Below are 57,281 nucleotides of genomic sequence, written 5' to 3'. Positions count from 1 at the left end.
GTCGCTGCCGCGACGCCTCCGACCTTGTTGGTGGCGATGGCTACCCCGGGAGGCAGGCCCGCCGCCAGCAGCGCCGGGATGGTGATCAGGCCGCCGCCGCCGGCGATGGCGTCGACGACACCCGCCAGCAGCGCGACGAAGAACAGCAGAACAGCGACGTCGAAGGTGATTTCCATGGGGTGCCGCGCAACGGGCGTGTTCAGCCCCGCGGGGCGTCGATAAAGGTCGTGAGCAGATTCAGGAAGGCTTCGGGCTGCTCGAACGGCGCCAGGTGGCCGCTGTCCAGTTCGGCGTAGCGGGCGCCGACAATGGCGTCCGCCAGGGCGCGGGCGTGCTCCTTGGGCACCATGGCGTCTTGCGTGCAGCCGATGACCAGGGTAGGTGCCGTGATACGGTGCAGCAGCGGGCGGATGTCCAGGCGCGTGTCGAGCAGGATCTGGCGGGTGATGCCTTCCCAGCGGTTGGAGACGACGACGGCATCGGCCCATTGCCGCAACTGGGCCGCGTCCATGCGCCCCAGAAAAGCGGGGCTGAAGCCGGTCAGCAGGACCAGCCGCGCGAAGTCGTGGGGGTCGTGGCGGATCAGGTTGAGCCAGAGTTCCGACTGCATGCGCAGGCGGGGATCGTCGCCGGTGGGAAATCCGGCCAGCAGGGTCAGGGAGCGGACACGCTCGGGGTGTTCAGCGGCCAGATGCGCGGCCACGCAGGCGCCCAGCGAAAACCCGGCCAGATCGAAGGTGTCGGCGCCCGCCGCTTCGGCTGCCGCGAGCACCTGGGCCGCCAGCAGCGCCAGGCTGAATTCGCCGGGAGGATCGGTGGTTTCACCCGAACCGGAGTAGTCGGGTCGGATGACCGTTCGGCGGGCCGACAGGGGTTCGACCAGGTGGCCCCAATTGCTGTGCAGTGTGCCACCCGTGCCGGCCACCAGCACCAGCGCCGGCCCTTGTCCGTCGACGGCGTAGGCGACGTGAGTACCAAGAATTTCGACAGTGCGCATGCGGGCTCCTGAAGGCGCGAAAAACCGGCGGACCGTGGCCCGCCGGGTGAGGAACTGAATCCGGGATTCAGCGCTTGGCGATGTCGGCCTGCGCCTGCTTCACCAGGTCGGGGCCGATCTGCTTGGCCCATTTGTCGAACACCGGCTGGGTGGCCTTGGCGAAAGCGCCGATCTGCTCGGGCGACAGCACGGTGACCTTCACGCCGTGGCTTTCGATTTCCTTGAGCAGGGAATTGTCGGTGTTGGTCACGCCTTTGCGGGCGATGACGATTTCCTGGCGGCCGGCCTCGATGGCGGCTTCGCGCACGATTTTCTGGTCGGCCGGCGTCCAGGAGTTCCAGACGTCCTGGTTGACCACGAAGACCAGCGGATCGGCCACGTAGTTCCACAGGCTCAGGAATTTCTGGCCGACGTCGTAGAGCTTGGCCCCGGCGTAGATGGACAGCGGGTTTTCCTGGCCGTCGACGGCGCCGCTGGCGAGCGCGGGCTGGGCGTCGGCCCAGCTCATCTGGGTCGGGTTGGCGCCCAGAGCGGTGAAGATGTCGATGTACAGCGGCGAGCCGACCACGCGCAGTTTCATGCCCTTGACGTCCTCGGGGGTCTTGACCTCGCGTGCGGAGTTGGACAACTGGCGGTAGCCGTTTTCACCCCAGGCGAGCGGCACCACGCCTTTTTTGGCGATGATGCCGAACAGATCCTCGCCGACCTTGCCCTGGGTCAGGGCATCGATGGCGGGGTAGTCCGGCATCAGGAAGGGCAGGGAGAAGATATTCAGTTCCTTGACCTGCGGGGACCAGTTGATGGTCGAGCCGATGGCCATGTCGATCACACCCTGGCGGATGGCGGTGAATTCGCGCGTCTGGTCGCCCTGGACCAGGGAAGTGCCCGGATAGACCTTGATGTTGATGCGCCCGCCGGTGCGCTCGCGCACCAGATCGGACCAGATCACCGCCCCCTGGCCCCAGGGGAAATTGGTGCCCACGACGATGGACAGCTTGTATTCGGATTTGTAGTCGGCGGCCTGGGCCGGCAGGGCGGTGACCAGGGCCGTGCAGGCCAGAGCGGCGGCGCCGATGAGTTGTTTGAAGCGCATGTCAGTCTCCTCTTTGAAAAATCAGTATCCCAGATAGTGCGGCAGCCAGAGCGCGATCTGCGGAAAGATCACCACCAGGACCAGAGTGCAGAGCATGCCGCCCACCAGCCACATGACCCACGGCACCGTGCTTTCCATCGGGATGCGGGCGATCTTGCTGGAGACCATCAGGTTGACGGCCACCGGCGGCGTGAACTGGCCCACCGCGACCATCAGCGTCAGCACCACGCCCAGCCACACCAGATCCCAGCCGAAGGCCTGGGCGACCGGCAGGATCAGCGGCACGAAGATCAGGAAGATCGAGATCCCGTCCAGGAACATGCCCGCCGCGATCAGCAGCAGGATCAGCAGCGTCAGCACGCTGTACTGCCCCAGGCCCGAATGCACGATGGCATTGGTGATGGGATCGATGATGGACAGGGTGGACAGCGACCAGGCGAAGATCCCCGCCAGCGTGACGATCAGCATGATGACGGCGGACAGTTCGCCTGCCTCGCGCAGGATGGGGAACAGGTCGCGCACGCGGATGGTGCGATGCACGCACATGCCGATCAGCAGGCCGTAGAACACGGCGACCACGGCGGCCTCGGTGGGCGTGAAATAGCCCATGCGCATGCCGCCCAGGATGATGACGGGGGCGGCCAGGCCGGGGATGGCCTCGAACAGGCTGCGCCAGAAGGGCGGACGGGGCTCGGCGCGGGCGGCCGCGCCCATCTTGTGGCGCCGCGCCAGCCAGACGGCCGGGATGATCAGGCCGATGCCGGCCAGGATGCCCGGGAACATGCCCGCCGCGAACAGCGCCGGCACCGAGGCCTGCGGCACCAGGACCGAATAGACGATCATGGCGATCGAGGGCGGAATCAGGATGTCGGTGGCCGCGCCCGCCGCCACCACGCTGGCCGAATAGGCGCGCGGATAGCCGGCGCGGTTCATGGCACCGATCATGATGGCGCCCACGGCGGCGGCGCAGGCCGGGCCGGAGCCGGAGATCCCGCCCAGGAACATGGCGACGGTGATGGCGACCACGGCCAGCATGCCGGGGCCGTTGCCGGTGATGGCCTGGGCCAGGCGCACCAGCCTGGCGGCGACGCCGGAGCGGTCGAAGATCGAACCGACCAGCACGAACATGGGGATGGCCAGCAGCGGGTATTTGGCCAGGCCGGCATAGAAGCTCTGCGAGACCGCCATCAGGCCGAACCAGTGCGTGTCTGGGTTGGCCAGGGCGATGGCCAGCGTGCCGGCCGCCCCCAGGGCGATGCCCACGGGCACGCCGATGACCATCAGGATGATGAACAGCGCGAACAGCAGCGTGGGGATCATGGCTGCCCCCAGGCGCGTCGCAGGATGCCGGCCAGCCGCAGGGTGATGACCGCCGACAGCACCGGCAGCCACATGGAATACCACCAGGTGGGCACACCGATGGCCGGCGAGGTGTCGCCCCAGTTGTATTCGTCCAGGGCCATGCGGCCCAACAGGATGGTCAGACCGGCGAAGAACAGCAGCGATACGGTGCCTGCGGTCAGGGCAAAGCGCCGCCGCCGTTCAGGGCTGCCGCCGTCGGCCAGCAGCTCGATGCGGATGTGCAGCAGGCGGACGAAGGCCGAGGAACTGGCGCTCAGGGTCAGCACGATCAGCAGGAAGATGGAGATTTCCTCGGTCCAGGCGAAGGACTCCGCCGTCAGGTAGCGGACAATCACATTGGCCAGGGTGATGCACGCCAGGGCGCCCAGGGTCAGTACCGTCAGCCAGTCCTCGAATCGCAGCGGGACACGCAGGGGGGGATCGGCGGGCGAGGCGAAGTCGGAGAGGTCGTCGGCGCCGGAATCGGCAGCGTGGTCGTCGGGCATGGATCAGGACTCGTCGGTCAGCGCCAGCATCGTGCCCCGGCAGGCGGATGCGCCGCAGCGGCAGCGGTAATGGCGTTTCAGCGTGCGGGTGAGAGGCTCGTCGATTACCAGACCGTAGTCGTAGAGCAGTTCCGTGCCCGCCGGGATGTCCCGCAGCGCGTAGATCGCCACGCGGGTGCCGTCGTCGTTTTCGCGCGCTTCGCAGTTGGGCGCGCAACCGTGGTTGATCCAGCGGGCATCGTTGCCGCGTTGGCCGCCATCGATCACCCGCCCGCCGCTGAGCGCGAAATAGAAGGTGTGGTAGGGGTCGTCGGGATTGACCGGCCAGCGGGCGTCGGCCTGTTCCGGCGTCAGGCGCCGCCCGGCGTAGTCCAGGATCCGGGTGTCGGCGGGGATGTCGCGCGCGGCGAAGACGCCGGTGCCGTGCAGGGTCGAGACGCGCACGATGTGCCAGGACAAGCGGGGGGTGGCCATGGGATGCGATCGGAAAGGGACAGGATCGAAAAGGGATAAACTGGCCCTCATTATCCTTGGGATGTCGTCCGCAAGTCCACTCGTCCCGGCGGTGATCCCGCCGGGTGCCACTGCGCATGAGGGGCCGGCCCGGTATCCCCGATCCTTCCGTCCAGGTGAACCGCCCGTGAATGCTCCTCATCCCGTCCAGGCCGCTCAGGCCGCCGCTCCCGCCCTCGACCGCAATGGCGCCGAAGTCCTGCTGGACACGCTGATCGCCCTGGGGGTGGACACGGTGTTCGGCTACCCGGGAGGCGCGGTACTGCCACTGTACGACGCCCTGTACGCCGAGCCGCGCATCCGCCACATTCTGGTGCGCCACGAGCAGGCCGCCATGCACGCCGCCGAGGGTTACGCACGCTCCACGGGCCGCCCCGGCGTGGTCTTCGTGACTTCGGGGCCGGGGATGGCGAACACCACCACCGGCCTGCTGGATGCGCTGTGCGATTCGATCCCGGTGCTGTGCGTCAGCGGCCAGGTGGCGACCGGCGCCATCGGCACCGACGCCTTCCAGGAGTGCGACGCGGTCGGGATCTCGCGCCCGGTCACCAAATGGAACGCCCAGGTGCGCCGGTCCGAGGACATCGCCGATCTGGCGGCCAAAGCCCTGCGCCTGACGCGCGCCGGTCGTCCGGGCCCCGTGCTGCTGGACTTTCCCAAGGATCTGCAGATCGCCCGCGTGCCGCCGGAGCACGCCGTCGCGGACGTGGAGCCCGAGACCGCCGCCGAGCCGCTGGCCCCGGTCACGGAAGCCGCACTGAAACGGGCCGCTGCGCTGATCGCTCGCGCCCGCCGTCCGGTGTTCTACGGCGGGGGCGGCCTGATCAATTCCGGCCTGGACGCCTGCCACGCCTTTCGCGGCCTGGTGCAGGCGACCGGCGCGCCCTGCACCCTGACCTTGATGGGTCTGGGGGCCTATCCTGCGGACGATGCCCAGTTCCTGGGCATGCTCGGCATGCACGGCACGCTGCAGGCGAACCTGGCCATGCACCATGCCGATCTGATCGTCTGCGTGGGCGCGCGCTTTGACGACCGCATCACCGGCCGGCTGTCGGATTTCTGCCCGCACGCCGACAAGATCCATCTGGACATCGACCCGGCCTCGATCGACAAGGTCGTGCGCGCCGACGTGGCGCTGGTGGGTGACTGCTATCCGCTGCTGCGCGCCCTGCACAAGGAACTGGGGCAGTATCCGCTGGAATCCGGACGTCTGGACGAATGGTGGCAGCGCATCGCCGTCTGGCAGGCGCGCGACTGCCTGAAGTTCCCCCCCTCGGACGAGGTGATCCTGCCCCAGGACCTGATGCGGCGCATCGACCGGCTGCTGGCCGGGCGCGACGCCGTCGTGTCCACCGACGTGGGCCAGCACCAGATGTGGGCCGCCCAGTACATCGGCATCGACCGGCCCAACCGCTGGTTGACCTCCGGCGGGGCGGGCACCATGGGCTACGGACTGCCGGCCGCCATCGGCGCGCAGATTGCGCATCCGGACAAGCCGGTGGTCTGCGTCAGTGGCGACGCATCCGTGCTGATGAACATCCAGGAATTGGCCACGGCCACGCAGCATCGCGCTCCGGTCAAGCTGATTCTGTGCAACAACGGTCACATGGGCATGGTGCGCCAGTGGCAGGAACTGATCCACGAGGGCCGCTACAGCCACAGCTACAACGCTTCGATCCCGGATTTCGTGGCCCTGGCCCAGGCCTTTGGCTGGGGGGCGGCGCGGGTCGAACACCCGCGCGACCTGGACGCGGCGCTGGCCGCCTGCATGGCGCACGACGGCCCGTATTTCCTGGACGTGGCGGTGGTGCCGCTGCAGAACTGCTTCCCGATGATGCCGGCCGGCTACGGTCACCAGCAGGTGATGCTGTCGGAAGACACCTGGTATGTAGAAGAATAGTCAGGCGTCAGACACACCGCCCGCCGTCCACTTCCAGACAGGTGCCGGTGATGAAGGAGGCCTCGTCCGAGGCCAGATACAGGCAGGCGTGGGCGACGTCGTCCGGGGTCGAGAACCGGCCCAGCGGGATGCCGGCGGTGAATTTCGCGCGGTTTTCCGGCGTGTCCGGCATGCCCATGAATTCCGTCAGCAGGCCGGTGGCGCCCACCACGGGATTGACGCAGTTGACGCGGATGCGGTCGGGACCCAGTTCGGCCGCCATCGAGCGGCTGAGGGTCACCACGGCGCCTTTGGTGCCGTTGTACCAGGTCAGGCCGGGACGCGGCCGCAGGGCCGCCGTGGAGGCGATGTTCACGAACACGCCGCCGCCCTGCTGGCGGAAATGCGGCACAAAGGCCTGGGCGCTGAGGTAGATGCTTTTGACGTTGATGGCGTAGATGCGATCGAACTCGGCCTCGGTGACTTCGAGCATCGGCCGGTTGCGGTGCGTGGCGCCGGCGTTGTTGACCACGATGTCCAGGCCGCCGAAGTGTGCCAGGGACTGGGCCAGCAGGCCGTGCATGCTGGCTGCGTCGGCGACGTCGACATGGGCGAATTCGGCCTGGCCGCCGGCTGCCCGGATCTGCTCGACGGTCTCGCGGCCGTTCGTATCGTGGATGTCGGCCACGAGCACCCGGGCGCCCTCGCGGGCGAAGACCGAGGCGATTCCCCGGCCGAATCCGGAGCCGGCCCCGGTGATGAGGGCGGTCTTGTCGCGCAAACGCATGGGTCTGTCTCCTGGCGTGTGAAGGGTCTCAGGCATCCTGGCCGTAGCGGATCGCCACGGTCTTCAAGGTGGTGAATCCCAGCAGGGCCTCGAAGCCCTTTTCGCGGCCGTGGCCGCTGGACTTGACCCCGCCGAAGGGCAGTTCGACGCCGCCACCTGCTCCGTAGTTGTTGACGAAGACCTGGCCGCAGCGCAGATGGCGGACCATGCGCAGTTGCCGCGCCCCGTCTCGGGTCCAGACCCCGGCCACCAGGCCGTAGTCGGTCGAATTGGCCAGTGCCAGGGCGTGCGCTTCGTCGCGGAAGGCCTGCGTGATCAGGACCGGACCGAAGATTTCCTCGCGGGCCAGGGCGCTGTCCGGGGGCACGTCGCGCAGCAGGACGGCCTCCTGGTAGTAGCCGTCCGGCGGTGCGTCGTCCAGGATGCGGCCCCGGGCGGCTTCGATCAGGCCCTCGTCGTGGGCTGTGTTCAGCAGCCGGCGCACGCGGTCGTATTGCGTGCGGTTGATCAGCGGCCCCAGGTCGGCGTCCGACGCGGGCGGCCCGGCGCGCAGGGCGCGGAAGCGTTCGGCGACGCGCTCGACGAAGGCGTCGTGGATGCCGGCGTGGACCAGCAGCCGGCTGCCTGCCGAGCAGGTCTGGCCGCTGTTCTGGATGATCGCATTGATGACCGCCGGCAGGGCGGTGTCCAGATCGGCGTCCTCGAACACGATCTGCGGCGACTTGCCGCCCAGTTCGAGCACCACCGGGCAGTGATGCCGCGCGGCGGCCTCGGCGACCCGCTGACCGGTGAGGGTGGAGCCGGTGAAGGACAGGTGGCGGATGCCGGGGTGGGCGCTCAGGGCCGCGCCGGCCTCGGCGCCGTAGCCGGTGACGACGTTCAGCGCCCCGGTCGGAAAGCCCACGCGGGCGGCCATTTCGGCCAGGTACAGGGTGGACAGGCTGGCGTCCTCGGCGGGCTTGACCACGCAGGCGTTGCCGGCCGCCAGGGACGCGCCGACGCTGCGGCCGAATATTTGCGCCGGGTAGTTCCAGGGGATGATGTGGCCAGTGACGCCGTGCGGCTCGCGCACCGTCAGCGCCAGGGTGCCGGTGTCGTAGGGCAGGGTGTCGCCGTGCAGCTTGTCGCAGGCGCCGGCATAGTATTCGAAGTAGCGCGCCAGGGCGACGATGTCGTTGTGCGCGGTGCGCAGGGTCTTGCCGGTGTCGCGCGCTTCCAGGTGGGCCAGGGCGTCGGCGTCGTCCAGCACGGCGCGGCCCCAGGCTGCCAGCAGGCGTCCCCGGTCGCGGGCGCAGGTCATGGCCCAGGGACCGTCGAAATGTTCCCCCATGGCCGCCTGCGCAGCCCGTACGGCCAGGTCGATGTCTTCCGCCGAGCCCCGGGCGATGTGGCCGAAGATCTGGCCGTCCGCCGGATCGATGACCGGGATGGTGCGCTCGTCAGGCACGGGCCGGCGGGCATTGGCGATGAAGTGATGGGCAGTCATGTCCGGGATCGCGAGAGTGGGCCTGTTCATGACTCTAGCGGGTTTCGGCGCCGCGCGATAGGGCGGCCGCCGGCTGCGCCTACAACTGCACTTGTGCCGCGCCGATGCCTTCAAAGACGGCAAGCACGCGCTCACCCGCCTGGGCATCCTGAATGCCCACCCAGGTGCCCGTGGTGACGACCGTGCCTGCGGGGACGACGTCGCCGTGGCGGGTGGCATGACGCAACCAGGCGGGCAGGCACCAGGTGGGCGAACCCATCGGATGGGTGCCGCGCCGTTCCACGACGGCCCGGTCGCCGATTTCGACGCGGCAGCTTTGTTGCGCCCAGTCGCGTGCCTGCCAGGGGTGCCATTCGCCCAGGACCAGGGCGCCGTGGCATTGCAGATCGGCCAGGCGCATGAGCGGGGGAGCCTGCATGCATTCCTGCCAGCGCGAGTCTACGACCTCGATGGAAACGGCCATGGCGTCGATCAGTGCGCTTGCGCTGGCCTCGTCCAGTCCCGCAGCCGTGGCCTGGTCGACGTCCCGGCCCAGGCGCAGCGCCACTTCGGCCTCGATGCCCCGTTGGTGGAAGAGGAACGCGCCCGCCGCGGCCGGGCTGCGCCACACACCGGCCGGCGGCAGCGGTGCATGCGTCAGCACGGCTTCGCGGTTCGGGCCGCCCGATTTCCAGCAGGCGGGAACGCGGGTGTCGAACCAGCCGAACGCGTCGGCGATGGCTGCCTGGACTGCATAGGCCTCGTCCGCCGTGGACAGTGCGCGATCGCAGTCGGCCGCCGCCGTGGTTCGGCCCTGGTGCCGCGCCTGGATGAGTGCATCGATGACCGGTTGGAGCGCAGCCTGGGAGGGGATGGAGGACAGCGTAGAGGGCATGGGTAAAGGTTCCGGAGAAAGAAGAATGGGGTGCGAGCGGCGAAGCCCGCGCGGTCAGAGGTCGGGCCAGCGGTGCGCCCAGGGAGCGGCCGCTTCGTAGGCTTCGCCCAGGTCCAGCAGCCGGTCGTCGGCGCCGAAACGGCCGATCATCTGGATGCCGATGGGCAGGCCGTTGGCCGCCGGCGCCACCGGCACGGCCAGGGCCGGCAGGCCGGCCGCGTTGACCCAGCCCGTGAACACGGCGTGACCGCGCGGGCCGACCGGCTGGCCGTCGATGACGGGAGGGTAAGCCTCGTGGGCCGGCCAGGGCAGGGCGGCGGCGGCGGGAGTGACCAGTACATCGTACTGCGCGAATGCCCGCTCGCAATCGCGCCGCAGCAACTCGATGTCTTCCAGCACCGCCCACAGGCGCGCCGCGCTGTGCCGCGCGCCCTGATCGGCCATGTCATGGTATTTCGCCGAGGCCTGCGCGCGCCACTGGGGGAAGCGCTCGAACAGCCGCGCCACGCCCGCCTGCCCGATGATCGGCCAGGCCTGGGTCATGAATGCCAGGTCCAGCGGCATGGAGCCTTCCCGGACATCGTGCCCCAGGTTGCCGAGCACGTCCATTGCGCGGCGGCAGTGGCTGGCGATCTGCGGATCGACCGGCGCGCCGTCCAGGGCCGGCACGTACAGGACGCGCAGCGCCTGGCGGTCCGCTGTCTGGCGGCTTGCTTCGGCGGCGCCCAGAGACTGGCGGTCCTGCGCTTGCGGCCCGCGCAGTGCGTCAAACATGAGCCGCGTGTCGGCCACCGTGCGCGCCAGCGGGCCCACCACTTCCAGGTCGAGCAGCAGGGAGGGCAGGCCGCCGCCGCGCGCGATGGCGCCGATGGACGGTTTCAGCCCCACCAGTCCGCAATGCGAGGCGGGTCGGCGGATGGACCCGCCGCCGTCGGTGCCCAGTGCCAGCGGCGTCACCCCCGCCGCGACGCTCGCGACTGCGCCGCCGCTGGAGCCGCCGGGCGTGAGCGTCGTGTTCCAGGGGTTGACGGTTGCGCCGAACAGCGGGTTGTCGGTATAGCCTTCGAGCGCGAATTCCGGCAGGTTGGTCTTGCCGATGAACAGGGCACCGGCCGCCCGCAGGCGCGCCACGGGCAGTTCGTCGGCATCCGCCCGGTGGTCCCGCAGCGCGGGCGAGCCCCACGTCGTCGGCTGGTCGCCCGTCCGCAGGTTGTCTTTGATGCTGACGGGGATGCCGTCCAGCGCCGACAGCGGGCGGCCCGCCGCCAGGCGTTCAGTGGCCGCCTGCGCATCGCGCAGCATGGCTTCGTCGCGGCGGGCGATGACGGCGTTGAGCGTGGGGTTCACCGCATCCAGGCGCCGCAGGCAGGCCTTGGCCACCTCGGTGGGAGTCAGTGCGCCCTGGCGGTAGCGCCGGCCCAGTTCCGCCGCCGACAGGCGCCAGACTTCGGACAGTTCGGTCATGGTTTCCTCTCGTGTCCTACATGTGGGCCGGCAGCCAGGTGACCAGGTCCGGAATGGTCAGCATCAGCAGCGTGAACAGGATCATGATGATCGCATACGGCACCGCCCCCCAGATCGCGTCCTGGATTCCGCCATTGTCCGGGCGGATGCCGTGGACGACGAACAGGTTCATGCCGACGGGCGGCGTGATCATGCCCAGTTCGCAGACCAGCACGATGAAGATGCCGTACCAGATGGGGTCTACGCCCAGCGCCATCGCAATCGGATAGGTGATGGGAATCGTGGCCACCTGCATGGACAGCACGTCCATGAACATGCCCAGGATCAGGTAGAACAGCAGCAGCGCCAGAATCAGGCCGGTGGCGGAAAAGCCCAGGCCCACCACCCACTTGGTCATCGCCTCGGCCACGCCTGTCAGGCTGATGGTCAGGTTCAGGATGAAGGCGGCGACCATGATCAGCAGAATCATGCCGCTGATGCGCGCGCTGGAAATGAAGCAGTTGCGCATCAGTGCCCAGTTCATCTTGCCGGACTTCCAGACGAAGAACAGGGCCGCAATGACGCCGAGCGCCGCGCTTTCGGTGGTGGTGGCGATCCCGAAGTACAGGCTGCCCATGACCACGCCAAACACGATCGCAGGCGGGACGAAGTGACGCAGCAGGCGGATGCGCTCGTCCAGAGGCACCTTTTCCTCGCGCATGGTCTCCTTGCTCCACAGCGCCGCCCCGGCGATGTAGAGCATGAAGAGCAGGGTCAGCAGGATGCCGGGAATGATGCCGGCGATGAACAGCTTGCCGATGGAATTGCTGGTGAGCGACCCGTAGACGATCATGTTCAGGCTGGGCGGGATGAGGATGCCCAGCGTGCCGCCGGCGGCCAGCGAACCCAGCGAGGACCGCATGGAATAGCCCCGCGCCTGGAGCGACGGCAGCGCGACCGTGCCCACCGTGGCGGCCGTGGCCACCGAGGACCCCGACGTGGCGGCGAACAGGGCGCTGCTGCCGATGTTGGTGTGCAGCAGGCCGCCGGGCAGGCGGCCCAGCCAGGCCGCCAGCGTGGTGTACATGCGGTCTGCGATCCCCGAGCGCAGCAGCAGTTCGCCCAGCAGCACGAACAGCGGAATGCAGGTCAGCAGGTTGTCGTTCTGCACCCCCCACACCACAGGTGCGATGGAATCCAGGAAAGGGATACCGTAGGCGGCGATGCCGCCGACGATGCCCACTGCGGCCATGGATGTCACGATGGGCAGGCCCAGGAGCATCAGCGCCAGCATGGCGCTGAACCCCAATCCGATCATGGCGATACTCATGATGCCTCCTGCTGGCGTTTAGCCAGATCGTCCAGTTCTTCCTTGACTTCTTCCTTCACGCTCTTGGGCGAGAACTCTCTCAGCAGTCCCGCCTCGTCTCCGCGCAGCAGCAGGCGGATGGCGCGCACGCCATACACGGTGCTGATGGCCGCGAATGCGCCCAGTGCCACGAACCAGACCAACTGGGGATAGATCAGCGGCGTGGCCCAGGGCGTGGGCGCGGTGCTGCCGAAGGTCAGCGTGTCGATCAGCACCTGGATCGCGTTCCAGCCGATGAACAGGCCGAACACGGACAGGCTGAGCACCGACAGCACATTGAGCCAGGCCTGCATGCGCTTGGGGAAGAAGTCGTGGAAGACGTCGACGCGGATGTGGGTGCGGCCGATCAGGGCAAGACTGAAGGCCAGCGTCGAGCCGACGGCAAGCGCGTAGCCCCCCAGTTCGTCTGCCCCCTGCAACGAAAAGTTGAACACTTTCCGGGAGATGGTCTCGACCACCACGACCACGGACAGGGTCAGGAAGATGAGCCCGAACAGCGTGCCGAGTACGGTTTCGACACGTGCCAGGCGCCGACCTTGCGGCGGGGCCGCAGTCACGGCTTTGCCGTGACCTGGCCTCGCTGCGGGGCCACTCCGGTCCGCCGCGAATCGCGGCAGGTCTTTGGAGGGCGCGGCGCTCATCATTGGATCCCCACGACCGGCCCGACGGTCTTTTTCCAGCGATCCACGCAGCCCTTGTTGACCTTGTCGCATATCTCGGACCACGAGGGCAGGGACACCTTGGTCACCGCCTGCTTGAGCAGCGCCCGGTCGGCGCCAGAGATCGGCACGTCGACCAGCTTGAACTGCTTGCCGGTCTCGCAGGCCCCGCCGGTGTTGCAACTGACGGCGTCCTTGAACAGGGCTTCGGAATAGACCCAGATGTCGTTCGTCAGGTCGGTGACGGCCTTCTGCAGCGTGGCTTGTTGTTCCGGCGACAGTTTCTGCCAGGCCTTCAGGGTGATGGCGTAGCCGTTGATGGCCATCTGGAAGCCGATCGCCAACTGGTGCGTGGAGACCTCGGGCCAGCCGGACGAGTTGGCCGAGCTGGGGCCGGTGATGGCGCAGTCGACCACGCCCAGCGACAGGGATTGGTGCGTGTCGGCAAACGAGATGGGCACGGGCGTGCCCCCGATGGAGTCGATGAACTTGGCCAGGTTCTGGTCGTACACGCGGACCTTCAGGCCCTTGATGTCGGCGAGCTGGGTGATGGGTTTGTTGCAGAACAGGACCTGTGGCCCGAATGGGAAGACGCCCAGCAGTTTGACGCCGAACTGCTTCTGCAGCCGTTCATCGGCCTGGGGGTAGAACGTGTCCACGACTTTGCGCGCAGTGGCGTAGTCGGGATTCAGGCCCACCAGATCGAAGCCCAGCAGCGTCGGCTCGTCGCGCGCATTCTGGGGAAAGCGCAGCGAGGCGATTTCGAACAGGCCCGACTTCAGCACCCGCAGTTCTTCGGTGTCCTTGATGCCCAGCGTGTCGATGGGCTTGTAGTCCATTTCGACCGGCAGGCCGGTGACCTTGCCGAAGTTCTCGAAAAAAGGCTGCTCTTTTTTGGCCTGGATCAGGCCGGTGGCCAGAGGCTGGCCGATGACCCTGAATTTCTGGGCTTCGGCAGCCGATACGCCCGCGCAAAGCCCTGCGGCCAGTGCGGCCGCCACCATGATGCGTGCATATTTTTTCATTGTTGTCTCCTCGGATGTGGAATTGTGGCGTTTGTCGACACTTATGTATACAGAGGGATTGTCCGGGTCGGATCAGGACGCGTTTTCCAGTGTTTCTTCCCTGTGCGACGCAGAGATTGCGGCTGCGGGTGCGGGTTCGCGCGGGTGGCGGGCCTGCGGCCTGGCGGTCGTGCGCAGTTGTTCCAGCGCGGCGGCCACGCCGTCGCCCTTGAGCTTGACCCCGGCCATGGTCAGGCCCATCTGGCAGCCGCCCAGGGTGGCGACCAGCGTCAGGTCGTTGGCGTCGCCCAGGTGGCCGATGCGGAACATCAGGCCCTTGAGCTTGCCCAGGCCGGCGCCCAGCGACATGTTGAAGTGCTCGTAGATGAGCCGGCGCACCTGATCGGCGTCCACGCCCTGCGGCATCATCACGCCGGTCAGCACCGGGGAATGGCAGGCCTCCTCCACGCACTGGATTTCCAGGCCCCAGGCCCGTACGGCCGCGCGGCAGGCGGCAGCCAGGCGCTGATGGCGCGCGAACACGTGATCCAGGCCTTCTTCCTGGATCATGTCCAGCGCTTCGGACAGGCCGTACAGCAGATTGGTATTGGGCGTGTACGGCCAGTAGCCGGTCTTGTTCATTTCCACGATCTCGTCCCAGGCCCAGAACGAGCGGCCCAGGGTGGCCTGCTCGCTGGCGGCCAGAGCCTTGGGCGAGAGCGCGTTGAAGCTGATGCCGGGCGGCAGCATCAGGCCTTTCTGCGAGCCGCTGACGGTCACGTCCACGCCCCACTCGTCATGGCGGTAATCGGCCGAGGCCAGCCCGGAGATGGTGTCCACCATGAGCAGAGCCGGGTGGCCGGCGGCATCGATCGCCCGACGCACGGACGCGATGTCCGAGGTCACGCCGGTGGACGTTTCGTTGTGCACGACGCAGACCGCCTTGATGAGGTGTCCCGTGTCCTGCCGCAAGCGTGCCTCGATCAGGTCGGCCTGGACGCCACGGCGCCATCCCTCGATGCCGGGCAGGCCCAGGAATTCGGGCTTGAGCCCCAGGCGCTCGGCCATCTTCTTCCACAAGGTGGCGAAGTGGCCGGTCTCGTACATGAGGACGGTGTCGCCCTTGTTCATGGTGTTGCTGAGCGCGGCTTCCCATGCGCCGGTGCCGGAGGCCGGGTAGATGACGACCGGGTGGCGGGTCTTGAAGATCTGGCCGATGCCGCCCAGGACCTTGCGGCCCAGCGCGCCGAATTCCGGGCCGCGGTGGTCGATGGTGGGGTAGCTGATGGCTCGCAGGATGCGATCGGGGACCGGGCTGGGTCCGGGAATCTGGAGGTAATGGCGGCCGGCGGGGTGGAAGTTCAGATTGGGCATTGCGAGCATCTCCTGGCAAGGAATCAGGGGTCAATTCAAAGCAACGTTATACGTTATACAAAATACAATACCAGAAAGATCGTAGGTATAGTGAGTAGGTGATTACCCTATAAACGTGAATTTTGAATATATAATTCAAAAATGAACACACTTTCCATCAACGATCTGAGCGTGACGCGTGACACGCTCCATCAACGTGTCGCCGCTCGCCTGCGTGAATTGCTGATCCAGGGCACGCTGCAGCCGGGTGCCAAGCTCAATGAGCGTGAACTCTGTGAAATCCTGGGGGTGTCGCGCACACCCCTGCGCGAAGCCATCCGCCTGCTGGCGGCCGAAGGGCTGGTCGTCCTGGATCCGGGCCGTGGCGCGTTCGTGCCCGTACTGACCCGGGAGGACATCGCGGGCGCGTTCGACGTGCTGGCCTCACTCGAAGGCCTGGCGGGCGAACTCGCTGCGCAGCGCATCACAGACGAGGAACTGGCCGAGTTGCGCGCGCTGCAGCATGAAATGCAGGCGGCGTTCGAGCGCCGTGATCTGCCGACGTATTACGGGCTCAATGCGCGTGCACACGATCTGCTCAGCCAGGCGGCCCGCAATCCCGTCCTGCGCGAAATCTGGGGCCAGTTGAACAGCCGCATGCATGCGCTGCGCTTTCGCTCCAACCAGGATGAGAAGAAATGGACACATGCGCTCGATGAGCACGCGCGCATCCTGGCCGCGCTGCAGAAGCACGACGCCGCCGCCGCACGGGCGCTGCTGGAGCAGCACCTGCACCGCAAGCGCGACGCGGTGCTGGAACACCTCGAGGCGGTAGAGCGCAAGGTGGCCGCGCAGTAAGACGGAACAGGCCCTCCCCTCACCCTGTGATAACCCGAACTCACAGGTGGTTTTCATTGCGACCCGGCCGGACTTCATGTTAGAACACGAAGGCCTTACCGCTTTGCGCGGCCGCGCGATTCGAGTGGATCGCGCCCGGGCTGCGGGCTGAACAATATTTATATCGAATTCGGGAGACGACACGATGTTCCAAGGGAAAAAGCTCACGGGCTGGCTGGCGGCCGCCGTACTGGCCGGCATGACGGCGTCCGCGCCGGCGCTGGCACAGACCACGCTGAAGATGGCCTACGCGCTGTCCGAAAACTCGCACTATGGCGCGGGTGCCGCCGCCTTCGCCAAGGCCCTGGAAACCAGCGCGCCGGACTTCAAGGTGCAGCAGTTCCCGAACAGTGCCCTGGGCGGCGAACGCGAGGTCATCGAGGGCCTGCAACTGGGCACCATCGACCTGGCCATCGTGTCCACGGGCGCCACGCTGAATTTCGTGCCGCAGGCCGGGGTGTTCGACATCCCCTTCCTGTTCCGTGATCTGGCCCATGCGCGCAAGGTCCTGGACGGCAAGGTCGGCCAGGACATGCTGGCCGAATTTCCCAAGCGCGGTCTGGTGGCCCTGGCCTGGGGCGAGCAGGGCTTCCGTCATCTGACCAACAACATCCGCCCGGTGAAGGAGCCTGCCGACATCAAGGGCTTGAAGATCCGCACCACGGAAAACCCGATCCACATCGCCGCCTTCAAGGAACTGGGCGTGCTGGCCACGCCCATGGCCTGGCCCGAAGTCGCCACCGCCTTGCAGCAGGGCACCATCGACGGCCAGGAAAACCCACTGTCGGTGATCGTCTCCGTGAAGATGTGGCAGTTGCAGAAATACCTGTCGCTGACGGCGCACGTCTACGGCCCGGCGCTGATTCTGATGGCACCTTCCGTCTATGACGGTCTGGACGATGCCGGCAAGGCCAAGTTCAAGGCTGCGGCCGCTGCGGGCGCCGTGGCCATGCGCGGCTACGTCGATCAGGTCGAAAAGGACGGCATCGAAACCCTGAAGTCCAACGGCATGCAGGTCAACACGGTGGATCACGCCGCGTTCGTCCAGGCGGTTCAGCCGGTCTACCCGCAGTACTACAAGCAGTTCGGCCAGGAACTGGTCGACGCCATCCGCAACACCCAGTAAATCCATGCGCGCGCTCGGCCTGATTGACCGGGGCTTGTCCCGGCTGGTGTCCTGGGTCGCCCAGGGCCTGCTGTGGTCCGCCGTGGCGGCGGGTTTCTATCAGGTCCTGGCGCGCTTCGTCTTCGCATCGCCCGCCGCCTGGTCCGAGGCCTGGACGCGGGCCGCCATCATCTGGGCGGTGATGCTGGGGGTGGCCCTGGCCTTCCGCCAGGGGGCCATGCTGGGTGTGGACCTGCTGCACAATCTGCTGGCACCGCGCCGGGCGCGGCTGCTGGAGCACGGCATTCTGCTGATCGTCGTGGGTTTTCTGGGGTTCCTGCTCTGGATCGGAATCGAGATGACCTGGCGTGTCCGCTTCCAGACCATGCCCAGCCTGGCCGTGTCGATCTCCTGGGTGTATCTGGCGATTCCCGTCGGCGCCGCGCTGTCGTTGTTCGCGGCGCTGGCTTATTGGGCCGAAGGCCCGCGCCGTCTCCACATCGAAACCATCTGACCGGGGAAACGCCTCATGTCGCAGTTGATGGTCGTTTCCATGCTGCTGTTCTTCGGCCTGACCGTACCGGTGGCCGTGTCGATCGGCCTGGCCTCCATGGTCGGGGTCGGCTTCGACGGCCACATGACGTGGCTGGTGATCGCGCAGCAGCTTTACGCCGCGCTGGATAAGTATCCGCTGGTCGCCGTGCCGTTCTTCATCCTGGCCGGCAACCTGATGGAGGAAGGCGGCATTTCCGAACGCATGGTGGAATTCGCCAAGAGCGTGGTGGGCGGCATGCAGGGCGGGCTGGCCTGCAGTTGCGTGCTGACCTGCATGATCTTCGCCGCGGTGGCCGGGTCCAGCGTGGCCACGACCTTTGCGGTGGGGGCCATCCTGATCCCCGCCATGGTCAAGCACGGCTATCCGGCGCCCTTCGCGGCTTCGCTGCAGGCCTCGGCGGCGGAACTGGGCGTCATCATTCCGCCGTCCATTCCCATGATTCTGTTCGCGGTGTCCACCGACACCTCGGTGGGCGAGGTCTTCATCGCCGGCATCGGGCCGGGCCTGCTGATCGTCATCGCGCTGATGGCCTATGTCTGGCTGTACGCGCGCCGCAACGGCCTGGGCAAGCATGACGGCGACGGCCGTCTGCCGGTCTGGACGGCCTTCAAGAAGGCCTGGTGGGCGCTGCTGATGCCGGTCATCATCCTGGGCGGCATCTACGGCGGGATATTCACCCCCACCGAGGCTTCGGCCGTGGCGGTGGTGTATGCACTGTTCGTGGGCATCTTCATCTACCGCCGGCTGACCTTTTCCACGCTGGGCCGCACGTTTCACCGCTCGGTGGTGTCCACGGCGATCATCATGTTCATCATTGCCAACGCGGGTGTGTTCGGCTTCCTGCTGAACCGCGCCGGGGTGCCGATGATGCTGGGCGAATGGCTCAGCCACCTGTTCGGCAGCGAGATCACGTTCCTGCTGGGGGTGAACATCGCCCTGTTCATCATCGGCATGTTCATCGAGACGTCCGCGTCCATCGTGGTGCTGGCGCCCCTGCTGCTGCCCGTGGCGACCCAGTTCGGCGTCGATCCGGCGCACTTCGGGGTGATCATGGTGGTGAACCTGGCCCTGGGGATGGTGACGCCGCCCTTCGGCGTGAACCTGTTCGCCGCCTGCACGGTCGCCAAGGTGCCCATCGAGCGCCTGATCCGGCCACTGCTGCCCTTCGTCGGCGTGGTGATGGTCTGCCTGATGGTGATCACCTACTGGTCGGACCTGTCGCTGTATTTCCGCGATCTGGTGTATCGCTGACGCGGCCCGGGGGCGCCGCGTGTCGCCCTGGGGGTCAGGACCGCGCGCCGGGCGGGTTCCGCTGATCCCGCAGCCATGCGGCGGCGTGCGCAAGCAGTGCTTCCAGGGGCTGTTCGCTGTCCAGGCGCAGCACGCCGGTTTCGCCGTGGGGCGGTTCCAGTGTGTCGAACTGGCTGTCGATCAGGGTGGCGGGAAAGAAATGGCGGTCGCCACGGCCGGCGACGCGCCGGTAGGCCGCGTCGCGGCCGACTTCCAGCCAGATGAAGGTCAGGCCGGGCACGTGCACGCGCAGTTGCTGTCGGTAGGCCTGTTTCAGGGCCGAGCAACTGAGGACGACGCCGTCGGCGGCACGGCGCGCCAGTTCCAGGCCCAGCGCCTCCAGCCAGGAGGCCCGATCCTCGTCCGTCAACGGGACGCCGGCGTGCATCTTCGCGTGGTTCGCCGCGCTGTGGAAGGCATCGCCTTCGACGAAGGTCCAGTTCTGGCGCTGCCCCAGCAGGGCGCCGACGGTGGATTTGCCGCTGCCCGAGACCCCCATGACGATCACCGCGCGGGCCGGGCGGGGCCGCTGGACTGGTTCGGCGGCCCGGGATGCGGAAGACGTCTGCGCGTGCATTGACATTCAGAAGGCCGGGCCGTCGTCGTCCTGCGCCGCCGCGACCTTTTTGGCGGCGGTTTTCTTCACGGCGGCCTTTTTCGCGGCGGTTTTTTTGACCGCTGTTTTCGTGGCGGTCTTGGTTGCGGATTTGGCGGCGGTTTTGCTTGCGGTCTTGGTAGTGGACTTGGTGGCTGTTTTCGTCGCCGTTTTGCCTGCCGCAGCCGTCTTGGCGCCCGCCTTGGCCGGACGCGGCTCGAACTCGAAGCCGACCTTGCCGTCGTCCTGGCGCACCAGGAAGGCCTTGAACTTGCGGTTGGTGCGGCTGGACACGAAGCCGTCGAGCAGGTCGGTCTTGCCGGTTTCCAGCAGCTTGCTCATTTGCGCGGCGGGGATTTCCTGCTGCAGGATGACCTTGCCGCTGCGGAAGGTGCAGCTCTTTTCCGGGCCCACGGCGCGCTCGCAGACATAGTTCATGCCGTGCTCGAAGACGCGGCCGCCGCATTTGGGGCAGGTGCCCAATGGGCTGTGGCCGGAGAAGTCCACGGGCTCGGCGTCTTCGTCGTCACGCTGGCCGAAGTCGAATTCCAGCTTGTATTCGTCGGTGATGCGCAGCACGGCCGCGAAGGGCCGTCCCATCTTGCTGATGAAGCCGGTCAGCGGACCCAGCGTACGCTGGGCCAGCAGTTCTTCGACTTCGGGCACCTCGAAGGTGCGTCCGCCCGGATGCTTGCCGATGGAAAAGTCGCAGGCCGTGCAGGCGTAGCGGCGATAGTTTTCCTTGACCACGCTGCCACATTTCGGGCAAGGGGTCTGCAGGGTGGCGTAGTCGCCGGGCACCGTGTCGCGTTCGTATTCCTTGGCGCGCTTGACGATCACCTGGGTCATCTGGGCGATCTCGCGCATGAAGGATTCACGGTCGAGCTGGCGCTGTTCGATCAGCTTGAGCTGATGTTCCCATTCGCCGGTCAGCTCGGGCGAGGTCAGTTCGTTGACGCCCAGACCGGACAGCAGCGTCATCAATTGGCGTGCCTTGGCGCTGGGCACCAGATCGCGGCCCTCGCGGCGCAGATAGGTCTCGTTGATCAGGCCTTCGATGATGGCCGCGCGGGTGGCCGGAGTGCCCAGGCCGCGCTCGGACATGGCTTCGCGCAGGGCCTCGTCGTCCACCAGCTTGCCGGCGCCTTCCATGGCTGACAGCAGCGTGGCTTCGTTGAAGCGGGCGGGCGGCTTGGTGGCCAGGCCGCGTGCCTCGATGTCCTCGGTACGCACGCGCTCGCCGTCGGCCACGGCCACCAGCGAGGCGTCTTCGCCCTGGGTTTCGCGGCCGTAGATGGCCAGCCAGCCGGGCGACACCAGCACCTTGCCTTCGGTCTTGAAGTGATGGCCCGAGACCTGGGTGATGCGGGTCGTGACGCGGAATTCGGCCGCCGGGAAGAACACCGCCAGGAAGCGGCGCGTCACCAGTTCGTAGATCTTGAATTCGGCGTCGCTCAGTTCGCGCGGTACCTGCAGGGTGGGGATGATGGCGAAGTGATCGGAGATCTTCTTGTCGTCGAAGATGCGCCGGTTGGGCTTGACCCAGTCCTGTTTCACGACCTGGGCGGCGTAGGGCCGCACGGAACGGGCCACGCCCGAGTCGCTGTCGGACAGGACACGCATGGTCTGCTGTACGGTGTCGACGTAGTCCTGGGGCAGGTAACGTGAATCGGTACGCGGATAGGTCAGGGCCTTGTGGCGCTCGTACAGCGACTGGGCCAGCGACAGTGTGGTCTTGGCGGAAAAGCCGAAGCGCGAGTTGGCCTCGCGCTGCAGCGTGGTCAGGTCGAACAGGGCCGGGGACATCTGCGTGCTGGGCTTGGATTCCTCGGTCACGCTGCCGGGCTGTTCGCGGCAGGCGGCGACGATGGTCTGGGCGGCCGCCGCGGACCACAGACGCGAGTCGCGAACTTCGGGGTCCTGTTCGTTTTTCTTGAATTCGGGGTCGAACCAGCGGCCTTCGTACAGGCCGGCGGCGGCGACGAAGGTGGCGTGGACTTCCCAGTAGTCGCGCGAGACGAAGCTGCGGATGCGGTTTTCGCGCTCCATCACGATCGCCAGCGTGGGCGTCTGGACGCGGCCCACCGGGGTCTTGAAGAAGCCGCCGTCCTTGCTGTTGAAGGCCGTCATGGCGCGGGTGCCGTTGATGCCGACCAGCCAGTCGGCCTCGGCGCGGGACCGGGCGGCGGCCTCGAGCGGCTTCATGGTCTCGTCGTCGCGCAGGTTGGCGAACGCATCCCGGATGGACGCCTGAGTCATGGACCGCAGCCACAGGCGCTGTATGGGCTTCTTCACCCCCGAATACTGGACGATGTAGCGGAAGATCAGTTCGCCCTCGCGACCCGCGTCACAGGCGTTGATGACGGCGCCGACGTCCTTGCGCTTGAGCAGCTTGACCAGCAGCTTCAGCCGTTCGGCGGAGCGCTTGTCGGTCGGGCCCAGCTCGAACTGGGGTGGGATGACCGGCAGGTGGGTGAAACTCCATTTGCCGCGCACCGGGTCGTTGGGCGCCACCAGGCTGAGCAAGTGGCCGACGCTGGAGGACAGCACGTATTGCTCGCTTTCGAAGTAGTCGCCTTCCCGGGTGAAACCGCCCAGCGCCCGGGAGATGTCCAGGGCGACCGAGGGTTTTTCAGCAATAATCAGAGTTTTGGTCATGAGGTTTCCGAGGCGGCCGCATTTTGGGCCGCATTAGCGCGGATCATACGAGGGGGTATTACACCATGCAAGTCGTCTCGTCTCAGACGGATGCCGGCGATCCGGTCCAGTGGCGTCGTATTCTGGCCCTGGGCATCGGCTTTCTGAGCGTGCTGCTGGCCGGATCCGCCCTGGTGTTCTGGATCGCGTCCAATTGGCCGCAGATGAGCCCGGATGGCCGGCTGCGGCTGGTGCAGGGGGTTTTGGCGCTGCTGGTGTGCGTGACGACCGGACTGGCCTGGCGTGGCAGTCCGTGGGCGGAACATGCGGCAGGGCTGGCCGCGCTGGCGACGGGCGCTTTGCTGGCGCTGACGGGGCAGATCTATCAAACCGGTGCGGATGCCTGGGAATTGTTCTTCGCCTGGGCGATGCTGCTCCTGCCCTGGCTGGTGCTGCTGCGTTCCGCAGTGCTGGCGCTGTTGTGGGTGCTGCTGCTGAACCTGACGTACGTCACCTGGGCCGGCACTTCGTCCATCCTCTGGTGGGGTGACTGGTTCGGGCTGGCCTTGATGCTCCTGAACGGCGCCCTGCTGGCGCTGGCGGAAGGCCTGCGCACATGGCTGCGGGACCCCTGGCATCTGGCGCGGCGGGTGCTGGCGGGGTGTGGCGTGCTGTTCTGGGCCTGCAGCGCGATCATGCAAGGGTCTTTTGGGGGGCTTGACGGGTGGGGCTCCGACGGCTTGTGGCAATGGCAGGGGACGGTGGGCCCGGGTCTGGGCGTGCTGGCGATCGGGGCGGTGTATGTCTTTTACGCGCGTGTGCGCCGTGATCTGGCCGTCGTGTCCATGGCACTGCTGGCGGGGATCGTGTCGGCGGGCCTGTGGCTGGGGCCTCGGGTCTCGTCGGAGCTTGGACTGATCGGCCTGGCCGTGGTGATGTTGCTCCTGGGCATGCTGGCGGTCAAGCATGTGCTGTGGCTGCGGCAGCACGAGGCGGCGGGGGATGGCTCGGCCGATCCGGCATGGGTGACTCGGGGCGCGCTCGATGCGGAGACGGCGCTGGCGGGGGATGCCGCCGTGCCGTGGTACCTGATCGCCCTGCGGGTCGGGGTGCTGATCCCGGCGGTGTCGCTGCTGGCTGTCGGGGTGGGGATCGCGTTTCGCCTGGATACGGCCGCGGCGGTGCTGGGGGCCGGGGCGGTGGCGATGTTGCCGGGGCTGTTCATCAGCCGGACGGCGGGCAGAGCGCTCGGGCGCGAGTTTGGCGGAGTGCTGGCGGCGCTGGGTCTGCTGCTGTGCGCGGCGGGCGTGGTCTGGCTGGCCGTGGACGAATCCGGTGGTCTGGCGCTGCATCTGGCGCTTCTGCTGGCGGCCGGCGGGGTGGTCTACGCCGGGACGCGGCAATTTGCCGTCCGCCTGCTGGCTGCCGGGGTGGTGCTGGGCATCGGCTGCTATCTGACGTTCCCGCAGCGGTGGGGGTGGCACGATGAGCCGCTCATGTTCGATGGCCTGGCGTGGCGCGCAGTGTTTTTCGTCGTGTTCGGGGCAGCGGCCTGGTTGCTGTCGATGCGGGCAGGCTTGCGGTTGTTCTGGCGTCCGCTGGGGTGGGCGTCGATGACGGTGGCGGCGGTGCTGGCAGGCCTGGTTTCCGAGTCGGCGGCCGGCCCGGTCTGGGTCGGCCGGTTGCCGGTGCATGGGGCTCTGGCGGCGCTGGCCGTGCTGCCCGGTGTGTTGCTGGGGGCCTGGATGTCGACCGTCCGGCCCGCTTTGCCGCCTTTGCTGCGCTTCGGTGTGCCAGCGGTGTGCTGCGCGGCGGGCCTGGGCTGGATGGGCGCGCCGCTGCTGGCGGTGGCGCTGACGGGTGTCGTGCTGGGCGGGTGGTCCAGGGATCGCCTGCCGCAGGTGTGGTCACTACCGCTGGCGCTGGGGGGCATCGCGCTCTATTACTTCAACACGACGCTCGACGGCGGTCTGATCGCCAAGTCGGTCTCGCTGGGCCTGGCGGCGGCCGCGCTGGCCGCGCTGACGGGGGTGCTGGCGCTGCGCTACCGGCTGACGGCCGGGATCGTGGCCGGCCGGCGGCATGGGAGGCTGGCGGCGGGCGTGTTGGCGGGTGGCGTGCTGATCCTGGGACTGGTGCTGGCCCGCGTGCAGTACTACAAGACCATTCTGTCCGAAGGGCGGGCCGTGGCACTGGCTTTGGCCCCGGTGGACCCGCGTTCGCTGATGCAGGGGGACTATATGGATCTGGACTATGCCATCCGCCGACAGGTGGAGGGCTGGCTGGACGAGCATCCGCCGGTGAAGGACGCACTCGACGCATCGGGCCGGGGCTGGCTGCTGCTGCGGCTCGATGACCAGGGCGTCGGGCAGTTGCAGGAGGTGACGGCGGAGGCGCCTTCGGATGCGGATGACCAGACCGTGGCACTGGTCTTCCGCTGGCGCCCGCGCGAACGGTCGGGCTGGCAGTCCAGCGGCGCGGATTGGGGCGGGCGGAACTGGTTCTTCCCCGAAGGCCAGGGGGCGCGTTATGAGAAGGCCCGTTACGGCGTGCTGAGGGTGGCGCGGGATGGAAAATCGCTGCTGGCCGAGTTGCTGGACGAGGGGATGAAGCCGCTGTAGGGGGCCGGGTCAGGCGCGATCGGTCGCCTGCATCCCGAACCGCTGCGACCAAGCTGCCGTCGCCAGCGGCCAGAACGCGTCCGGCGTCGCGGCGGGCAGTGCAGCGAAGCCCAGGGCCTGCCAGGCCGCGTGCAGGCAGTCCAGGGGCCGCGAGACGTCCAGCGCGGGCGCGTGGTTCTGTTTGGACAGCTTGTGGCCGGCGGCGTCCAGGATCAGCGGCACGTGCAGCACGCGCGGCGCCGGCAGATCCAGGGCGCGGGCCAGTTGCCGCTGGCGGGCCGTGGAATCCAGCAGGTCGGTGCCGCGCACCACGTCGGTGACGCCCTGGTCGCCATCGTCCACCACCACGACCAGTTGATAGGCCCACAGGCCGTCGGCGCGACGGACGATGAAGTCCCCGACCTCGGCCGCCACGTCCTGGACCTGCGAACCCAGCCAGCGGTCGGTGAAGGTTTCCACGCCGGGATCGACGAGAAAGCGCCAACTGCGGATCGGGCGGCTCCCCGTGCCCTTCGGCGGGCGGCAGGTGCCGGGATAGGGGCCGGGCGGCAGTTCGCGCCGGACGCAGGCACAGCCGTACAGGCGCCCGGCGGCGCGCAACCGTGCGAAGGCGGCTTCATATAAAGGATGGCGCTGCGTCTGACGGACGGGTTCCCCGTCCCAGTGCAGGCCCAGGGTTTCCAGTTGTCCCAGGATGACGCGCTCGGCACCGGGGACGGTGCGGGGTTCGTCGATGTCCTCGATACGCAGCAGCCAGCGGCCCTGGTGCGCCCGGGCGTCCAGATGGCTGGCCAGGGCCGCCACCAGCGATCCGGCGTGCAGGGGTCCGCTGGGGCTGGGCGCGAAGCGACCCACGTAGGGGCGGGACATCAGTGTGACAGCCGGCCTTCGTCGTCGGTCAGCAGTTCCTCGAACACCAGATGGTCGACTTCGGCCTCCTGGCTCCAGAGGACCATCAGCGCCAGGACCTTGATTTCGGCCAGGGACAGGGGGGAATGGTCCGCCGCCTGGGCCGCTTCGATCAGGATTTCGCGCAGAACCGGGGGCAGGCTGCCGGAATGTTCCAGGAAGCTGATGAAGCCGATCGCCTCGGTGCCCAGCGTCGCGTATTCCGTGTCGGTGTAGACGCGCGCGGCATCGCGCCGGGCATCGCGCATGACGGCCAGCGGCAGGCAGCGTTCGGTGGTGCTGGCCAGGTCGCGCAGCCAGTTCAGCGCGTCGTCGATGTCCTCGTGCTCGAATCCGGCGGCCGCCAGCTTGCTGGCCAGGACTTCGGCGCGCGGGCAGGCCTGGGGCGTGTAGTAGTTTTCGAACAGGTAAACCAGGATGTCGTACATGGCGGGTGGTGATGCGGTGGTGCCCATAGTGTACTTGTCCGGGAGACGCTGTGCCGCCTGGGCGCTCAGTCGGTCAGCGCCAGCGCCTCCGTGGCCTGTTTGTTGGCGCGCCGCAGGGCGACCGCGTCAGCGTGCGCGTGGGTGCGGTCGCCTTCGGCCAGCTTGAAGATACGGAGGTTGTCCAGCGAAGCCTGGGCATTGTCCTCCATCGTGCCGGCGATCCGCGAGAGTTCGGTTGCCAGTTTCGTGTTGGTGTCGGTGATCTGATCCAGTTGACTCAGGGCGTCGCTGACCTCCTGGATGCGGGTCGTCTGTTCGCGGGCCGCCTGATGGATGTCCTGCAGAATCTCGACCTGGCGCTGGACCGTGGCGGCGACTTCGCCCATGCGGGATTCGGCCTGCCGGCTGCGATCGTTGCCTTGCTCGATGTGCTTGCGGGACTCGGAGATCAGTTCGTGGATTTGCTGTGCCGCGTCCGAGGTGCGCTTGGACAGGGCCCGGACCTCGGAGGCGACCACCTCGAAGCCGCGGCCGTGCTCGCCGGCCCGTGCCGCCTCGACCGAGGCATTGAGGGCCAGGATGTTGGTCTGGAACGCCACGGATTCGATTACCTGGGTGAAGTCGTTGATGTGCTGCGAGGACTCGGTGATGCGCTCGATGATCTGGGCCAGGTTCTGGATGGCCTGCTGGCTGCGGTTGACGGCGTCCAGGGATTCCTGGGCCAGTTCGGTGCCGTTTTGGGTCATCGTCGAGGTCTGCTCCACCGCATGGCTGATCTGGTCGATGGCCTCGGCGGATTGGCTCAGGTTGGCGGCCTGCTGTTCGGCCCGTACGACCATGTCGTCGCTGTGCTGGGACAGCACGTGGGAGTCGGTGCTGAGGAACTGCCGGACATCGGACATGGCGGTGCGGATGCCCAGGGCCAACTGGTTGATCGACAGGATCAGGCGGCGCGTGGCGCGGTAATCGTCGAGGCGGATCGTTTCGGACAAATCGCCGCTGGCCAGTTTTTCGATCAGGGCCGTGACCCGCCGGATCGGGAGCAGCAGGAAGCGGTCGACGCCCAGCGTGGCCAGGGCGATGCCGACGACGCCGGCCAGTGCCTGAAATGTCCAGGGCAGATTCAGGGCAGAGGCCAGCAGAGGGCAGGCGGCGGCCAGGCCGGTCAGCAGCACGGCTTTGCGCTGCGGGGTCAGGTGCAGGGCGCGGCGCAGCCGGGGCAGCAGGCCGCTGCGATGGATTTGCCCGCCCTGGAGCCGGTGCTTGAGCTTGCCGTTGGCGGCCTCCTGGCGCATGGTGGCGAACAGGGCTTCCGCTGCCACGATGACCTCGTCGGGCAGGTGGGTGCGTACGGAAAGATAGCCGATGATCTTGCCGTTTTCGCGGATGCAGGTGGCGTTGGCGTTCACCCAGTAGGTATCGCCGTTCTTGCGCCGGTTCTTGACGGGCCCGCTCCAGAGCCGGCCGGCCTGGACGGTATCCCAGAAATCCCGGAAGGCTTCTTCGGGCATGTCCGGGTGACGGAGGATATTGTGCGGCTGACCCAGGAGATCCTGTTTCGAATAGCCGCTGACGATGGTGAAGTCCTTGTTGCAGTAGGTGATCCGGCCCTTTTCGTCCGTGATGGAGATCAGGGTCATGTGGGCCGGATAGGCGTGGACGTGCTGGGTGACGGGCAGGTTCTGTCTCATGAGTCTTTTTCGAGTCGGATACGTGGCGTTTGTGTATCGCCTGTTGTATCGCGGACTATACCCGGCAAATCAGTTTTCGTGCGGCTCCAGATCGATCAGCGTCACGCCCTCGGTCACCTGGTCACCGACCGCGTAGAAGACTTCCTTGACTACTCCGTCGTGAGGCGCCTCGATGGTGTGCTCCATCTTCATGGCCTCCATGACGAGCAGGGGCGCGCCGCGCGTGACGGTGTCGCCCGCCGCCACGGCGACCGACAGGATCTTGCCCGGCATCGGGGCGGTCAGGCCGCCGGCCGTGTCGTCGGTGGACGCGGCCGCCAGGGTGAGCGGATCGCGCCATTCCAGGGTCTGGCGCCGGCCGTAGTCAAAGACGTCCAGGCGCGAACCGCCGCAGTGGACGTCGCCGCGCGCTTCGGTGTCACCCAGGCGCACGCGGACGTGGGCCGGGTGGTGGCCTTCGGCCTGCCAGTGAAAGGCCTGCGCAGGGTGTTCGTCCACCGCCAGGGTCCAGTTGCCGCCGTTGCGGCGCAGGTGCACGGTGCGTTCGCCCCGGTCGTCTTTCAGGGTCAAGGTGCGGGCGTAGTGGCCGCCGATGCGCCAGCCGTCGGCCTGGCTCCAGGGGCCGCCGGTCATGGCCGTGGCGCCAGGACGGGCGAGACCGTCGTGATGCAGCAGAGTGGCGGCGGCCAGGGCCAGCGTGGTGTCCTCGCTGTCCCGGGGGGCCGGGAACAGGCGGTCGTGCTCGCGCTCGATGAGCCCGGTGTCCAGATCGGCGGTGGCAAAGGCCGGATCGTCCATCAGGCGGCCCAGGAAGGCGATATTGGTGTGCACGCCGGTGCAGCGCACCGCGCCCAGCGCGCGCAGCATCCGCTGCCGGGCCTGTTCGCGGTCCTGACCGTGGACGATCAGCTTGGCGATCATCGGGTCGTAGTGCGGAGAGATGGTGTCGCCTTCGCGCACGCCGCCGTCCACACGCACCGGGCCGGTCTGAAAGACGACGTGCGGCGGCCACTGCAGGGCGTCCAGGCGGCCGATGCTGGGCAGGAAGTCCTTGTCCGGGTTCTCTGCGTAGATGCGGGCCTCCAGGGCGTGGCCCTGGATGTGCAACTGGTCCTGGCGCAATGGCAGCGGCTGGCCGGCGGCCACGCGCAACTGCCATTCCACCAGATCCTGGCCGGTGATGGCTTCGGTGACCGGGTGCTCGACCTGCAACCGGGTATTCATCTCCATGAAATAGAAGCGCCCGTCGGGCTCGGCGATGAATTCCACCGTGCCGGCACCGACGTAGCCGACGGCCTGGGCGGCGGCCACGGCGGCCCGGCCCATGGCCTCGCGGCGGTCCGGCGTCATGCCGGGCGCGGGGGCTTCCTCGATCACCTTCTGGTGGCGCCGTTGCACGGAGCAGTCGCGCTCGAACAGGTGCACGCATTGGCCGTGCGTGTCGGCGAAGACCTGGATTTCGATGTGGCGCGGCTTGGTCAGGTAGCGCTCGATCAGGACCTGGGCGTTGCCGAAGCTGCTGGCCGCCTCGCGCTGGCAGGAGGCCAGGGCCGCCTGGAATTCGGCGTCGGCGTGGACGATGCGCATGCCCTTGCCGCCGCCGCCTGCGCTGGCCTTGATGAGCACGGGATAGCCGATGGCGCGCGCCTGTTCCTGCAGAAAATCGGCCTCCTGGCGTTCGCCGTGGTAGCCCGGCACCAGGGGCACGTCGGCGCCGGACATCAGGGTCTTGGCGGCGGACTTGCTGCCCATGGCGGCGATCGCATCGACGGGCGGGCCGACGAAGGTCAGGCCGGCGGCTGCGCAGGCGCGGGCGAAATCGGCGTTTTCCGACAGGAAGCCGTAGCCCGGGTGGATGGCCTGGGCACCGGTGCGGCGGGCAGCTTCCAGAATGGCGTCGGCGCGCAGGTAGCTGGCGGCGGGTTCCGGGCCGCCGATGTGCACGGCGCGGTCGCAGGCCTGGACGTGGCGGGCGTTGGCATCGGCGTCGGAATAGACGGCGACGGTGCGGATGCCCATGCGGCGGGCCGTGGCGGCGATGCGGCAGGCGATCTCGCCCCGGTTCGCGATCAGGAGGGTATTGAACATGGCGCTTTCCTTACATTCTGAACACACCGAAGCGCGTGGCTTCGGCCGGGGCGTGACGGGCGGCGGCCAGGCCCAGGCCCAGCACCCGCCGTGTGTCGGACGGCGCGATGATGCCGTCGTCCCACAGTCGCGCGGTGGAATAGTAGGGATGGCCTTCGTGCTCGTACTGGGCGCGGATGGGGGCCTTGAAGGCTTCTTCCTCGTCGGCGGACCAGGCGCCGCCCTTGCGTTCGATGTTGTCGCGCTTCACGGTGGCCAGGACGCTGGCGGCCTGTTCGCCGCCCATGACCGAGATGCGCGCGTTGGGCCACAGGAACAGCAGGCGCGGGCTGAAGGCGCGACCGCACATGCCGTAGTTGCCGGCACCGAACGAGCCGCCGATCAGCACCGTGAATTTGGGCACCGAGGCGGTGGACACGGCCGTGACCATCTTGGCGCCGTGGCGGGCGATGCCCTCGTTTTCGTATTTGCGGCCCACCATGAAACCGCTGATGTTCTGTAGAAAGACCAGGGGGATGTTGCGCTGGCAGCACAGCTCGATGAAGTGCGTGCCTTTTTGTGCGGCTTCGGAAAACAGGACGCCGTTGTTGGCGATGATGCCGACCGGCATGCCGTAGATCCGCGCAAAGCCCGTGACCAGGGTCGTGCCGAAGCGCGCCTTGAATTCCTCGAAGTCGGAGCCGTCCACGATGCGGGCGATCACCTCGCGCACGTCGTAGGGCTTGCGTGTGTCCTGGGGGATGATGCCATCCAGTTCGGCCGGGTCGTACAGGGGTTCGGTCCAGGCGGCGGTCGCAGGCAGGGCCGGGCGGTTCAGCCGGGCTACCGCGTCGCGCGCCAGGCGCAGCGCGTGGGTGTCGTTTTCAGCCAGATGATCGGCCACGCCCGACAGGCGGGTGTGCACGTCGCCGCCGCCCAGGTCTTCCGCCGAGACTTCTTCGCCGGTGGCGGCCTTGACCAGGGGCGGGCCTCCCAGAAAGATCGTGCCCTGGTTGCGCACAATGATGGATTCGTCGCTCATGGCGGGCACGTAGGCGCCCCCGGCGGTGCAGGAACCCATCACCACGGCCAGTTGGGCGATGCCCAGGGACGACATCACGGCCTGGTTGTAGAAGATCCGCCCGAAGTGATCGCGGTCGGGAAAGACCTCGTCCTGGTTGGGCAGGTTGGCGCCGCCCGAATCGACCAGATAGACGCAGGGCAGATGGTTCTGCTGGGCGATTTCCTGGGCGCGCAGGTGTTTTTTCACCGTCAGGGGGTAGTAGGTGCCGCCCTTGACCGTGGCGTCGTTGCAGACGATCACGCATTCGGTGCCGCCCACCCGGCCGATGCCGGTGATGAGGCCGGCGCCGGGCGAGTCGTTGCCGTAGACGTCGAGCGCCGCCAGCGGCGACAGTTCCAGGAACGGGGTGCCGGGATCGAGCAGGCGCTCGACCCGTTCGCGCGGCAGCAGTTTGCCGCGCGCCAGGTGCTTGGCGCGGGCCGTTTCGCTGCCGCCCTGCGCCGTATGCGCGATGCGTTGGCGCAGGTCGTCGACCAGCGACCGCATGACGCGGGCGTTGTCCTGGAATTCCTGGGATCGTGGGTTGACGCGGGACTCGATGACCGGCATGTCGGTTCCTGGAAAAAACGAGCCGGTCGCTCGTGACGGCCGGCTGCGTGGGGCTGCGGAGATTTACAGCATTTCGATGGCCAGGGCGACGGCTTCGCCGCCGCCGATGCACAGCGTGGCGAGGCCGCGCTTGCCGCCGGTCTTGCGCAGGGCGCCGATCAGCGTGACCAGCAGACGCGCGCCCGAGGCGCCGATGGGGTGGCCCAGGGCCGTGGCGCCGCCGTGGATGTTGACGCGGTCGTGCGGCAGCTTCAGGTCGGCCATGGCCGCCATGGTCACCACGGCGAAGGCTTCGTTGATTTCGTACAGATCGACGTCGCCCGTTTTCCAGCCGGCCTTGTCCAGCACTTTCTGGATCGCGCCGACCGGGGCGGTGGTGAACCACTGCGGTTCGTGCGAGAACTGGCTGTGGGCGACGATGCGCGCCAGAGGCTGGACGCCGAGCGACTTGGCCTTGGAGGCGGTCGTCACCACCAGGGCCGCGGCGCCGTCGGAGATCGAGGATGCGTTGGCCGCCGTGATCGTGCCGTCCTTCTTGAAGGCGGGCTTGAGCGTCGGGATTTTCTCCGGCATGGCCTTGAGGGGGGACTCGTCGGTGTCGATCACCGTGTCGCCTTTGCGGCCCTTGATCGAGACCGGAGCGATTTCCCACTTGAAGCTGCCGTCCTCGGTGGCCTGGCGTGCGCGGCGCAGCGATTCCAGCGAGAAGTCGTCCTGCTGTTCGCGCGTGAAGCTGTACTTCGCAGCGCAGTCTTCGGCGAACACTCCCATGGCCGTGCCGCGCTGGTAGGCGTCTTCCAGGCCGTCCAGGGCCATGTGGTCATAGACCGTGGAATGGCCGTAGCGGTATCCCTGACGGCCGCGCAGCAGCAGGTAGGGGGCGTTGCTCATGCTTTCCTGGCCGCCGGCGACCACGACCTCGGCCGACTCGGCCTTGATGATGTCGTGAGCCAGCATCACGGCCTTCAGGCCGGAGCCGCAGACCTTGTGCAGGGTGCTGCACGCCACGCTTTTGGGCAGGCCGGCGCCCAGGGCGGCCTGGCGGGCGGGCGCCTGGCCCTGGCCGGCCTGCAGCACGTTGCCCATGATGACTTCCTGGATGGCGTCACCCGCGATGCCGGCGCGTTCGACGGCGGCCTTGATCGCAATGGCGCCCAGTTCGTTTGCGGCCAGACCGGAAAGGCTGCCCAGCATGCCCCCCATGGGGGTACGGGCGGCAGAGACGATGACGATGGACTCGGACATGGTGTTGCTCCTTTTGTTCGGGGTGTGTTCCTTGGTTTGCTCCGGACGGCCTCTCAGTGGCCGTCCGGTGGCTGCAGTCTGCGCGTTTGGTCGTAAGGAAAAATGTCTTCGATGCGGCCCTGGGCGGCGCGCGCACGGCAATCCTGCCACCATTGTGCATCCAAAAGCGGTGCGTGGTGTTTGAGGAACGCGGCGCGCACCCGGGGGTCTCCCAATAGAAAGTGCTCGAATTCTTCCGGGAATACATCGTTGGCTCCCACCGGATACCAGGGTTCGCCGGACATCTCGGCTTCTTCGTTGGGGGCGGGCGGGATGCGGCGGAACTGCATTTCCGTCATGCGCTGGATTTCGTCGTAGTCGTAGAAGACCACGCGGCCCAGGCGGGTGACGCCGAAATTCTTGTACAGCATGTCGCCGGGGAAGATGTTGGCGGCGGCCAGTTCGCGGATGGCCTGGCCGTATTGCTGCACGGCGGTCTCCAGGGCTGCGTCGGAGGCGCTGCTCAGGAAGATGTTCAGCGGCGTCATGCGGCGTTCGATGTAGACGTGGCGCAGCACCACCAGGTCGTCGGTTTCCTCGAGCAGGCTGGGGACCTCGTGGCGCAGGCCTTCGAGCAGGCGTGGCGAGAAGCGGTTGCGCGGCAGGGCGACCTGGGAGTATTCCCAGGTGTCGGCCATGCGCCCGACGCGGTCATGCTTCTTCACCATCTGGTATTTGAGCCGCACCGTGGCTTCGTCCATGCCGTCCTTGGCGATGCGGTCGCGGATCAGTTTGAACACGTAAGGGTAGGACGGCAGCGTGAACACCGTCATCACCATGCCCTGAATCCCCGGCGCGTAGTCGAACGCGTCCCGAGAATGCGACAGGTGGTGCAGGAAGTCGCGGTAGAACAGGGTCTTGCCCTGTTTCTGCAGACCGATGGTGGTGTAGATCTCGGCCTTGGGCTTGCGCGGAAATAGCGACGCCAGGAAATCGACGTAGGCCGCCGAGGCCTCCATGTCGACCATGAAATAGGCGCGCGTGAAGCTGAACAGCGTGCTCAGGTCGTCGCTGGAGTGCAGCAGAGCGTCGAACTGGATGTGGCCCGAGGGCGTGTGCAGCAGCGCCACGGCGAACGGGTGGATGGCGGTCTGGTTGATCAGGCGGCCGACGATGTAGGCGCCCTTGTTGCGGTAGAACAGGGTGTTGAGCACCTGGATCTGGCAATCCGGCGCCAGACGCTTGCCCTGGCCGCGCGGCAGGGTGTGACGCAGATGACGCAGGCCCATGCGCGCCATGCGCCGCACGTCGGCCGGCAGGTCGTGGTAGGGCGCAGCCAGGCCAAAGTCGGCCGCCATGCGGACCAGGCTGGGCAGCAGGCCCTCGGTCAGCGGGTAGTAGGCCCGGTAGGAGGGCTGTTCGTCATCGATGTAGTCGGTCGCTACCGCCGGGCGCACGAACAGGAAGTCGTTGTTGAAGTAGTTGCGATGCAGGATGCGGCAGGACACCGAATTGAAGAAGGTTTCCGCGCATTCGGGCTGATGGTGGCCGGCCAGCAGCGTGATGTAGCAGGTCTTGGCGGCCTGCCAGAACTCGATCTGCTCGCTGGTCAGGGCGGTGTCGGGCGCGGTGCGCGCGGGCGTGGTGCCGCGCAGCGCCTGGCTCAGGGCCGCCGCGCATTCGCGCACCCGGGTGTCGTAGTATTCGATGCGTTCGCGCGAGAGCTGCTGGATGCCGTGCCAGTCGCCCGATTCGAACAGGGCCTTGGCCCGCTGTGCACTGTAGCGAAACAGCGAGTAATGGCGGTCGAATCCGGCCAGGATCATGCGCGCCACGGCTTCCGGGGACTGGCCCCGGGGCGCGACGGGCTGGATGTGGCGATGGTCGCCGGTGTCGTCCATGGCGGCGTGGCTCCCGGGTTGGATCAGGCCGTTTCGCCGAACAGTTCGCGGCCGATCAGCATGCGGCGGATCTCGCTGGTGCCGGCGCCGATCTCGTAGAGCTTGGCGTCGCGCCACAGGCGGCCGGTGGGGTAATCGTTGATGTAGCCGTTGCCCCCCAGGATCTGGATGCCTTCGCCAGCCATCCAGGTGGCTTTTTCCGCGCAGTACAGAATCACGCCGGCGCAGTCCTTGCGCACCTGGCGCGCGTGCCCGGCGCCCAGCGCGTCCAGGTTCTTGCCGACCGTGTAGCAGTAGGCGCGGCAGGCCTGCAGGGTGGTGTACAGATCGGCCAGCTTGCCCTGAATCAACTGGAATTCGCCGATGGCCTGGCCGAACTGCTTGCGTTCGTGCACATAAGGCACGACCACGTCCATGACCGCCTGCATGATGCCCAGGGGGCCGGCCGCCAGCACGGCGCGTTCGTAGTCCAGACCGCTCATCAGGACCTTGACCCCGCCGTCGACCTGGCCCAGCACGTTTTCGGCCGGGACCTCGCAGTCCTGGAACACCAGTTCGCCGGTGTGCGAGCCGCGCATGCCCAGCTTGTCGAGTTTTTGCGCCACGGAAAAGCCGGGGAAAGTCTTTTCGACGATGAAGGCGGTGATGCCGCGCTGATGGGCTTCGGGGGTGGTCTTGGCGTAGACCACCAGGGTATCGGCGTCCGGTCCGTTGGTGATCCACATCTTGGTCCCGTTGAGCACGTAGCGGTCGCCGCGTTTTTCGGCACGCAGCCGCATGCTGACCACGTCCGAACCCGCACCGGATTCGCTCATGGCCAGGGCGCCGATCCGTTCGCCGGAAATCAGTCCGGGCAGGTATTTCTGTTTCTGGGCTTCGGTGCCGTTGCGGTGGATCTGGTTGACGCACAGATTGGAGTGCGCGCCGTAGGACAAGGCGATGGACGCGCTGGCACGCGAGATTTCCTCCATCGCGATCATGTGCGCCAGATAACCCAGGTTTGCGCCGCCGTAGGCTTCGTCCACGGTGACGCCCAGCAGGCCCAGGTCGCCGAATTTGCGCCACAGGTCCATGGGGAACTGGTCGTCGCGGTCGGCTGCCGCCGCGCGCGGGGCGATTTCGGCCTGGGCGAAATCGCGGACCGCCTCGCGCAGCATGTCGAGGTCGGAGCCAAGGTCGAAGTTCAGGCCGGGCAGGTTCATGGGGTGGTCTCCTGGTGTCGTGGATGGCGCGCCAGCAGCAGCGCTTCGCAATCGGCTTGCTGACGGCGGATTTCTTTCAGGGTCTCGTCCAGGTCGCGCCGCTGTTGTTCGAGTTTTTCGCGGTGGCTGGCGAGGACGTCGGCGTACTGCCGCAGTTGTGCGTCACTGCTGGCGCCGCCGCGGTCGTACAGATCGATCAGGGTGACGATTTCGGACAGTTGCAGCCCCAGACGCCGCCCGCGCAGGGCGAGCTTGAGCCGCGTGCGGTCGCGCGCTGCGTAGATACGGTTGCGGCCTGCGCGTTCCGGGCTGACGATGCCCTGATCCTCGTAGAAACGGATCGTGCGCGGCGTGATGTCGAACTCGCGGGCAAGTTCGGAAATCGTCCAGGTGGCTTGGCTCATGGTCGGTCGCGGCGTGAAACCGTGATGCAAAGACAGGGTGCAAAAGCAGTGCTCATTATGAATGACGTTTACGTCAACGTAAAGAATGAACTCTGACATAATAGTGAGAGAAAACCCGAATCTTCATGGAGACATGGCATGAATCCGCTGGAAAACGAACTGGACTACCCCTGGGGCGACGCCCTGCCCGAGCCCGGCCGTGCGCAGGACGTGGCGGCCGGTGTGCGCTGGATCCGCATGCGCTTGCCGTTCGCCCTGGATCACATCAATCTGTGGCTGCTGCGCGATCGCATCGATGGCCGCGAAGGCTGGACAGTGGTCGATTGCGGCATCGACAAGGCCGAACTGCGCGCGAGCTGGGAAACCGTGTTCGAACAGGCGCTGGATGGCCTGCCGGTGCTGCGCGTGCTGGTGACCCACATGCATCCGGACCACGTCGGCCTGGCCCATTGGCTGTGCGCGCGCTGGCAGGCACCGCTGTGGATGTCGATGACGGACTACACGCTGGCCCGGATGTGGTCGGGGACTGCGGTGCCCGATTCCTCGGTCGAGGGCAGTGGGCCGGCGGGCGGGGCGGCCGCGCGGCATTTCGTCCGTCACGGCCTGATCGACCCGCAGGCGCAGGACATGATCCGCGCCCGCCATGCGTACTACACCGGTCTGGTCCCCGACATGCCGGCCCGTTTCCACCGCCTGATGGACGGTCAGGACGTCGCCATCGGGGGGCATGCCTGGCGTGTCATCGTCGGTTACGGCCATGCGCCCGAGCACGTCTCGCTGTGGTGTCCGGATCTGGATGTGCTGATCTCGGGTGACATGGTGCTGCCGCGCATCTCCACCAACGTCAGCGTGTTCGACCTGGAGCCCGAGGCCGATCCCCTGCGCCTGTACCTGGATTCGCTGTCCGCCTATGACGCGCTGCCCGAGGACACGCTGGTGCTGCCGTCCCATGGTCGGCCATTCCGGGGCTTGCATCGGCGCATCGCCCAGCAGCGGGAACACCATGCGGATCGTCTGGCCGAGGTCCTGGCAGCCTGCGATCAACCGCGCAGCGCCCATGACCTGCTGCCGGTGCTGTTCCACCGCAAGCTCGACATGCACCAGCTTTCTTTCGCCATGGGCGAAGCCATCGCCCACCTGCACGCCCTATACTTCCAGGGAACCCTGCAGCGCATCCTTGGCGAAGACGGGGTGTATCGCTTTCAGAAGGTATAGCCCCCACGCTGCAGCGCCTGCCGTCCACCTCGCAGCCTGCATGCCGCTCGGATTCGTCAGGCGCGCAATCGTCCGCAGGGACTATTTCGCGTCCTGGCTCGTCCCGGCGGCCAAAAACCCTATGCAACTATCATGACAAGCCACGATTCCGACCGCATCGACACGCTGCTGCAGCACACCGGCCAGGCGCCCCTGGACCCAGTCACCGGCACGGGGCCGGTGGCGCTGCCCTCGTACCGCACCAGTACGGTGCGTTTCGCCTCCATGGATGTGCTGGACCACGCCCAGGCCGCCAAGCAGCGCGGCGAGCGTGTGCCCACCTACGGCCGGGTCGGGCTGCAGACCCACGAGGCCATGGAAACGCTGCTGTGCCGCCTGGAGGGCGGGGAACGGGCGTTCCTGGCACCGTCGGGCATGGCGGCCATCAGCATGACGCTGATGGCGCTGCTGAGCCAGGGCGATCATGCGCTGGTCGTGGATTCCGTGTATGGGCCGGTGCGTTATTTCCACAAGACCATTCAGTCGCGCATGGGCGTGGCCATGGACTTCGTGCGTGGCGATCTCGACAGCCTGAAAGCCGCGCTGCGGCCCGAGACCCGGGTGCTGTACCTGGAATCTCCGGGTTCGCTGCTGATGGAAATGCTGGACATGCCCGCGCTGTCACGCTGGGCGCACGAGCACGGCCTGACCGTGGTGGCGGACAATACCTGGGGCTCGGGCTACATCTACCGGCCCCTGACGCTGGGGGCCGACGTGTCGGTGATCGCGGCCACCAAGTACATCGGCGGGCATTCCGACCTGATGCTGGGCGCGGCCGTGGCGCGCGATCCGGCGCTGGTCGGCAAACTGCACGAAACCCACTATGCCCTGGGCAATACCGTCAGTGCCGACGACGCCTGGCTGGCATTGCGCGGGGCGCGCACCCTGGGGGTGCGCATGCGCGCCTGCGCTGGCAATGCGCTGGAAGTCTGCCGCTGGCTGGATGCCCAGCCCCAGGTGTCGCGCATCTTCTTCCCCGCCTGGCCGGGCGACGCGGGCCACGCGCTGTGGCAGCGCGATGCGACGGGCTCCAACGGCCTGCTGTCCGTGGCCGTGGATTTCGACGCGGCCCAGGTCCGCCGTCTGATCGACAGCCTGCGGCTGTTCGGGATCGGCTATTCCTGGGGCGGTTACGAAAGCCTGGTCACGCAGGTCGAACCCTCCGCCCTGGCCTCGCACGGCTATTGGGCGTCGGTGGCCGACGCCCGCATGAAGGCCGGCACGGTACTGCGCCTGCACATCGGCCTGGAAGACCCGGCCGACCTGATCGCGGATCTGACGCAGGCGTTCGAGACGGCGTCGCGCCGCTGACGTGGCCGAGGGGCATCACGCCCCCCGGTTGTCTGTCTTATTGCTTTCCGGCCAAGAGCTGTTTGACCAGCTTGTCGGCTTCGTCGATGGCGCCCTGGTAGGTGCCGGTCTGCGCGGGCGAGGTCAGGTAGCGGCCGCCGATGGCGATCGTCGGCGTGCCTTCCACGTGGTAGGACTTGGTCAACTCGTCGGCGCGGGAGACCTTGGTCTGGATGCCGAAGGAATTGAACGTGTCGGTGAAGGCCTGGCGGTCCATCCCCTGGGCAGCGGCCCAGTCGATGATGTTTTTGGCCTGGGTCAGATCCTTGTTTTCTTCATGGATGGCCTTGAAGACCGCCGGCTGCAGGTCCAGGCGATCCAGGGCGTCCAGGGTGTAGTACAGCTTCTGCATGTCGCGCATGCTGGCGTTGAAGGCGACCGGCACGCTCTTGAAGACCACGCCCTCGGGCAGGGTCTTTTGCCATTTCATGATCATCGGCTCGATGGTGTTGCAGTGCGGGCAGGTATAGAAGAAGAACTCCAGGACCTCGATCTTGCCCGGGGTGTCCGAGGGCTGGACCGGATCCAGGGTGCTGTAGGGCGCCGCCTGGGCGGGCGTCATGGCCAGCGCGGCCAGGCCCAGAACCAGGCCCGGCAGCAGACGGGAAAACAGAGTGATCTTCATGGAGACTCCTTGGGGAGACGATTCAAGGGCGGACGACGGTGGATTCGATCTTGTCGTCGCCCAGACGGGTCCGCGCGCGGTTCATTTCGTCGATACCCTTGAAGGGGCCGACGCGCACGCGGTTGATGGGGGCACCGTTGGATTCGCCGGTCTCGACGCGCACCGGCAGGCCCAGCAGCACGACCCGGGCCAGCATGGCCTGGGCCTCTTTCTGCGAACGGAAGGCGCCGGTCTGCAGATAGTAGGTGGTCTGTGTACCGGGTGCCGGGCGGGCGGCGGGCGGCGGCGGGGGCGGCGGCGGAATGGGCTGGCTGGTCTGCGGCGGGGCCGGAGATGTGACCGGGGCCGGCGCCGGCTTGGTTTCGGGCTTGTCCAGTCCGGCGATGATCTGGCCGATGGCGTCGGACAGGGGGTTTTCGGGCGACGCACCGGGTTCCGGCGCCGGGGCGGGCGGGTTGGTGCCGCTGCCGCCCTGGGCGGTCGAGCGGGTGCCGGCCGGGCCGTCCTTGCCGTACAGGGCGATGTTGGGGTCCGGGGCGTTCTTCACGTCCGGCAGCAGCGTGGTCGGCGCGTCGCGGCTGGCCTTGTCCTTGAAGGGCATGGGTGCCTTGGTGACGAACAGCGCCACGGCCACGGCCGCCGCCACACCCAGCACCATGCCCAGGACCAGGCCGAACCAGGCGCTGCCGGATCGCGAAGAGGATTTCTTGCGGGTGGCCATGATGCTACATGCGCTCGGGGGCGCCGACCCCCAGCAGGCCCAGGCCGTTGGCGATCACCTGAGCGGTGGCGCGGGCCAGACGCAGGCGGGCGGCGCCCAGGGCGGGGTCGTCCACCAGGATGCGCTCGGCGTTGTACCAGGCGTGGAAATCGGCGGCACAGTCGCGCAGCCAGAAGGCCAGGTGGTGCGGGGCCAGTTCGCGGGCGGCCTGCGTCAGCACGCCGGGGTATTCCGCCAGGCGTTGCAGCAGCGCGATTTCGGTGGGAGCCGTCAGCAGGGACGGATCGGCCTCCTGCGTCTGGCTGCCGGTGTCGTGCTGGCGCAGCAGCGAGTGGATGCGGGCGTGCGCGTACTGGATGTAGTAGACCGGGTTTTCCTCGCTGCGCGACAGGGCCAGATCGATGTCGAAGACGAATTCGGAATCGGCGCGGCGCTGGGCCAGGAAGAAGCGCACGGCGTCGCGTCCGACCCAGTCGATCAGGTCGCGCAGCGTGACGTAGCTGCCGGCGCGCTTGGAGATCTTGACCTCGGCGCCGTCGCGCATGACGCGCACCATCTTGTGCAGCACGTAGGCCGGATAGTCGGCCGGGATGCCCAGGCCCAGACCTTGCAGTCCGGCGCGCACGCGCGCGATGGTGCCATGGTGGTCGGTGCCCTGGATGTTGATGGCGTGGTGGAAGCCGCGTTCCCATTTGGCGACGTGGTAGGCCACGTCCGGCACGAAATAGGTGTAACCGCCCTCGGACTTGCGCATCACGCGGTCCTTGTCGTCGCCGGTGCCCAGTTCGGTCGTGCGCAGCCACAGCGCGCCTTCCTGTTCGTAGGTGTGGCCGGCGTCGATCAGGGCCTGGACGGTGCGGTCGACGCGCCCGCTGGTGTAGAGCGAGCTTTCCAGGTAGTAATTGTCGAAGCGCAGGTCGAAGGCCTGCAGATCCAGGTCCTGTTCTCGCCGCAGGTAGGCCACGGCGAAACGCCGGATGGCGTCCAGGTCGTCCAGGTCGCCGCTTGCCAGGATGGGCTCGCCGTCACTGGCCTGCACCGTGGCGCGGGCCCGGTAGTCGCGGGCGATGTCCAGGATGTATTCGCCCTTGTAGCCGTCTTCGGGGAAGTCCGGGCTGTCGGGCTCGATGCCACGCGCGCGCGCCTGTACGCTGATCGCCAGATTGTGGATCTGGTTGCCGGCGTCGTTGTAGTAGAACTCGCGCGAGACCTGGGCACCCTGGGTGGCGAACAGGCGGCAGATGGAATCGCCCAGCGCCGCCTGACGGGCGTGGCCGACGTGCAGCGGGCCGGTCGGGTTGGCGGAGACGAATTCCACCAGCACGCGCTCGTCGTTGGCGGGGCGGTGGCCGTACTGTTCGCCCTGGGTCTGGATGGCATCCAGGACGGCCTGGTGAGCGGCGGCCGACAGGCGGAAATTGATGAAGCCGGGGCCAGCGACCTCGGCCGAGGCGATCAGGCCGGCGGCGTCCGGGTGGGCCAGCACGCCTTCCACGACGGCCTGGGCCAGTTCGCGCGGGTTGCGGCGGGCCGCGCGGGCCGCCTGCATGGCAACGTTGCTGGCCACGTCGCCGTGGGCGGCGACTTTCGGGCGTTCGAGGGTGATGTCCAGCGTCTGTTCGGGGATCAGCGTGTCCAGGACGGAGCGCAGGAGGGCGATGAGCCGGGTATGTTGCTCGGGTAGCATGGTGTCCGCATCTGAGGATATCCCGAAATGATAGCCCGATTTCAGGGGGCGGACATTCCGGGCAGACCCCGTTCGGCCTTCAGCCAGGCGCCGTAGGTCGTCATGTCCACGGTGCCGGCGATGGTCCCCGAGCCTTCATCCGCCGCGTCGGCGCGGCGGATGAAGGCCTCGACGATCCGCCGCTGCGCATCGCCCAGGCGCGTGTCGGCACCTTGCGGGCCGATCGCCTGCGTGTCGACACCTTGCAGCGCCCGGTCGCCCGGCAGGAGTCGCAGGGCCGGGCTGCGTTCATCGTGCAGCAGCGGGTTCGTCACCGTCCGGTCGCTCGGTGCCAGTTCCGCCAGCGGCACCAAAGCGGCCAGGGCCTGCCAGCGCATCCAGTTCAGGGCCACGTCCGACAGGTCGCCCTCGGGGATGGGTTGCAGCCGCTCGTCCAGCAGCAGGCCGCCGCCGATGTCGGCGTGGGCGCCGATGAAGGGCGCTTCGACCGTGTTGCCTGCGTCGCCGGCCGCCGAGACCAGGGGGAACAGGGTCCGCAGTTCATGCAGGGCCACGGCATGCGCCACCCAGTGCCAGGCGCCGGCGATGCCCAGGTCGAAGCCCGCATTGGCCGCGCCCAGCAGCCCGAACTGCGCCACAGTGTCGAACAGTCCCAGGAAGCGCAGGTCCACGCACAGGCCGATGGTTCCGCGCAGCGGATCATCGTAGGAAAACCAGCCGTCGCGGGTGTGCTGCGCGATGCGGTTGGCGAAATCGCGGGCCAGGGCCGCCCCGCGCGAGTACCCCAGGATGTCGATGGGCACCGGTGTGGCCGCGCCCTGCGCGCGGTTCAGGGCGTTCAGCAGGGACTGCCATTGATTCCTCAGGATCTGGCGGCTGCCGGCGGCGGTGATCGCGTTCCAATCGGTGTAATAGCTGTTGCCCGGGCCGGCATGGTAGTAGGCAGGGCCGTCTTCGTAGGCTTGGGCGAGTTTCCAGACATTGCCCTGGTTGCGCGGACCATAGCGCGTGCCGTCGAAGGCCAGCAGGATCAGGCCCAGCGGATCGACGTGGCGCAGGGGCTGCTGGGCGGCGTAGCCCAGGGCCTGCAGGCCGGGCAGCGGTCCCAGCGGGTCGGGCTCCAGGTAGTGGCCGCGTTCGGGCAGGTAGGTGCGAAAGACATTGTCGTGCCAGCCGGTCGCGGGGTCCTCGTCCTGACCCGGCCGCCGCAGCGGCAGCGTCAGGTCGCCGCGCAGGCGGGTCGCGCGGCCCAGTGCGTCGTAGTCGGCCGTCCAGCGCACCGCCCGCGCGTCGTCGGTCGCCAGGACGGGGGCGCCCAACAGGTCGGCGTGGAGGTAGTACAGGCGGGTCCGGCCGTCGGCTTCTGTTTGCAGCAGCCCGACCGGGACTTCGTGGGCGTACAGGTAGCGTTGGGTGACGCCGAAGGTGGGGGCCTTGGCAGCCGAGGCGGCGTGGGCCGTGGAGGGCGCGGTCCCGGAGTTCGGTGGCTCCGGGGACGGCCGATGCCAGACTGCCGCCAGACGATTGTCCAGGTAATAGCGTTCGGTTTCTCCGCCGTCCCAGGTACGGCGGATCTGCTGGCCCCGGGCGTTATAGGCATAGCGGGCCAGGGTTCTGCCGGTTTCCCGAACCTCGGCCAGCCGGCCCTGAGTCTGATAGCGCAGCGTACGGCCGCCGACTGCCCGCGCCAGGCCGCCCGGGTCGCGAGGGATGGCAGGCAGCCTGGAATCTGCGCGCTGGCCCATGTCGCCGCCCCTTGGCGCGGCGTCCACGTGGGGGCCGCCGGGGGGCAGGGAGTACTGGTCGTGGCGGGCGCTCAGGTGGCCGTCCTCGTCCCAGGCGAACCAGGCCTGGGTAGCGTCAGCCCGGGCACCGATGAGGCGGTCCTGCGCATCGTGCGCCAGCGCGTGGTGCCGCCAGGCGCCGTCCGCCTGGAGTGTGGACCAGTGTGCGATCCGGCCGCGCGCGTCATGCCGCCGCCGCTCACCCCACACAATACGCGGCCCGTTGGACAGGACCAGGGTGTCGGCGCGTCCGTCCGGTCCCGCCGCCGTGCGCAGCCACAGACCGTTGCCGTAGCGGTAACCGGCCAGACCCGCTACGGAATCGATGACGGTGCGGCGTGTGCCGTCGGCGGCGTCCCAGTCCAGGCGGCTCAGGCGACCTGTGTCGGACCAGGTGTAGCGCAGCGTTCCGCCCTCCGGCAGATCGTGACGCGTCAGCCGTCCCCGCGCATCGTAGGTGTAGCGTTCCCGGTAGCTCAGTGCGCCCCGGGGATGGGGCCGGTGGATGGCGCGGGCCGTCACCCGTCCGTGGGCGTCGTGTTCCAGGTATTCGGTTTCTTCGGGATGTGTCAGGCGGATCGGCTGATCGCCTCGCCAGCGCAGGCCGATCTCCAACGGTGGTGCGTCCGGTGCCGTGTGCCGCAGCGCCACCGGGCGGCCGATGGTGTCGCGGCGGATGTCCAGGCGGCCACTGTTGGCCTGATGCCGGCTGATCAGGCGGCCGTGCGCGTCGTGTGCCAGCCGGGTCGTGCCTGTGAGCCGGCTGGACCAGCGCGCCAGGCGGCCGTCGGGGCCGTAACGCAGGCGCAGGCCGGGCCATCCGCCGCGCGCCTGCGCCAGCGCGCGGATGCGTCCGTCCGGTGCGCGGCGGATGACCAGATCGCCAATGGCGCTCAAGCGGCCCCGGGCGTCGTAGCCGAGGCGCTGAGTGGTTTCAGGACAGCCGGGGCAGACCGCTGTGCGCACTGCACGCGGGACGGTCAGGCCACTGCGGGTCTGCGTGTCGATTTCGGCCACGCTCCCCGCGGTGCGGATCCGGGTGGTGCGAGTGCCGTGCGGCCCGTCCAGATAGTCCAGGTCCAGGCGATCCGCCGTCGCGTCGGGAGCGCCCGGGATCGCCTGGATGACACGGCCATGTGCGTCGTAAGTCCAGGTGCGGGCGCGCCAGCGCCGGCCGTCGGTGGCTTCCAGCGTGACGCCGGTCAGGGCGGCGGCGTGGCCGGCCTGCCGCTCGGGTTCGTAGTGGTAGTGGCGGCGCATGCCATCGGGACGTTGCACCGTGGTCAACAGCGCGGGTGCGTGTGCGTAGCGAAAGACGCCCAGCGGCGTATCCAGCGCGATCAGGCGGGGATGTGGACCCGCCTGATCGTAGTCGAGCCGCAGCGTGGCATCACCGCGCCGGATGGTCCGGATCAGCCCGCCCAGCGGGCCGTCGGCATGACGGTCGATGACGATGTCCGGTCGTCCGGGGGTGGTGATCGTCCGCAATCGACCTTGCGCGTCGAAGATCAGCCGGCCGCCATCGGCTCCCCGCCAGGATGTGGCCGAAGCTCCGGTCCCCGCATCGTTCTCGGCGCGCCCGGATCTTTCCGCGTTTTCGCCGGCCGGCGCACCCCGGACCTGCGTGCCCTCCGGAACTGGAGCCAGGATGCGCCCCTGGGTGGGTTCAGCCCCTGAACCCTGGGCGTCGAAGCGCACGCGGCGCCCGTCGGGCAGGTCCAGCCGCCAGCCGTCCGGCGCCGGCAGCAGCCGGATGTCGTATTCGCTGCTCCAGCCCCGGCCCAGCGGTCCGTTCTCGGCGGACCCCGAACGGTACAGGCGGATGAAGGACGGATGGGTGTCCGAGACGGGTTCGGGCAGGTCTGTTTCCCGCAGAAATTTCTCGCCGGTGGCCAGATGCACGGGATTGGCGATGCCCGAGTCGGGAGCGGGCGCCGCCGCCGGCCCCCGGGTGGCCCCCGCGCCGCAGGGCGTCTGGGTCTGCGGCACTGCGCAGGTCAAGGCGGGTGCGGTCTGCGCGAGGGCGGGCGGGGGCCAGGCGGCAAGCGTCAGTGGCAGGCCGGCCAGCCAGCGCGGCAAGCGGCGCGGGGCAAGGATTTCGGGCATGGAGCGTCTCCTGTCGGAGCACTCATTGTGTCGCTTGGCAGGGGGTTGAAGATCGGTTAGTGTATGAATGTGTCCATTGCAGGAAGTCCATCATGCTCATTTTGTTTCAGTCGAAATCCGCAGCGGAAGTCCTGATGTTCGCCCAGCATGCCCGGCCCATCCTGCTGGCCGCCGGCAAGACCTTCGACGAGCCCGGCCTGCCGGAACGCGGTGTCATCACGCGGGCGCAGTTGGACACGGCCATTGCCGGTATCGAGTCCTTGGTGGCGGCCGATCCCGGCCACGACGACGCCTCCAGCGACCACGACGACACGGTCGAGCACCCCATCTCCCAGCCGGTCGGCATGCGCCGCCGGGCCTGGCCGCTGCTGACCATGCTGCGCCTGGCCCGCGAAAAGGGCGAAGACGTCACCTGGGAACCCGCGCCGTCCTGGTAGATTCTCGTCGTCCACACACGGAGAAGCCCCCATGCAGGGTCATGTGATCGTGATTTTCGATGCCCATCGCTCGCTGGAACTGTCCGTCGACGCGCCGGTGGACGCCGCCCTGTCGCACGCCGCCCGCGACTGGTTCGAACAGACCTGGGAATCCCTGGGGTGCGAGCCCTTGCGGGTCAGCGGCAAGGTCCTGCTGTTGGACAAGATTCTGGGCGTGGCCGACAGCCTGGGCTACAAGCGTCTGTCCTCGCAGCCCGATCTGGCGCGGGAATTCGCCGGCCACGCCGTCCAGGCGCTGGAAAAACCCCGGGTGACGGTCGATCTGCCGGGGTTGGCTATCGTGTATTGATCAGGCCGCGACCGATGCGCGCGGCCGGACGTCGCCGCCCGCGGCCGCGTGGCGGTTGACCGCGCTCAGGATCGCCAGGAAGGACGAGGTCACGATGTCTTCGTGGACGCCGACGCCGTAGCCGCTGGCGTTGTCCTGGATACGCATCTCGATGTAGGACGCCGCGCGGGTGTCGGTACCGGTGCCGATGGCGTGTTCCTGGTAGTCCATTACGCGGGCGTCGATGTCCAGCGCGTCGACGAAGGCCGAGATCGCGCCATCGCCCTGGCCCGACAGGTGGCGGACCTGGCCGTCGACTTCGAGTTCGACTTCGATCACGAACTGTTTCTGGCCGGTGGTCTTGGGGCTGCCGGTGATGCGGTGCCGGATCAGCTTCATCGGCGCTTCGCGGTCCAGGTATTCGCTGGAGAAGACCTCGAACACGTCCTTGGGCGTGACTTCGCGGCCCGTCTCGTCAGTGACGCGCTGGATGGCGCGGCTGAATTCGATCTGCAGGCGGCGCGGCAGGACCAGGCCGTGTTCCTGTTCCAGCAGGAAGGACACGCCGCCCTTGCCGGACTGGCTGTTGACGCGGATGACCGCATCGTAGCTGCGGCCCAGGTCGGCCGGGTCGATGGGCAGGTAGGGGACCTCCCAGACGGTGCCTTCCTGGCGGATCGCGAAGCCCTTTTTGATGGCGTCCTGGTGCGAGCCGGAGAAGGCCGTGAAGACCAGGTCGCCGGCGTAGGGGTGGCGCGGGTGCACGGGCAACTGGTTGCAGTATTCGACACAGCGGCGGACTTCGTCGATGTCGGAGAAGTCCAGGCCCGGGTGAATGCCCTGGGTGTACAGGTTCAACGCCAGGGTGACCAGGTCCACGTTGCCGGTGCGCTCGCCGTTGCCGAACAGGCAGCCTTCGATGCGGTCGGCTCCGGCCATGACGGCGAATTCGGCGGCGGCCACGGCCGTGCCCCGGTCGTTATGGGGGTGGACACTGACGATGATCTTGTCGCGCTGCGCCAGGTTCTTGTGCATCCATTCGATCTGGTCGGCGTACAGATTGGGCGTGGTGGCCTCGATGGTGGCCGGCAGGTTCAGGATGATCTTGTCCTGGACGGTCGGCTGCCAGGTGTCGACTACGGCGTTGCAGACTTCCAGCGCGAAATCGGGTTCGGTGGTGCTGAAGACTTCCGGCGAGTATTCGTAGCGCCAGTGAGTTTCCGGGTGCTTGGCGACTTCGGCCTTGACGAGCCGGGTGCCTTCGACGGCGATGGCGCGGACTTCGTCGCGGCTCATGCGAAAGACGATCTTGCGGAAGGCCGGCGCGCAGGCGTTGTACAGGTGGATGATGGCGTGCCTGGCACCTGCACAGGCTTCGACGGTGCGCTGGATCAGGTCTTCGCGTGACTGGGTCAGGGCGATGATGGTGACGTCGTCGGGGATGCGTTTTTCGTCGACCAGCTTGCGCACGAAGTCGAAGTCGGTCTGGGACGCGGAGGGAAAGCCGACTTCGATTTCCTTGAAGCCGATCTTGATCAGTTGTTCGAAGAAGCGCAGTTTGCGTTCGACGCTCATGGGTTCGATCAGCGCCTGGTTGCCATCGCGCAGGTCGGTGCTCATCCAGATCGGGGGAGCGGAAATGCGGCGGCTGGGCCAGGTGCGTTCAGCGAAGTCGCGCGTGAACGGGGCGAACGGAACGTATTTTTCGGCGGGATTCTTGATCATGTCGGGACCTGTCTGGGTGGTGCGCCCGGATCACGGGCGCAGAAATGCGAGGGTGTGGCGAAACAGGTTGCCGAACTACCACGCGGCGCTAGGCCCGGCAACCGGTCGCTAGCAGCAGTAGACCCGACAGAGAGAGGGTGAACGACGGACGCACGCACCCGGCAGCGGAGAGCCGCAGGGAGTCACGAAAGGAAGCGCGCGTGGTGTTCATAAATATAAGTCGAACATATTTCCCGTATTTCCGCAAGTGCCGGAGGGGGCGGATTTGGGCACAATGGCGGGTTTACCCAACATTGCATTGCGTCCAGCGGGCCGGTCCGGCCCGTGGCGGACGTGCGAGGACATCATGAATCGACAGGTTCTTCAGCTTGCTTCCGCGTACATGAGCGTGATCATCGGCGGCGGCTTCGCCTCCGGGCAGGAAGTGTTGCAGTTTTTCACGCACTTTGGTCTCTGGGGAGTGGCGGGTACGCTGGTGGCGGGGCTGTTGTTCGCCTTTCTGGGCATGCAGGTGGCGCGTATCGGTACCCAGTTGCAGGCCCATTCACACAAGGTCGTGCTGAATGCGATCTTCGGCGACAGGCTGGGATCGGTCATCGACCTGGCGCTGATTTTCTTCTTGTTCGGCGTGGGGGTTGCCATGCTGGCGGGCATGGGCTCCCTGTTCCAGGAGCATTTCGGCCTGTCGAAGCTGGCCGGCGGCCTGTTCATGGCCGTGCTGGTGTCCTTGACGCTGTGCCTGAATGTGCAGCGCATCGTGGATCTGATCAGCGCGGTGACGCCGTTGCTGCTGGCCCTGGTGATCGTGCTGGTGATCTATGCGCTGTTTCGCAGCGATACGGACATCGAGACCCTGAACGCCCTGGCAGCGCAGCAGCAGGACCGTGCCGCGCCCAACTGGTTCCTGGGCGGCGTGCTGTATGCGTCCTTCAACATCGCCGTCGGTTTCCCGCTGCTGGCCGTCTTGTCCGGCGGCAGCACCAATCTGCGCAACACCACGCGCGGCGGGGTGTTGGGCGGGCTGGGCCTGGGCGTGCTGATCTTGCTGCTGAACGTCGGCCTGTTCGCCACGCTGGACCAGATCGAGGGCGCCGAGATGGCGACCGTGCTGCTCGCCAAAAGCCTGAGCCCCTGGCTGGGCTGGCTGATGATGGTGTCGCTGTGCTGCATGATCTACAGCACGGCGGTGGGCATGTTCTTCGCCTTCAGTGCCCGCTTCGCCGATCCCGAGACGCCGAAATTCCGCCTGATCAGCGTGGTGTCCAGCTTCGTCGGCCTGGGGCTGAGCTTCGTGGGCTTCACCACCCTGGTGGGCACGGTGTATCCGTTGCTCGGCTATCTGGGGCTCGCCCTGATCGTGGGGGTGATCGTGTACTGGTGGCGGCATCGCCACGCGTAATCGTCATTCGTCACATCAGTCTTCAGCCACACTCTGGTAGATTTCTTCTTCCTGTGCGAAGTGCAGGCGCAGGATGGCATCCAGCGCGTGCAGGATGCGTTGCAGGTCGTACAGCGTCGCGCGGTCCTGCGGCTGTGCCGCCAGCCGCGTGACCCCGGCGCCGAGCGACCGGTGCAAGCGGAATATTTCCCGGTGGGCATGGCTCATCGCTGCCATTGGGTCGTCCCCGCCCAGCAGACCGGCGATGGCTGGATACACGTCGCGGTCATCTGCGCTCTCGTGGGGCAGCAACTGTTCTTTCAAGACCGTGTCGAGCTCCGTCAGCATGGGCAGGGCCTCTTCCGGACTCATCGACGGGAGGCGGTCGATGGCCGCGTCGAGATGTTCGAGCACCGGAGCCAGGCGCTGGTGCTCGGCGTGCAGCCGTTCGAGATCTCCGGCCGCCATGCGGTAGCGTGCCGCCCGCAACGGGCGAATGCGCAAGACACGCAATGCATTGATGATCACCGCGACATCGATGGCTTCCTGCACCAGGGCGCCATAGACCGGAGCCAGGAATCCGAAGGCGGCGGCCAGCATCGCCAGCAGTGAGAATCCCATGCCGGCGAATACGCTTTGCATGGCGATGCGGCGCGTCTGGCGCGCGATATGCAGGGCTTCGGCGAGCCGGTCGAGGCGGTCCGCGAGCAGCACGATGTCGGCCGCTTCGGCCGAGGCGGTGGCGCCGCGTGCGCCCATGGCGACGCCCACCGTCGCCGCCGCGAGGGCCGGCGCATCATTGATGCCGTCGCCCACCATCACCGTAGTCCCGGAGTCGCGGGCGGCTTTGATGGCGGCGAGCTTGTCGGCGGGCGTTTGTTCGGCCAGCACCTGGTCGACGTTCAAGCCGGCAGCGACGGTCTCCGCCACCTCGCGCCGGTCCCCGGTCAGCATCACGATATGCCGGACGCCGGTCCTGCGCAGCAGCCGCAGCGCCCGGGGCGCTTCCACGCGCAATGAGTCCGCCAGCAGCAGCGTGCCTGCGTACTGCCCGTCTATGGCCACCAGGACGGCCGCCGTGCCGTCGACGCTGGTGCGGTCGAGCAGATCCCGGACGGGCGGCGGCACCGCCGCCGCGCGGGCCACATAGTCGTGCGCGCCGACCACGAGGCGCAGCCCGTCGAGGGTGCCGCTCACGCCCGCGCCGGGGATTTCGCTGACGTCGCTGGGGATGCCGAGGGTCAGGGCCCGCGCACGCGCCGCAGCGACCACCGCCCCCGCGATGACGTGATGGGACATCTGCTCGAGCGACGCGGCCAGTCTGAGCAGTTCCGTGTCATCGATCCTGTCGGCTGCCGCCGTCCGGTCGATGCGGATCAGTCTTGCCCGTCCGTCCGTCAGGGTTCCCGTCTTGTCGAAGAATAAATTGCGCGTCGCCGCCAGCGCTTCCAGGGCGCCGCCGCCCTTGACGAGGATGCCGCGCTGCGCGCAGCGCGAAATCGCCGAGACGACGGCGACCGGCACGGCGAGGATGAGCGGGCAGGGGGTGGCCACGACCACCACGGCCAGCGCCCGCAGGGGGTCGCCGCTGATCAGCCAGGCCGCACCCGCCACGCCGAGCGACAGCGGCACGAACCACAGGGCATAACGGTCGGCGAGCCGCGTCGCCGGCGCCTTCGATCGCTGCGCGGCTTCCACCAGCTTCACGATGCCGGAAAATGTGCTGTTCGCGGCGGTCGCCGTGGCCACCATCTCGAAGGCGTCGCCCGCGTTCACGCTGCCGCTGCGCAACGGGTCGCCGCGCTGATAGGTCACCGGCAACGCTTCGCCTGTGAGCGCCGATTCGTCTATCACGGCGTGCTCCGTGATCGTCGTGCCGTCGGCGGCGATGATCTCGCCCTGGCGCACCAGCAGACGATCTCCGGCTCGGATGTCGCTCAGCGGCACTTCCACCAGAGTGCCGTCGCGGTAGCAGCGGGCGCTGCGCGGGGCGCGTTCGAGCAGGGCGGACATCTCGCGCCCGGCCCGGCGCTCGGCGAGGCCCTCGAGCAGGCGGCCACTGGCCAGCATCACGGCAATTACCGACGCCGTCAGTTCCTGGCGCAGGAATAGCGCGCCGGCAATCGAGATCAGGGCCAGCACATCCACCCCGGCCTCGCGTCTGCGCAAGGCGGTCCATATCCCGTGCAGCAGTGCGACGAGTGCCGGGATGCTGCCGATCATCCAGGTCTGGGATGCCAACTCCCGGGCGTTCGCCAGCCACAGAATCCCGCCGCCCAGCAGGCCCGCGAGACAGAAGAAAAAAAGGGCGAGGGCGGTGTGCCAGCGATTGTGCATATGCGTGTTTTACGTGCAGAACCCGATATCGGTACCGGGTCGTCGTCGGTCAACCACTGGCGCTGACGGTGCGATGGCACCCTGGCGGGGCGCGCAGCGCCTTACTGGCGCTGGCGGGCGTTTTCCAGGACGGCGAGCTGTTCGGCTGCGCGGTGCAGTCGTGCGGCGCGGCCAGCGGAGAGTTCGTCCCGGGTTTGCATCAAATCGCCTACGCGCAGAGGTTCGTCGCGGGTCTGCCAGGCCCACAGCAGCACGTCCAGCGAGGCCTTGGACAACTGATCGGCCAGTTGCTGGAAAGAGGCGGGATCGACGGGCCGCAGGCGGGCGCGTGTCAGGATCGCGCGCACGGCCAGCCAGGTCAGGTAGGCCAGCAGCAGTGAACAAAGCGTGACCAGCGCGCCCCAGAAGTAGGGGTTGTAGCGTTGCAGCAGGGCGGTGGCCTCCGCACCCATGATGCGGTTTCCGGCATAATCGATGCCGTTGCCGAACGCCAGCAGACGGTTCAGCGCGTCATACCAGATCAGGACAACCACCACGACCAGCGCGGCCGACAGGATCCTGGATGTGGCGGTGAGCTTGAGCAGGACCCGGCGCAGCAAGGCGTGGTCCCGACGACTGGGAGATTCGTTTCGTTCTGGTTTCATAACCGTATTTTAGATTGAACATGCGCGCGCAACCATCCCTGGAACTGGGCCAGCATCAGCACTTGACGCTGACGCCGCAGTTGCGCCAGGCGCTGGCCCTGTTGCAATGCTCGTCCCAGGAGCTGGATCAGGAGATCGCCCAGGCGCTGGCCGATAATCCGCTGCTCGAAGCCGTCGAGCCGGAACCGGAACCGGAATCGGCGGCCCAGGCCGAGCGGTTGGATCGCCTGTGGGCGCAGCCCGCGCGCGCGGCCCTGCCCGACGATCTGCCGGAGCCGGGTCAGCCGCTCAGTCTGATCGACCATCTGCTGCTGCAGTTGCACACCACCCGTGCCACGCAGCGCGATTGCCTGCTGGTGATCCGGTTGATGGGCGAGCTGGACGAGCGCGGCTACCTGGAATTCGATCCGGCGGCGCTGACCGCCGGCCTGCCGCCGGAACTGGAGGTCGAGGACGAGGAATGGCGCACGGCGTTGCGCCTGTTGCAGTCCTTCGATCCCGCCGGGGTGGCTGCGCGCGACCTGCCCGAATGTCTGCGGCTGCAACTGCGGACGCGCGCCGATGAATGGCCCACGGACGTGCTGGCCTGCGCCCTGCGGCTGACGGATCATCTGGAGGAGTTGGGGGCGGGCCGCTGGGGGCGCCTGTGCGAGGCGCTGGCCTGTGATCGTGTGCTGCTGGACGCCGCCCATCGGGCCTTGCGCTGTCTGGACCCCCGTCCGGCGGGCGCCTGGCAGACCGACCCCATCCATTATGTGGTGCCCGACGTGCTGTTCCATCGCGCAGCGGACGGATGGCGGGTCAGCCTCAATCCCGCCGTCGAACCCCGCGTGCGCCTGAATCCTGAATTGGTGGACGGCCTGGCGGGCCAGGACCTGTCGCCCGACCTGCGGGACCGGGTGCGCCAGGCGCGCAGCCTGATCCACAATCTGGATCAGCGCCGACAGACGATTCTGCGGGTGGCGGAGTTCATTGCACGGCATCAGCAGGCGTTCCTGGAGTCCGGTGTCGGGGCGCTGCGGCCGCTCACGTTGCGCGAAGTCGCTCAGGCGCTGGAACTGCATGAGTCAACGATTTCCCGCGCCACGCGTCTGAAGTACGCACAGACCCCCTGGGGCGTGCACGAACTGAAATTCTTCTTCGGCACGGTGGTGCAGACCCGCTCGGGCGATGAGACCTCGGCGCTGGCCGTGCAGGCGCTGATGCGCACGATGCTGGCATCGGAGCCGGCCGGCAAACCGTTGTCCGACATGCGGCTGGCGCAACTGCTGGCCGACCAGGGCGTGGTGATCGCCCGGAGGACCGTGGCCAAGTACCGTGAGGCCATGGGCGTGCCGCCTGCCAGCATGCGCAAGGCACGTGGGCAGGCGGACGCCTGAGGCACGCTCTGAGCCGATGTGCCCGGGTCCGGTAAAACTCGGTATCATCTGCTTTTCGCTCGTTCCTGCCCATGTGGAATCGCCCGTCTTCTTCCGCACGCCCCGCCACCGGCCCGCTGCTCCAGTACTGGCAGGCCGAGGCCGTGCGTCTGCGCGAAGCGCATTGGGGGCCGCTGGAAGACCGTGCCGCCTGCCAGGCCGCCCTGCGCCTGCCGGCTGACCTCCAAGTCCGCATCCTGGCGCGCGCCGCCTGGCTGGCCGAACATGGCGAACTGCATGACCGTCTGATCCAGTGGTCCGTCGGCGCCCGCTGGGCGTTGGCCGCCCTGTGGTTGTGTGCTTGTCTGGCGGGCATCGGCACGGCCGCTGCCGTTCTGGGGCAGGGGCAGGTCAATCTGGCATTGGCCTTGCTGGGGCTGCTGGGGCTGCATGCGCTCACCTTCCTGATCTGGCTGGGCAGTTGGTTGCCGGGTCTGCCCGACTCGACCGCCTTGTCGCGCCTCTGGCTCTGGCTGACGCGGCGGCTGGTCCGGGGGCCGGACGCCGCCCTGGCGGCTCAGGCCTTCCTGTCCCTGCTGGGTCGGGCGCGGGCCTGGAAGACCGCCATCGGGCTGATCAGCCACGGGGCCTGGGCGGCCGCCTTTCTGGGGGCGCTGCCCACGCTGCTCCTGTTGCTGAGCGCGCGTCGCTATACCTTTCATTGGGAAACCACGCTGTTGTCGCCGGACGCCTTTGTCGACGCGACCCGGGCGCTGGGTTCTCTGCCCGGGCTGCTGGGCTTTCCGGCGCCGGGCGACACCCAGATCGCCGCCAGTCTGGGGGCGCAGCCCTTGGCGGCCGGTGTCCAGGCCGACTGGTCCCTGTGGTTGATCGGTTGTGTCGTCGTCTGGGGACTGCTGCCCAGGCTGCTGGCGTTGTTCGCCTGCGTTTTGCACCTGCAGCGCCGCCTGGCCGGACTGACCGTGGACCCGGGCCTGCCGGGCTGGCTGGACCTGCGTGAACGCCTGCTGCCCACCCATGCCAACCTGGGCATCGACCGGCCCGCGCCGGCGCTCGACGGCATGGCCGGACCCATCACGCCGGTCGTCGCTGTCGACGGCCGGGCGGCGGTCCTGGCTTACGAACTGGGCCCCGATCTGGCCTGGCCCCTGGATGGGCTGCCGGCCGGCGTGGTGGACCTGGGCCGCTGCGATAGCCGCGAAGACCGCGCGCGCATCCGCGCGCTGCTGGGCGCGCCGCCTGCGCATCTGTTGTTCGTCTGCGATGCGCGCCTGACGCCGGATCGGGGTGCCGCCGCCTGGCTGGACGAACTGCGCCGGTCCTGTCCTGATCTGCGCGCCCTGTGCCTTGGAGGCACCCCGCCCCGTTTGCAGGCCTGGCAGGACATCCTGTCGCAACAGGCCGTTGCCCGTATCCCCAGCCTGGACGGCTGGCTCGAACACATCGGAAAGCACCGCCATGACTGACGCTTCGAAGCCCATCGACCTGGCGGTCGTCGGCCATACCAATACCGGCAAGACCTCATTGCTGCGCACGCTGCTGCGCGACGAGTCTTTCGGCGAGGTCGCGGATCGCCCCGGCACCACCCGCCACGTCGAAAGCGCGCAACTGCTGACCGAGACCGGCCAGGCCATCCTGGTACTGCGCGACACGCCGGGCCTGGAGGACGCCATGGGCGTCCTGGACTACCTGGATCAGTTGTCTCCTCCCCAGGAACGGCACGACGGCCCGGAACGCATTCGTCTGCTGCTCGACAGCCCCGAATCCGCCGGCCGCTTCGAGCAGGAATGCCGGGTCCTGGCGACGGTGCTGGAGACCGACGCCGCCCTGTACGTCATCGACACCCGCGATCCGGTTCTACCCAAGCATCGCGACGAACTGATGCTGCTGACCGCCTGCGGCCGGCCCATTCTGCCGGTGCTGAACTTCACCCGCACGACGCTGTCGGACACGGCTGCCTGGCGCGACGCGTTGGCCCGCCTGGGGCTGCACGCCACGGTGGATTTCGACACGGTGGCGCCCGCGCTGGACGGCGAGGGCCAGCTACTGGACCGTCTGGCCCTGATGCTGGACCATCACGCGGCTGCCCTGCAGACCCTGCGCACCGACCTGGGCCTGCAGCGCTTGCGCCGGCTGCAGGACGCGACGCGCCTGATCGCCGAACTGCTGGTGGATGCGACCGCCCTGCGGCTGCCCTGCTCCCAGGACCCGACCGACATGGCCGCCATTGCCCTGAGGCTGCGCAAGCGTACCCGCGACCGGGAGCAGGACTGTGTGCATGCGCTGCTGAAACGCTATCGCTTCAGCAAGATGACCTTTCCCCACCATCCCCTGCCCCTGGAAGGCGAGCGCTGGGGCATGGACCTGTTCAATCCCCAGGCGCTGCGCACCTTCGGCATCCAGGTCGGCAAGGGCATGGCCACCGGTGCCATGGCGGGCGCCACCATCGACGTGCTGACCGGGGGGTTGAGCCTGGGGGCCGCCGCGTTGCTGGGGGCCGCCATCGGCGGCGCCTGGCAGGGCGCCAGCCAGTGGGGCAAGCGCCTGGTGGGCCGGCTGGCGGGCAATACGGAAATGACGGTGGATGATCCGGTGCTGCATCTGCTGGGGCTGCGTCAATTGGCCCTGGTGCGGGCGCTGGAGTGCCGGGGACATGCCGCCATGCGGCCCATCGACGGTGATCTGCTGGCGCGGATGGCGCCGCCCGAGCCGACCGTGCCGGTCGAGCCTGAGGTGCAGGCCGTCCCCGAAGACGGGGCTCCGGCATCCGATGCCGCGCTTGAGCCCCTGCGGCGTCTGCCGCCGGACGTGCAGCGCATGCTGGGCGAGGTCCGCGGTCACCCGAACTGGTCCTCGATTGGCGAGGACCCTGTGCCCGACGCCCGGCGCGAGGCCCTGGTCGGCGCCATGGCCCAGGCGCTGTTCGCCGCACTGTAGTTTCTTTCGGTGCTGGTGTCCTGTCCGGCTGGCAGGACACCAGCAGGCGCGCCGTCGATTACCAGCTACCGGACGCGCCGCCGCCCCCGCCGCGTCCGCCCCCCCCGCCGCCGCCACCTGAGGAG

At 67.8% G+C, this 57,281-nt stretch carries 46 protein-coding genes (1 of these 46 running past the window's edge); 14 read left to right on the top strand and 32 right to left on the bottom strand.

Translation table 11 applies throughout. The features are described 5' to 3' along the window. From WA983_RS02065 to WA983_RS02040, 6 genes are all read right to left on the bottom strand, one after another. Positions 1 to 176, bottom strand: partial view of a TSUP family transporter gene (locus tag WA983_RS02065; RefSeq protein WP_424311535.1) — the beginning only. It extends 574 nt beyond the left edge of the window; the window shows 176 of its 750 coding nt (coding positions 1-176); its start codon is at positions 174 to 176; its stop codon lies off the left edge, out of view. 23 nt (positions 177 to 199) lie between these two features. Then, entirely contained in the window at positions 200 to 997 is a 798-nt protein-coding gene (locus tag WA983_RS02060; RefSeq protein WP_424249142.1) for an alpha/beta fold hydrolase, read from the bottom strand. A 67-nt stretch (positions 998 to 1,064) separates the two neighbouring features. Beyond that, on the bottom strand, positions 1,065 to 2,090 hold the full coding sequence (locus WA983_RS02055) for a DctP family TRAP transporter solute-binding subunit (RefSeq protein ID WP_424249140.1): 1,026 nt from the start codon (positions 2,088 to 2,090) through the stop codon (positions 1,065 to 1,067). Positions 2,091 to 2,111: 21 nt separating this feature from the next. Beyond that, positions 2,112 to 3,410, bottom strand: a complete 1,299-nt coding sequence (locus WA983_RS02050) for a TRAP transporter large permease (RefSeq protein WP_424311534.1) — start codon at positions 3,408 to 3,410, stop codon at positions 2,112 to 2,114. Further along, positions 3,407 to 3,937 (bottom strand): TRAP transporter small permease, encoded by a 531-nt coding sequence (locus WA983_RS02045; protein WP_424249996.1) that lies wholly within the window; start codon positions 3,935 to 3,937, stop codon positions 3,407 to 3,409. Before WA983_RS02045 ends, WA983_RS02050 begins: the two co-directional genes overlap by 4 nt. A 3-nt stretch (positions 3,938 to 3,940) precedes the next feature. Beyond that, the gene (locus WA983_RS02040; protein WP_424249994.1) at positions 3,941 to 4,411 is read right to left on the bottom strand and encodes an SET domain-containing protein; all 471 of its coding nucleotides are present in this window, start codon (positions 4,409 to 4,411) and stop codon (positions 3,941 to 3,943) included. Between the two features lie 166 nt (positions 4,412 to 4,577). Here WA983_RS02040 and ilvB point away from each other — a divergent pair, with 166 nt between their 5' ends. Further along, positions 4,578 to 6,350 carry a biosynthetic-type acetolactate synthase large subunit gene (gene ilvB / locus WA983_RS02035; RefSeq protein ID WP_424249993.1) on the top strand — a complete coding sequence of 591 codons (1,773 nt, stop codon included), beginning with the start codon at positions 4,578 to 4,580 and terminating at the stop codon, positions 6,348 to 6,350. 7 nt (positions 6,351 to 6,357) lie between these two features. Here the strand turns inward: ilvB and WA983_RS02030 are convergent, their stop codons facing one another. The 8 genes from WA983_RS02030 to WA983_RS01995 all read right to left on the bottom strand — a co-directional run bounded on the left by WA983_RS02030 (position 6,358) and on the right by WA983_RS01995 (position 15,325). Continuing rightward, entirely contained in the window at positions 6,358 to 7,116 is a 759-nt protein-coding gene (locus tag WA983_RS02030) for an SDR family oxidoreductase (RefSeq protein ID WP_424249991.1), read from the bottom strand. Between the two features lie 28 nt (positions 7,117 to 7,144). Then, positions 7,145 to 8,602, bottom strand: a complete 1,458-nt coding sequence (locus tag WA983_RS02025; RefSeq protein WP_424249989.1) for an aldehyde dehydrogenase family protein — start codon at positions 8,600 to 8,602, stop codon at positions 7,145 to 7,147. A 79-nt stretch (positions 8,603 to 8,681) separates the two neighbouring features. Next, positions 8,682 to 9,476: a fumarylacetoacetate hydrolase family protein gene (locus WA983_RS02020; protein WP_424249987.1), complete on the bottom strand. Its 795-nt coding sequence runs from the start codon at positions 9,474 to 9,476 to the stop codon at positions 8,682 to 8,684. A gap of 54 nt (positions 9,477 to 9,530) precedes the next feature. Continuing rightward, complete coding sequence (locus WA983_RS02015; protein ID WP_424249985.1) at positions 9,531 to 10,940, bottom strand: amidase; 1,410 nt, start codon at positions 10,938 to 10,940, stop codon at positions 9,531 to 9,533. Between the two features lie 16 nt (positions 10,941 to 10,956). Continuing rightward, on the bottom strand, positions 10,957 to 12,249 hold the full coding sequence (locus WA983_RS02010) for a TRAP transporter large permease (RefSeq protein ID WP_424249983.1): 1,293 nt from the start codon (positions 12,247 to 12,249) through the stop codon (positions 10,957 to 10,959). Continuing rightward, the gene (locus WA983_RS02005) at positions 12,246 to 12,845 is read right to left on the bottom strand and encodes a TRAP transporter small permease subunit (protein ID WP_424249981.1); all 600 of its coding nucleotides are present in this window, start codon (positions 12,843 to 12,845) and stop codon (positions 12,246 to 12,248) included. Before WA983_RS02005 ends, WA983_RS02010 begins: the two co-directional genes overlap by 4 nt. An 83-nt stretch (positions 12,846 to 12,928) precedes the next feature. Then, positions 12,929 to 13,972 carry a TRAP transporter substrate-binding protein gene (locus WA983_RS02000; protein WP_424249979.1) on the bottom strand — a complete coding sequence of 348 codons (1,044 nt, stop codon included), beginning with the start codon at positions 13,970 to 13,972 and terminating at the stop codon, positions 12,929 to 12,931. A 72-nt stretch (positions 13,973 to 14,044) separates the two neighbouring features. Beyond that, the gene (locus tag WA983_RS01995; RefSeq protein WP_424249977.1) at positions 14,045 to 15,325 is read right to left on the bottom strand and encodes a pyridoxal-phosphate-dependent aminotransferase family protein; all 1,281 of its coding nucleotides are present in this window, start codon (positions 15,323 to 15,325) and stop codon (positions 14,045 to 14,047) included. Between the two features lie 141 nt (positions 15,326 to 15,466). Here WA983_RS01995 and WA983_RS01990 point away from each other — a divergent pair, with 141 nt between their 5' ends. The 4 genes from WA983_RS01990 (at position 15,467) to WA983_RS01975 (ending at position 19,113) form a co-directional block, all read left to right on the top strand. Continuing rightward, entirely contained in the window at positions 15,467 to 16,162 is a 696-nt protein-coding gene (locus tag WA983_RS01990; RefSeq protein ID WP_424249975.1) for a GntR family transcriptional regulator, read from the top strand. A gap of 184 nt (positions 16,163 to 16,346) precedes the next feature. Further along, positions 16,347 to 17,327, top strand: a complete 981-nt coding sequence (locus tag WA983_RS01985) for a TRAP transporter substrate-binding protein (protein ID WP_424249973.1) — start codon at positions 16,347 to 16,349, stop codon at positions 17,325 to 17,327. 4 nt (positions 17,328 to 17,331) lie between these two features. Beyond that, positions 17,332 to 17,820, top strand: coding sequence for a TRAP transporter small permease (locus WA983_RS01980; protein ID WP_424249972.1), 489 nt, complete (start codon positions 17,332 to 17,334; stop codon positions 17,818 to 17,820). Between the two features lie 15 nt (positions 17,821 to 17,835). Next, positions 17,836 to 19,113: a TRAP transporter large permease gene (locus WA983_RS01975; protein WP_424249970.1), complete on the top strand. Its 1,278-nt coding sequence runs from the start codon at positions 17,836 to 17,838 to the stop codon at positions 19,111 to 19,113. Positions 19,114 to 19,147: 34 nt separating this feature from the next. On the opposite strand, the gene WA983_RS01970 is transcribed toward WA983_RS01975, so the two are convergent. Both WA983_RS01970 and WA983_RS01965 read right to left on the bottom strand, forming a co-directional pair. Beyond that, complete coding sequence (locus WA983_RS01970) at positions 19,148 to 19,729, bottom strand: gluconokinase (protein WP_424311533.1); 582 nt, start codon at positions 19,727 to 19,729, stop codon at positions 19,148 to 19,150. A 6-nt stretch (positions 19,730 to 19,735) separates the two neighbouring features. Then, positions 19,736 to 22,405, bottom strand: a complete 2,670-nt coding sequence (locus tag WA983_RS01965; RefSeq protein ID WP_424249966.1) for a DNA topoisomerase III — start codon at positions 22,403 to 22,405, stop codon at positions 19,736 to 19,738. A gap of 65 nt (positions 22,406 to 22,470) precedes the next feature. Between WA983_RS01965 and WA983_RS01960 the strand changes: the two genes are divergently transcribed. After that, complete coding sequence (locus tag WA983_RS01960; protein ID WP_424249964.1) at positions 22,471 to 25,005, top strand: GDYXXLXY domain-containing protein; 2,535 nt, start codon at positions 22,471 to 22,473, stop codon at positions 25,003 to 25,005. A 9-nt stretch (positions 25,006 to 25,014) separates the two neighbouring features. On the opposite strand, the gene gluQRS is transcribed toward WA983_RS01960, so the two are convergent. The 9 genes from gluQRS to WA983_RS01915 form a co-directional block, all read right to left on the bottom strand. After that, positions 25,015 to 25,875, bottom strand: a complete 861-nt coding sequence (gene gluQRS / locus WA983_RS01955; protein WP_424249962.1) for a tRNA glutamyl-Q(34) synthetase GluQRS — start codon at positions 25,873 to 25,875, stop codon at positions 25,015 to 25,017. Further along, on the bottom strand, positions 25,875 to 26,342 hold the full coding sequence (locus WA983_RS01950; RefSeq protein WP_269356944.1) for a DUF494 family protein: 468 nt from the start codon (positions 26,340 to 26,342) through the stop codon (positions 25,875 to 25,877). The genes gluQRS and WA983_RS01950 overlap by 1 nt, the downstream gene beginning before the upstream one ends. A gap of 65 nt (positions 26,343 to 26,407) precedes the next feature. Further along, on the bottom strand, positions 26,408 to 28,033 hold the full coding sequence (locus WA983_RS01945; protein ID WP_424311532.1) for a methyl-accepting chemotaxis protein: 1,626 nt from the start codon (positions 28,031 to 28,033) through the stop codon (positions 26,408 to 26,410). A 69-nt stretch (positions 28,034 to 28,102) separates the two neighbouring features. Next, a complete protein-coding gene (locus tag WA983_RS01940) occupies positions 28,103 to 30,121 on the bottom strand; it encodes an acetyl/propionyl/methylcrotonyl-CoA carboxylase subunit alpha (protein ID WP_424311531.1) in 2,019 nt (672 codons plus the stop codon). A gap of 10 nt (positions 30,122 to 30,131) precedes the next feature. Then, complete coding sequence (locus WA983_RS01935; protein ID WP_424247092.1) at positions 30,132 to 31,733, bottom strand: carboxyl transferase domain-containing protein; 1,602 nt, start codon at positions 31,731 to 31,733, stop codon at positions 30,132 to 30,134. Positions 31,734 to 31,796: 63 nt separating this feature from the next. Then, positions 31,797 to 32,978 carry an acetyl-CoA C-acyltransferase gene (locus WA983_RS01930; RefSeq protein ID WP_424247090.1) on the bottom strand — a complete coding sequence of 394 codons (1,182 nt, stop codon included), beginning with the start codon at positions 32,976 to 32,978 and terminating at the stop codon, positions 31,797 to 31,799. A 53-nt stretch (positions 32,979 to 33,031) separates the two neighbouring features. Beyond that, positions 33,032 to 34,858, bottom strand: coding sequence for a bifunctional isocitrate dehydrogenase kinase/phosphatase (gene aceK, locus WA983_RS01925; protein ID WP_424247088.1), 1,827 nt, complete (start codon positions 34,856 to 34,858; stop codon positions 33,032 to 33,034). A 23-nt stretch (positions 34,859 to 34,881) separates the two neighbouring features. After that, positions 34,882 to 36,060: an isovaleryl-CoA dehydrogenase gene (locus tag WA983_RS01920; protein ID WP_424247086.1), complete on the bottom strand. Its 1,179-nt coding sequence runs from the start codon at positions 36,058 to 36,060 to the stop codon at positions 34,882 to 34,884. Beyond that, a complete protein-coding gene (locus WA983_RS01915) occupies positions 36,057 to 36,464 on the bottom strand; it encodes a MerR family transcriptional regulator (RefSeq protein ID WP_424247084.1) in 408 nt (135 codons plus the stop codon). Before WA983_RS01915 ends, WA983_RS01920 begins: the two co-directional genes overlap by 4 nt. Positions 36,465 to 36,602: 138 nt before the next feature. On the opposite strand from WA983_RS01915, the gene WA983_RS01910 reads away from it, so the two are divergent. Then, positions 36,603 to 37,679: an MBL fold metallo-hydrolase gene (locus WA983_RS01910; RefSeq protein WP_424311530.1), complete on the top strand. Its 1,077-nt coding sequence runs from the start codon at positions 36,603 to 36,605 to the stop codon at positions 37,677 to 37,679. A 132-nt stretch (positions 37,680 to 37,811) separates the two neighbouring features. Next, a complete protein-coding gene (locus tag WA983_RS01905) occupies positions 37,812 to 39,029 on the top strand; it encodes a trans-sulfuration enzyme family protein (RefSeq protein ID WP_424247081.1) in 1,218 nt (405 codons plus the stop codon). Positions 39,030 to 39,066: 37 nt separating this feature from the next. Here the strand turns inward: WA983_RS01905 and WA983_RS01900 are convergent, their stop codons facing one another. The 4 genes from WA983_RS01900 to WA983_RS01885 are packed head-to-tail and all read right to left on the bottom strand — an operon-like array spanning position 39,067 to position 45,991. Further along, complete coding sequence (locus tag WA983_RS01900; protein ID WP_424247079.1) at positions 39,067 to 39,693, bottom strand: thiol:disulfide interchange protein DsbA/DsbL; 627 nt, start codon at positions 39,691 to 39,693, stop codon at positions 39,067 to 39,069. A 22-nt stretch (positions 39,694 to 39,715) separates the two neighbouring features. After that, on the bottom strand, positions 39,716 to 40,414 hold the full coding sequence (locus WA983_RS01895) for an SPOR domain-containing protein (RefSeq protein ID WP_424311529.1): 699 nt from the start codon (positions 40,412 to 40,414) through the stop codon (positions 39,716 to 39,718). Between the two features lie 4 nt (positions 40,415 to 40,418). Further along, positions 40,419 to 42,101: an arginine--tRNA ligase gene (argS, locus tag WA983_RS01890; protein ID WP_424311528.1), complete on the bottom strand. Its 1,683-nt coding sequence runs from the start codon at positions 42,099 to 42,101 to the stop codon at positions 40,419 to 40,421. Between the two features lie 41 nt (positions 42,102 to 42,142). Beyond that, a complete protein-coding gene (locus WA983_RS01885) occupies positions 42,143 to 45,991 on the bottom strand; it encodes a DUF6531 domain-containing protein (protein WP_424311527.1) in 3,849 nt (1,282 codons plus the stop codon). Between the two features lie 92 nt (positions 45,992 to 46,083). Between WA983_RS01885 and WA983_RS01880 the strand changes: the two genes are divergently transcribed. Further along, positions 46,084 to 46,428: a DUF1840 domain-containing protein gene (locus WA983_RS01880; RefSeq protein WP_424249904.1), complete on the top strand. Its 345-nt coding sequence runs from the start codon at positions 46,084 to 46,086 to the stop codon at positions 46,426 to 46,428. Positions 46,429 to 46,459: 31 nt separating this feature from the next. Beyond that, positions 46,460 to 46,777, top strand: a complete 318-nt coding sequence (locus tag WA983_RS01875) for a hypothetical protein (RefSeq protein ID WP_424249902.1) — start codon at positions 46,460 to 46,462, stop codon at positions 46,775 to 46,777. On the opposite strand, the gene leuA is transcribed toward WA983_RS01875, so the two are convergent. Further along, positions 46,778 to 48,481: a 2-isopropylmalate synthase gene (gene leuA, locus WA983_RS01870; protein ID WP_424249900.1), complete on the bottom strand. Its 1,704-nt coding sequence runs from the start codon at positions 48,479 to 48,481 to the stop codon at positions 46,778 to 46,780. 346 nt (positions 48,482 to 48,827) lie between these two features. Here leuA and WA983_RS01865 point away from each other — a divergent pair, with 346 nt between their 5' ends. Next, entirely contained in the window at positions 48,828 to 49,880 is a 1,053-nt protein-coding gene (locus WA983_RS01865) for a hypothetical protein (RefSeq protein WP_424249899.1), read from the top strand. A 15-nt stretch (positions 49,881 to 49,895) separates the two neighbouring features. Here the strand turns inward: WA983_RS01865 and WA983_RS01860 are convergent, their stop codons facing one another. Together WA983_RS01860 and WA983_RS01855 are read right to left on the bottom strand one after the other, a co-directional pair. Next, entirely contained in the window at positions 49,896 to 52,196 is a 2,301-nt protein-coding gene (locus tag WA983_RS01860; RefSeq protein ID WP_424311526.1) for a heavy metal translocating P-type ATPase, read from the bottom strand. Between the two features lie 101 nt (positions 52,197 to 52,297). Beyond that, entirely contained in the window at positions 52,298 to 52,840 is a 543-nt protein-coding gene (locus WA983_RS01855; RefSeq protein ID WP_424251458.1) for a hypothetical protein, read from the bottom strand. 20 nt (positions 52,841 to 52,860) lie between these two features. Between WA983_RS01855 and rpoN the strand changes: the two genes are divergently transcribed. The 3 genes from rpoN (at position 52,861) to WA983_RS01840 (ending at position 57,156) form a co-directional block, all read left to right on the top strand. After that, positions 52,861 to 54,219, top strand: coding sequence for an RNA polymerase factor sigma-54 (rpoN, locus tag WA983_RS01850; protein ID WP_424251460.1), 1,359 nt, complete (start codon positions 52,861 to 52,863; stop codon positions 54,217 to 54,219). 71 nt (positions 54,220 to 54,290) lie between these two features. Continuing rightward, entirely contained in the window at positions 54,291 to 55,685 is a 1,395-nt protein-coding gene (locus tag WA983_RS01845; protein WP_424311525.1) for a DUF2868 domain-containing protein, read from the top strand. Continuing rightward, a complete protein-coding gene (locus WA983_RS01840; protein WP_424311524.1) occupies positions 55,678 to 57,156 on the top strand; it encodes a GTPase/DUF3482 domain-containing protein in 1,479 nt (492 codons plus the stop codon). The genes WA983_RS01845 and WA983_RS01840 overlap by 8 nt, the downstream gene beginning before the upstream one ends. Positions 57,157 to 57,281 lie beyond the last annotated feature (125 nt).

The organism is Castellaniella sp., from assembly GCF_049650445.1.
In the GTDB taxonomy this organism is placed as follows: domain Bacteria; phylum Pseudomonadota; class Gammaproteobacteria; order Burkholderiales; family Burkholderiaceae_B; genus Castellaniella.
Note: the sequence above shows the minus strand (reverse complement) of the source record. Positions and strands in the feature narration are given on the sequence as shown.

Bases quoted from the DNA above. Each gene is read 5' to 3' on its own strand.
- WA983_RS02010 (WP_424249983.1), bottom strand. From the start codon at position 12,249: ATGAGTATCGCCATGATCGGATTGGGGTTCAGCGCCATGCTGGCGCTG.
- rpoN (WP_424251460.1), top strand. From the start codon at position 52,861: ATGCGCGCGCAACCATCCCTGGAACTGGGCCAGCATCAGCACTTGACG.
- WA983_RS01960 (WP_424249964.1), top strand. From the start codon at position 22,471: ATGCAAGTCGTCTCGTCTCAGACGGATGCCGGCGATCCGGTCCAGTGG.
- WA983_RS01880 (WP_424249904.1), top strand. From the start codon at position 46,084: ATGCTCATTTTGTTTCAGTCGAAATCCGCAGCGGAAGTCCTGATGTTC.
- WA983_RS01910 (WP_424311530.1), top strand. From the start codon at position 36,603: ATGAATCCGCTGGAAAACGAACTGGACTACCCCTGGGGCGACGCCCTG.
- WA983_RS01975 (WP_424249970.1), top strand. From the start codon at position 17,836: ATGTCGCAGTTGATGGTCGTTTCCATGCTGCTGTTCTTCGGCCTGACC.
- WA983_RS02030 (WP_424249991.1), bottom strand. From the start codon at position 7,116: ATGCGTTTGCGCGACAAGACCGCCCTCATCACCGGGGCCGGCTCCGGA.
- WA983_RS01865 (WP_424249899.1), top strand. From the start codon at position 48,828: ATGAATCGACAGGTTCTTCAGCTTGCTTCCGCGTACATGAGCGTGATC.
- WA983_RS01930 (WP_424247090.1), bottom strand. From the start codon at position 32,978: ATGTCCGAGTCCATCGTCATCGTCTCTGCCGCCCGTACCCCCATGGGG.
- WA983_RS01995 (WP_424249977.1), bottom strand. From the start codon at position 15,325: ATGCCCAATCTGAACTTCCACCCCGCCGGCCGCCATTACCTCCAGATT.
- WA983_RS01920 (WP_424247086.1), bottom strand. From the start codon at position 36,060: ATGAACCTGCCCGGCCTGAACTTCGACCTTGGCTCCGACCTCGACATG.
- WA983_RS01940 (WP_424311531.1), bottom strand. From the start codon at position 30,121: ATGTTCAATACCCTCCTGATCGCGAACCGGGGCGAGATCGCCTGCCGC.
- WA983_RS01875 (WP_424249902.1), top strand. From the start codon at position 46,460: ATGCAGGGTCATGTGATCGTGATTTTCGATGCCCATCGCTCGCTGGAA.
- WA983_RS02045 (WP_424249996.1), bottom strand. From the start codon at position 3,937: ATGCCCGACGACCACGCTGCCGATTCCGGCGCCGACGACCTCTCCGAC.
- aceK (WP_424247088.1), bottom strand. From the start codon at position 34,858: ATGGACGACACCGGCGACCATCGCCACATCCAGCCCGTCGCGCCCCGG.
- WA983_RS02000 (WP_424249979.1), bottom strand. From the start codon at position 13,972: ATGAAAAAATATGCACGCATCATGGTGGCGGCCGCACTGGCCGCAGGG.
- WA983_RS01980 (WP_424249972.1), top strand. From the start codon at position 17,332: ATGCGCGCGCTCGGCCTGATTGACCGGGGCTTGTCCCGGCTGGTGTCC.
- WA983_RS02040 (WP_424249994.1), bottom strand. From the start codon at position 4,411: ATGGCCACCCCCCGCTTGTCCTGGCACATCGTGCGCGTCTCGACCCTG.
- WA983_RS01935 (WP_424247092.1), bottom strand. From the start codon at position 31,733: ATGCCGGTCATCGAGTCCCGCGTCAACCCACGATCCCAGGAATTCCAG.
- WA983_RS02025 (WP_424249989.1), bottom strand. From the start codon at position 8,602: ATGACTGCCCATCACTTCATCGCCAATGCCCGCCGGCCCGTGCCTGAC.
- WA983_RS01860 (WP_424311526.1), bottom strand. From the start codon at position 52,196: ATGCACAATCGCTGGCACACCGCCCTCGCCCTTTTTTTCTTCTGTCTC.
- WA983_RS01970 (WP_424311533.1), bottom strand. From the start codon at position 19,729: ATGCACGCGCAGACGTCTTCCGCATCCCGGGCCGCCGAACCAGTCCAG.
- WA983_RS01885 (WP_424311527.1), bottom strand. From the start codon at position 45,991: ATGCCCGAAATCCTTGCCCCGCGCCGCTTGCCGCGCTGGCTGGCCGGC.
- WA983_RS02055 (WP_424249140.1), bottom strand. From the start codon at position 2,090: ATGCGCTTCAAACAACTCATCGGCGCCGCCGCTCTGGCCTGCACGGCC.
- WA983_RS01990 (WP_424249975.1), top strand. From the start codon at position 15,467: ATGAACACACTTTCCATCAACGATCTGAGCGTGACGCGTGACACGCTC.
- WA983_RS01985 (WP_424249973.1), top strand. From the start codon at position 16,347: ATGTTCCAAGGGAAAAAGCTCACGGGCTGGCTGGCGGCCGCCGTACTG.
- WA983_RS02060 (WP_424249142.1), bottom strand. From the start codon at position 997: ATGCGCACTGTCGAAATTCTTGGTACTCACGTCGCCTACGCCGTCGAC.
- WA983_RS01950 (WP_269356944.1), bottom strand. From the start codon at position 26,342: ATGTACGACATCCTGGTTTACCTGTTCGAAAACTACTACACGCCCCAG.
- gluQRS (WP_424249962.1), bottom strand. From the start codon at position 25,875: ATGTCCCGCCCCTACGTGGGTCGCTTCGCGCCCAGCCCCAGCGGACCC.
- WA983_RS02050 (WP_424311534.1), bottom strand. From the start codon at position 3,410: ATGATCCCCACGCTGCTGTTCGCGCTGTTCATCATCCTGATGGTCATC.
- WA983_RS01905 (WP_424247081.1), top strand. From the start codon at position 37,812: ATGACAAGCCACGATTCCGACCGCATCGACACGCTGCTGCAGCACACC.
- WA983_RS01965 (WP_424249966.1), bottom strand. From the start codon at position 22,405: ATGACCAAAACTCTGATTATTGCTGAAAAACCCTCGGTCGCCCTGGAC.
- WA983_RS02015 (WP_424249985.1), bottom strand. From the start codon at position 10,940: ATGACCGAACTGTCCGAAGTCTGGCGCCTGTCGGCGGCGGAACTGGGC.
- WA983_RS01845 (WP_424311525.1), top strand. From the start codon at position 54,291: ATGTGGAATCGCCCGTCTTCTTCCGCACGCCCCGCCACCGGCCCGCTG.
- WA983_RS02020 (WP_424249987.1), bottom strand. From the start codon at position 9,476: ATGCCCTCTACGCTGTCCTCCATCCCCTCCCAGGCTGCGCTCCAACCG.
- leuA (WP_424249900.1), bottom strand. From the start codon at position 48,481: ATGATCAAGAATCCCGCCGAAAAATACGTTCCGTTCGCCCCGTTCACG.
- WA983_RS01840 (WP_424311524.1), top strand. From the start codon at position 55,678: ATGACTGACGCTTCGAAGCCCATCGACCTGGCGGTCGTCGGCCATACC.
- WA983_RS01855 (WP_424251458.1), bottom strand. From the start codon at position 52,840: ATGAAACCAGAACGAAACGAATCTCCCAGTCGTCGGGACCACGCCTTG.
- WA983_RS01945 (WP_424311532.1), bottom strand. From the start codon at position 28,033: ATGAGACAGAACCTGCCCGTCACCCAGCACGTCCACGCCTATCCGGCC.
- WA983_RS01895 (WP_424311529.1), bottom strand. From the start codon at position 40,414: ATGGCCACCCGCAAGAAATCCTCTTCGCGATCCGGCAGCGCCTGGTTC.
- WA983_RS01900 (WP_424247079.1), bottom strand. From the start codon at position 39,693: ATGAAGATCACTCTGTTTTCCCGTCTGCTGCCGGGCCTGGTTCTGGGC.
- argS (WP_424311528.1), bottom strand. From the start codon at position 42,101: ATGCTACCCGAGCAACATACCCGGCTCATCGCCCTCCTGCGCTCCGTC.
- WA983_RS01915 (WP_424247084.1), bottom strand. From the start codon at position 36,464: ATGAGCCAAGCCACCTGGACGATTTCCGAACTTGCCCGCGAGTTCGAC.